Consider the following 57671-nt stretch of genomic DNA (forward strand, 5'->3'; position numbering starts at 1 on the left):
TCAGGCTGAGCAGTAAAATAGGTTTGTGTGGCGCTGGGCCATACTGAGTTACCCCCTGTTTAAGGCAATTAAAGGCAGTTAAATATTTTTGGATGGATGTGGTCAAGAAAGTTAAGAATTTTTTTAAGCTAGTGAAATGATGGCGTTTTGAATATTATTAGGCTAATCCATTTTAAGACATAATCAAAATTACTTCGAATTCATCTCCATGCACAACCTGAAACAATAAATTTCTACAAGGAGGATCCTCTAATTTATTGATTTTCTTTATTTCAAACGAATTATTTTAAATTGGACGGAAATAGCGAGTTCAAAGTAAGTCATTTAAAAATTATTTAGCATGAATTACGCACTTCAACATATAATAACCAGTTCGCTATTATCCACCATAAAATGCCATAAGCTACTTCAACCCCCTCCTCGCTGTTATAATCCCATTGTTAATTTCTCGTACGTTAAGACTTCGTGCATCCTATTCGTTGGGACTTTAGGTTTTTGTGCATATACACCTCCCAGCGAGTTCAGATTTATCAAAAGGATAAAGCAAATGGTCGCGAAGCTGAAGGTTTATATTATTCCTTTTAAAGCTTAAAGCAACATGCCCATTTTTGAAATGTAAATCGTTTTACTACCAAACGTTTAATGCAAAAGCTTTATTACCTATAAAATTAGGTGAGCTTGGCTTCATGATTCGTTCTATGAGCAGTTTTTGGTCGAGAAAATACGGGCGTTGGTCTAGAAGGTTATCCTTCTGGTATAATACGGCAATTTTGCTTGCAACGTTTTGGGCTTCACCACGTCTTATTACCAAAAAACAATAAAGAAACTTAAAAACATAAAACCATGAAAACATTAGCCAAAACATTATTCGCAACAGCATTAACAGCAGTATTATTTGCTTCATCAGCCGCCACAACTTTCGCAGCAGAGCCAGCACCATTAGTAAAAACAACTTCCATTAAAAATGTAAATCGCATTTGGGTAAGTGGTAACGTAAAGGTTGTGCTTACACAGGGTAACGAGCAAAGCATCAGCGGTTCTGATAATTTTGATCCCAACTTAACTTCGGTAATCAGCAAAGGGAATAGCCTGTACATCAACTCAATGGAAAACCAACAGGTAACCTTAAACATCACCTTGAAAGATTTAGAACGTATCGAAGCTTATGGTCAATCGGTGGTGGTTACCAACAACAACTTCGATATAAAATACCTTCAACTTTTCTTATACCAAAGTGCTACCGCAAAAATTAAAGCTACTACAGGCAGTTTATACACTGTAGTTAAAGATGATGCTGTGTTAAAGTTAAACGGAACTTCGTTAAACAGCACCTTAGTGGCTACCAATATGAAGAACATCAAAACCACAAACTTTGCAAGCGCACGTTCAGAAGCCTACCAAACGGAGGCCTTGGCGAGTGATAAAATTGCCCTTCGCCTATCAAAATAAAAAATACCCTATCGAAAAACGTACAGCTGCCTCAAAAGGGCGGCTGTTTTTGTTTAAGAAAAGCCAGAAACGGTAGGTGTGCATCAACATCCTTGTTTTGCATACAGAATTAGTGGCTTTGCATACAGCTGGGGGTTTGAGCTTTTGCAATTTTGTATCATCAAAAAAGCAAAACTATGGACATTAAAAAGATAAAACTAGGCACTCAAGGATTGGAAGTTGCCGAGATGGGTTTAGGCTGTATGGGCATGACGGGATTTGAAGATGCACACATGTATGGCCCAGCCGATGAACAAGAAGCCATCGCAACCATACATCGATCTTTAGAATTGGGTGGCAATTTTTTAGATACGGCCGATTTATATGGCCCTTTTAAAAATGAACAGCTTATTGCGAAAGCCATTGCAGGCAAGCGCAATCAATACACCATCGCCACCAAATTTGGTTGGGAAATTAACGATGAGAATAAAGTAACCTGGGCAATAAAAGCTACAAAAGCATACGTGAAGAAATCGGTAGAGCGATCGCTCAAAAACCTAAATACCGATTACATCGATCTGTATTATTTACATCGCTTGGACAGAAATACACCGATTGAAGAAACAGTAGGTGCTATGGCCGAATTGGTGAAAGAGGGAAAAATTGGCTACATCGGTTTGTCAGAAGTTTCATCTGAAACTGTCCGGAGCGCACATGCCGTTCATCCCGTTACGGCAGTACAAAGCGAATATTCTTTGTTTGAAAGAACGGTAGAAGAACGTGGAGTATTGGAAACCCTAAAAAGTTTGGGCATCGGCTTTGTTGCCTATTCCCCATTGGGTCGTGGGTTTTTGTCTGGAGCAATTAAAAGTATAGATGATTTGCCCGAAAATGATTTCCGCAGGGCCATCCCACGTTTTCAAGAGGAGCATTTCCACAAAAACATTAAATTAGTGGAGGCGATTAACAACTTGGCTGATGAGAAAAACATCACTCCTGCGCAACTTGCACTGGCTTGGGTGATGAGTAAGGGCATTTTACCCATCCCCGGAACAAAAAGAAGAAAATACCTTGAACAAAATCTGGTGGCAGCTAACATTCAATTAAGTGATGCTGATTTGCTTAGGCTGGAAAGCATCGTGCCATTGGGTACTGACACCGGTAAACCTTATGATGAGTTTAGCATGGGGCTAATCGATTAACTTAAAGAGGCTGCATTTTTACACAGCAGCCTCATTTTGCATCCTTTTATACTTAATTTAGTAAAATGAACACCATAAAATCCATCTCTCAGTTTCATCGTTTGCTTTCTCTCCCCGAACCCTTACACCCCTTGGTGAGTGTAATCAATCTTTCAGACTGTGTTTTTTTAGAAGATGAGATTTGGAAGGGCTTTGTAAACCGCTTTTATTGCGTTGCTTTGAAGAGAGAAGCAACTGGTAAAATTAGATATGGCCAACAGCATTATGATTACGATAAAGGTGTACTGAGTTTTACTGCACCCAACCAAGTACAGTATTTGGATTTAAAAAATATAGAATGCGGATCTGGTGATTTACTGATTTTTCACCCTGATTTTTTATTGAAGCACCCCCTTGCCACAAACATTAATAATTACGGTTTTTTCTCTTATGCGGTAAATGAGGCGCTACATTTATCGGCAGAGGAAGAAGAAAATTTGATTGCGATATTGAAGAAGATTAGCAAAGAATGTTTGCATATTGATCGGCATACGCAAGAAATTATTCTCTCGCAGATAGAGCTTCTGCTTAATTATTCCAACCGCTTTTACGAGCGGCAATTTATTACCCGCAAAAATAACAACCACCAATTGCTGGCGAAGTTTGAACAGCTTTTACACCAATATTTTGATGCCAATAGCACGGCAGAACAGGGCTTACTTACGGTACAACACATCGCCGGACTGATGAATCTTTCGCCAAATTACCTGAGCGATTTGCTCCGAGTGCATACCGGACAAAATACCCAACAGCACATTCATGAAAAGTTGATTGATAAGGCTAAAGAGAAACTGGCAACGAGTGATTTATCCATTAGTGAAATTGCCTATGCCTTGGGTTTTGAACACGCCCAATCCTTCAGCGCACTCTTTAAAAAGAAAACCAACCTATCGCCTTTAGAATTTCGACAATCTTTTAATTAAGCATGATAAAGATTGAAGCAAAAGTACAATGCTTTGATTTGAAGTAAATCATCCACACTTTATAGGCTTAAAAAGCAGTTTTTGTGTTAATTGCCAACTTGAACGTGTTGCAATATTGCGGTAACGGATGTTGAGGTGAGGGTAACGGTATGTGGTAAGTGAAGTGGAATTTGCATAAAATCTCCTGGGCCCATCTGTTGAGAAGTTGCACCAATGGTGCAGATGCACGTTCCTTTCAAAATCAGAAAACTTTCTTCTACATCCTCATGTACTTCCTCATCAATATCGGTTTCAGAAATTACTAAAACTTGCATTACGCCATCTTCATTTCGGAGTAGTTTTTCAAATCTTTTGGTTGGTTTATCCTTTGGCAAATCACCAGCAACTCGCGTCAACCATGCCTCAGCGCTTGAAAATGGGCTAATTAATGGAAGCTCGCCTACATTCATTTGCTGTTCTGTTTGAAGGCTGGCAAAAACCTTTTCCATCTTCATCTCAAACGCAGCACTTGGTTTTATGGCATTTTTTAAGGCATCCTCTTCAAAAAAAGTTTCTAGTGCATTTATTTCGGCAGTAATTTCAGCATCATACATCGAGCGCATTTTTTCAACCGTGGCTATCCCTTCCTGATCGAGATTGCCCAATAGGTAGAGTTCAAGTAAGCCACTTTCTAAAAATCCTGCTAAATCCATTTTCATATTATCCTCTCAAATGATGTCTTAACTTGCCAATTACCTCTACCAAACTGATTCCCAATAACCCAGCGGCCTCTTTCGGACTAAATCCTTCGCACAGGATGAGTTGTACCGGACAACGCTCCTCTATGCTTTTCTTGATCGAAAAATCCAATAAATACTCTCTTGATATTTTTCTTGAAATGCGCAACAACCAAATGGATAATTTACCTTGTACCGCTCCGGTGGTTTTTACTTCCATCTCTGCCTGTTCAAAAACTCGCTTCATAAGTTCCAATGCCATGGATTTGTCTTTGCAGAAAGAGCTAAAACAGCCATATACCTGACAAGAATAACGATCGTAAAGCGCCGACTGAAAACCTTCGTTTTTTGCGTGCATGAGCTTCTTAAGATCTTCTTCACCAATCATTTTAAAGAGGTATTTAGGGATTTTTAAAGATAACAAAATCTTGATAAAAAGTATATATTCGAACCCTTTTCAGCTATTTATTGCTTCTCGAAATTTGGGTAGAACACAAGTTCTGTTAAAATGTATCGTTATATAGCTTTAAGTATAACCGCTTTTTAATGTAAAAGCACCCATTTCATAAAACCTAAAACATGAATTTTTCAAGAAATTTCTTTTTTACTACGCTTATTGGATTATCTACTTTAACACTTTATTCTTGCAAAACCAAGAAATTTGCAGCCAAACCAGAGCCTGCTCCAATTTCTCGGCCTACACCGCCAATCGAAGAAAAAAAGCCTCAGCCAGCGCCCGAAAAAGTAGTTGAAACACCAGCCCCTGTTGAGAAACCAAATTTTAATTTAGATAATATTCAATTTGAGTTTAACTCTTTTGTACTGAAAACTTCTTCGTTTCCAATTTTAGATAAAGCGGTAGCTGAAATGAAAAAAGCACCCGACACCAAATTTGTGCTCAATGGGCATTCATCTGCCGAAGGCACGCCGGAGCATAACTTGTCTTTATCTATCGATCGAGCAAATGCCGTTAAATCGTACTTCGTAAATGCGGGTTTAAATGCCTCTATCTTTACCATTGTGGGTCATGGAGAAAAGGAGCCCATTAGCAGTAATGCAACCGAAGAAGGTAGAATGTTAAATAGAAGAACAGAAATTAAAGTTCAAAATTAATTTTGTGTTTACATCAACCAAGCACCTCTGCAATAAAATAGGGGTGCTTATTTAATTTTTGAATTGATTGTGGCTAGAATTTGATCGAGTTTTTGTTGGCTGAAGTTATGTTTCCCGTTAAGCCACTGGGTTACTTCTGCAATTTGTATATCAACCAAAAGCGCCAGCCTATCGGCATCCAATCCTTTTTGTTTGAGAAGAGAAGTCACTTCCTCGGCGGTTTCTTGATTTATCTGAGTTAATTTTTCAATTGCCGGATTTCCATTTTCTTTAATCCAGTTGGCTACCAGATCCTCATTTTGGGTGCTCATTCGTTATGCTTTGCTTTTATTTTTCGGTATAATTTGGGCAAAGATATTAAATAGGCCTTTGGCAAAAATGATTTTTTAGTAAAAATTGAAACTGGCTTTGCGTTTAATACTTGCCTTGCTCGTGCGATTCATATTTCCCTGTAGCAGCTGTGAGCATAATTTTATACACCACAATGTCTTCGTGCTTCGCTGGATTGATTCCGTGCGAGGGTTCTTCTGATGGTCTATTGGTTAAAGGCATAATTCTGTGGATAATCCCTTGCATGGCTTGTTGCCGTTCTTCACCAAAAAGCTCTATAAAATGCCCAGATAAGATGGCACTTTTCCATCTAAAAGTGTCAACAATTTCATCCACCTCAAAGCAAACTTGAGGGTTGATGCGCATCATGTCGATTTTCTTACCATTTCCTGAATGGCTGTAAATTGCATTATCCTTATATACATAGTTAACTGGTACCACATAGGTTTCGCCATTTGCATGGCAACCCAATCTGCCGATTACCTGTTGTTCCAGAAAATCGATTAACGCTCCTTTGTTTAAATCGCCTAACATAAAATTCTAATTAAAATTCGGGCCAGTAATTTAGTTGATTTTACCAAGCACTTGCATACTGTAAATATGGAAACACATTAAGCCAGAATAAATGATGAGCATCATATTTTCAGGAGATGTAGATTAGTTTCGGTGAAGCATTGGCTTAACTTAAATGTTCAAAATTATTCAAAATGGTTATTTGATGGGTTGGAGAGGTTCTTCCCTTTTATTGTGCTTTGGTTTATCGATTTACATGTTGTTAAAAGAGATGTTCATTTTTAAATCAGAATTTCTACCCTTTTTTTATGCGTAAAAACACGATATTATTTTACTTACATTTGGATGTTTTAATCCCCGCAGTAAATAATGATCATCCCCGGTAAACCAGCAAATGAAATTGAAAGACTCAAAGCTATTGAATCTTATCAGATTGACAGTTGGGGTGCTGAGCAGGATTTTGATGAATTGACCCTGTTGGCTGCCGAGATTTGCCAAACGCCAATTGCTTTAGTAACGATTTTGGGTGAAGATAAGCAGTGGTTCAAATCGAGCTTTGGTACCGATTTAAAAGAATCTGCAAGAGAAGTTGCCTTTTGTTCGCATGCCATTTTAAACGACCGGGAGATTATGGTGGTTAATGATGCCCGAAAGGATGAGCGTTTTGTAAATAATCCTTTGGTAACTGGCGATACACGCATTGTTTTTTATGCTGGTGTGCCTTTGGTTAATCCCGAGGGTTACGCTTTGGGTACCATTTGTGTTATCGACCATGAGGAGAAAGATTTGAGTGAAAATCAACTCCGGGCACTTCGTATTTTAGGCAAACAAGCGTTGCACCAAATAGAGCTCCGTCGCAAACTGCAAGAGCTCGAAAAGGCTAACTTGGCATTAGTCGAAGCCAATACTTTTATCGAAAAATTTGCCCATCGGGTAGCCCACGACATTAAGAACCCCTTAACGAGTATCATTATGGCCGCAGATTCCATTCAGAAAAAGTTCGACTCTGAAGGTGATGACCGATCTGTTCGCTTAATTAATATTGCGCTTCGATCGGCAAGAAATCTGGTTACTTATGTGGATGATATGCTCGATTATTCAAAAAAGCCTGCCTCTCTTCTTACCGCACACGAAACTTTCGAACTTGATGAACTTTTTGAAAGGATCTTGCCCATGCTGAATGCTCCGCAAGAATGCAAGATCAGTTTGTCAAACTCTGCCAAAATTAAAAGTTCAAAAATAGCACTCGAACAGATTTTATTGAATCTTTTGAGCAATTCCATTCGCTACAACAACAAAAGCCAGCCCGAAATAGAATTGTGCTTTCGCGAAGATCACAGTCAGTATTACTTCAGCGTAAAAGACAATGGACGTGGGATTGAAAAAGATCAACTCGATAAAATTTTTGAAGAAGGCTTTACATCGGTAGAAAAAGATCGCTTTGGCAAAAAGGGTAATGGCCTGGGTTTGGATGCTGTAAGCAGTTTAGTAAAGAAAATGCAAGGCAAAATACATGCATCCTCAGAAATTGAAAAGGGAACAACCATTTCGTTTTCGCTACCTAGGTAGTTGTATCACCTTATTTAACAGCCTGTTGCCGCAAAAGTAAGAGCAATTTGGAATACCAAAAACATATTTAGGTTTAGCGTGTTGAACACCTATAACCTCTATCCATGATTGCATTTATACTTACAACCCCTAGTGTTAAATCATTACAAAAGCTTTCACTACCAGATGAGACTGTGCTCGCAGAAGGCTTGATTTCTGGTCAGTATGGTGCTTTCAATCAATTATATAAAATGTATGCACCTGCTTTATTGGGCATTATAAATAAAATTGTATTGCAGCAGGAAACTGCTGAAGATTTGCTTCAAGATACCTTTATTAAGATTAGAAAATACGCGTCAAGTTACGATCCATCAAAGTCTAGAATATTTACGTGGATCAGCCGAATTGCAAAAAATACTGCACTGGATCATCTTCGCTTAAAGATGAATAAAGACGGTGCCAAAAACATTTCACTTGATTTTGTTTCTGCCGAACTGGATACCAATTACACGCATTCTTTTAATCCAGAAACCATTGGATTGAAATCATTATTCAATACGCTTAACAGCAAACAGAAAGAAATTATAGATTTAATTTATTTTAAAGGCTACACGCATGAAGAAGTTGCCGAAAAATTAAATATGCCAATAGGCACTGTAAAAACGCGCATTCGAATGTCGATTCAAAAATTGAGATTGAGTTTTAATTAGTTTTTAAGTCAATAGCCCTCGGTTTAGGATAGCGCCTGTGCGCTTAAGCAATTCAAAACCTCTTTTAAAACATTTACGAACGGCGATTCGGTGTGGCAATAAGCGGTATTTATTTTAGATACTCAATTACAAAGGCTATATTTATTGAAATGCTTAAACATTATAAATATCCCTTACAAGTGTGGGCTTTGGTATTAACAGGTAGCATGCCTTTATTTTATTTGCTTAAATACCTAGTATCAAACACCCCAATCCACCAATTTCTATTCGAACTAACTTATTTAAATGTATTGATTGGTTATTTGGGCAGCCTGTTGGTGTGCATCCCATTCTGGTTAATATTTTGGTTAATCTATGCACGATTCATCAAAGCAGGAACTCAACCAATTAAGCCATACCTATTGCTTATTTCTCAAGTGATTTGGTGGCTTCCATTCTATCTCATTTGCTTCGTATTTAAGCTGTTTTCTAGCGATGATTTTTTAATCACATTTGCGCCCCATGCCATTCTATTGGCGGTTGCTATACTTTCATTTCGAGCTGAGGCCACCTAACCTTATATATTCCTTGTAAAATATAGAAAACGTTTAGGCTGATTTATTCATCTGTCCAAAGCCAAAAATCAACGGTATCTTTTTCCTTAAAGTCTATATCATAAATGCTTGTTACATAAATTCCGGCTTTTGAGAACATTGTTAAAACGATAAGTTATAAGAATAGCAGTAGAGATTCTTGCAATTGAAGGGAGATTAATTGATGATATTGCTTAACGGTATAAAATATTTGTTACGTGGGTATTATTTAGAAATTCCTTCTCTTCGTACTCGCATTTTCGAAAATTTTATTTTATCATTGGAATATGAAAAATTACGCTACTCTATTGTTATTAATCTTACTCTCAGTGGGATTAAAGGCTCAAAATTCGGTGAACAAGGCATGGGAAAGTTTCCTCAAAAATGATCGTAAAACCGCTAGAGCATCTTTTATTGAACTCGCAAAAAATAAAGAAACCGCAAAAGAATCTTACTTGGCACTAAGCCTAATGTCAGAGTTTGATGAGTCGGGAGAAGTAAGCTTTGAGTACTTAAAAAAATTCTTTGATTTAGCCGATCAGCCAGAACCATATCTTTTGGCGATGTGGAGAAGCTACGCCTTAAGTTACAACTCTAGTGTTCAAAGTGCCAAACACCTTGATTTTTATAATTCTTTATTGAAAAAGAAATTTGATGGCACCGTTTATGCCTTGGCAAATTCCAGCATAGGGGGTTATTACGAAGCCAATAAAAAATACGAATTGGCCGATAGAGCTTATGCTCAAATCGGCAGCTTAGATAATTGGTTAATTACCGGGGAATTTGAAAACATATCCACCAGTGGCTTTGATAAAAACTATGATGTTTTAGATAAACCCCAAGCTGATGCTGTTTTTGTAGGTAAGAAAAATCAGAATTTTGGTTGGCGAAAAGTGCCTTTTACGAAACATAGCAAGTGGTTCGATTTTGAGTATTACAGCAATTATGGTAACTCGGTTATTTTTGCGCAAAACTTCGTTAAGTCTCCAACATCAGTAACGGCACAGCTGCGGATTGGCGTGTCGGGATCTGTTAAAGTTTGGGTAAATGACCAATTGCTGATTAGTCAAGCAGACGAAAGAAATAACGATTTAGACTCGTATATCAGCACCGTGAAGTTAAATGCAGGGTATAACAGGGTACTGATTCAAATTGGAGAAAGCTACGCAAATCGATCTAATTTTTTAGTTCGTTTAACGGATGAGAACGGCAAAGCTTTGGATGGTATTACATCGACAACAGATGTACAAGCCTATACAAAAGAAACGACTTTTAAACCGTCTGATGTAAAACTCTCTTCAATCAGCTACTTCGAGAATGAGATCGCAAAAAATCCGGAGAGTTACTTAAATAAGATTCTTTTAGCCAAACTTTACCTTCGTAACGATAATGCATTCGAAGCTCGTAAGATTTTAGAAAAACTCAAAGAAACGTTTCCTGAAAGTACGCTTATAAATAATTTATATATCGAGCTTTTTAATAAGGAAGACAATAGAACAGGCGCTGAAACTATCCAGGAAACTATTAAAAGTGCAGATCCAGAGTCGCCTTATGCCCTGAGCTTAACTTACAACGATTTAATAAATCAACAGGATTTAAACAATGCCGAGTTGGTTATGAAAAAGCTTGAGGCCATTTATGGGGAAAATGAAAATATTCTCGCTAAAAAAATTCAGCTCGCTGGAAAAAGAAATAATCAAGAAGATATTATTGCATTAGTGGATAAATCTTTTTCCCAATTTCCAAATTCTAGTTCGGTAGTCTGGCTTAAATATTTATGCGAAAAGGAAATCAGAAAGAACTCCAATGCCATAAATTACCTTAAGAAATATGTAGATGAGCATGATAATTATGAGATGTCGAAGTATTTAGCACAGGCTTATTTTGACAAAAATCAGGTTCAGGATGGCTTGGCTGTTTATCAAAAAGAAATTGCAAACGACCCAATTTCTGTGGGTGTTTATGTTGATTTGGCCAATCGGTTTTATGCGCTCCAGCAATATGATAAAGCAGAGAAATTGTATTTGCAATGCCTTGAAATTGCACCAGCTTATAGCACCTATTTCGAATCGCTTGGTAAGATTTATGAAATGGAAAAACAAAAAGATAAATCGATTAAAGCCTACCAAAGATCTTTGCAGTTAAGACCAAACAATTATTCGGCAATAAAAGCGCTTCGGAAAATAGAAGATAAAAAAGATGTTTTTGATTATTTTGAACAGGCAGATGTAAAGGCATTGGTTGCAAAAGCTCCAAAGCTAGCAGATTACCCTGACGATCATATGTTGATTTTAAATGAAGAGGTTCAAAAGGTGGTGTACGAAAATGGGGGATCAGAAGAAAAACATTTTTATGTATCGAAAGTGCTTACCCAAAAAGGATTGGAAAATTTAAAAGAATATAACATCCCTTTTTACAGCTCTCAAAATTATAACATTGAAATTGCCGAGGTGATTAAGGCCAACGGCACAAAGGTTCCGGCAGAGCAAAATGGCAGTCAAGTTATTTTTACGAACTTAGAAGTTGGTGATGTAATTAATTTAAGATACAAGATTCAGAATTTTAATGACGGAAGCTTGGCTACGCATTTCTGGGATTCGTTTTATTTTACACATGGTGTAAGTTATGTAAATACCAGGTTTTCTTTATTGGTGCACAGAAATAAGGCTTTCAAGTACAGTTTCTCTCAAAAAGCAATTGAACCGATAAAAACGCAACAGGATGAATTTGACTTATATGTTTGGAAGGCAGAAAATCAAAAGGCATTAATTTATGAGGATAAAATGCCTCCAATGGATGATGTTACCAATATTCTTTATCTTTCATCCATTCCGAATTGGGAGTTTGTAGCCGATTGGTACAACAACATTGCTACAGCGAAGGCCAGAAGCAGTTACGAAATCAAAACTGTTATCTCCGATATTTTTAAGGATAAGGGAAGTTTGGATGATTTATCGAAAATCAAGCTCATTTATAAATATATTACGTCAAACATTTCTTACAGCTCGGTTTCCTTCAGACAGAGTGGCATTGTACCTCAAAACCCTGCTACGGTGATTAACACCAGAATTGGCGATTGTAAAGATGTTTCGACATTGTTCGTTACCATGTGTAAAGAAGCTGGCATTAATGCTGAGCTTGCATTGGTAAAAACTAGAGACAATGGACAAAACACAATGCTGTTGCCAAATATAGATTTTAATCATTGTATAGCTAAAGCCATTGTTGGTGGTAAAGATTATTATGTAGAACTAACCTCAAACACACTACCATTTGGTACGTTTTACAATGGGTCATTAAATGAGCAAATTTTAGAAATAAATAATAAAACAAAAGCCATTACAACCCTAAACCCTTTACAACGCCCGAAAAATGTAAGCAATTACAGCACGTCTATCGTGTTGAAGGGCAACGATATGCAGATAAAGGAGACCAACTTTTCTACTGGGGCGGTAGCAAGCAGTACCAGATCAGATTATAATGATTTATCCAATAAAGATCAAATAAAAAAGTTGAAGGAAACCTTGGCAGGTGTTTTCCCTGAAAGCGACGTGTACGTTTTGAAGTTTACAAACTTAAGCCCAATTACCGCAACGTCTGATACCTTAAAGGCTTATACAGAATATGCATTAATGAAAAATTGCAAGCCTGTAGCTGGAATGAGTGTGTTTTCGTTACCTTGGTCTATGGCGGCATCGGCCAATCAATTACAGGTTACCCAACCGCGGCTTTTCGGAATAGACTTAACTCAACTTTTCTTAAGTGAAAACTGCATGGAACAAATTACAATGCAATTGCCTGAAGGAAAGAAATTGGTTGAAGAATTAAAGCCAATAAATATTTCGAATGATTATTTGGATTATTCTTTAACAGGTAAGGCTGTAGGGAATAAGATTGTGTTTTCCCGTAAAATGATTTTAAAGAAGGATTATGTTCCAGCAGATAAGGCGCAGGATTTTCGAGATGCCTACATCAAGGTTGTTGATGCCGATGAACAACAATTGGCGATAAAATAAAAATATCCAAAACTAATGGGCAAATCGATTATTGGTTTGCCTATTTTTTTAACTCATTTTCTAAGCGCTGTTGCAGTTTCGTTTTAAATTGATTGTCGAGCTTTAGGTTATGTTTCTGGCCATCCTTAAAGAGCACTTTTACCATTTGGTTAATGATTAGGCTTTGACGCTCGAAAGTCCTGCAAATGGAGCAACCCGCCAAATGCAGTTTCAGCTCCAGTTTCTCGCGTATCGTAATTTCTCCGATGAGCTTTTTTTCTATTAGATAAGTTGCTTTTTTACAGTTGTAGGCAATTTTTTTTAATTCAGACATCTTTATCAAATTTATTAAAGCCAATTTTTTTGCAGGCATGATCTCAAATTAATTTTTGTGCGATGCATGATTACCCAAAAGTTAGCATCAGTGATATTGAGTTCAGTACAAATTGCTGCTGATGCTTCATCGTCCATATGTTTCATGGTAAAAACCGAGAGCCAAAGTGATGGCAATTTTTGTAAGCACAATTTCAAAATACCCCTTAGTTCTTTTTTTCCAAGCACATCATAATCTTCCAGTCCAAAAACCTGCGGGCGATGATTTTCATTCCAATGGCCATCTTCCTCATTAAAAAAATCAGTGTCGTATTTCAAAGAAACATCAGATTCTAATTGTCGTAAACCAGATGCTTTTTTGCGGTAAATATCAATAATTTTGTTTTTAAGAATTGCAGTTAGCCAAGTGCTTTCTGAACTTCTGCCCTCAAATCGATCTACTTTTTCAAGTGCAGACAAAAACGTCTCCTGAACCAAATCTTTAGCTAAATCTTCATCATCAATTCGCGTAATGGCATAGCCATACAGATAATCGGCATATTGGGCAACCCATTGCTGTGGGTTACAGGAGTATAATTTTGTTGCGGCCGTTCGGTTTTTATCCGTTTCCATTAAAGTTTGTCAATCAAGATCTATATAAAGATAAGCAATACAATTCCACCAAATTTATTAGTTAGACGCAATGATGCCTAAATCCTTACAGTTATTACGAACCAGATTTAATTTAATCAGAAAGAAGGTTGGTTATTAACCAAAATGTGTTTTAGAAGAGCCCGTTGAATTTGCAACCCACGAGAAACCCACGAACCTAAAAGCGAAACAGACCAAATTGAACTATAAATCAAATTACATAACCTTCTAATGATCTTAGCTAGAGACAAGACCAAGCTGGTTTTTCATTTATATAAAGCGTTAGCAGATTTTAAAAACATTCTACTTCCCAAAACCGTTCCCAGTTTTGGCCAGCCTGGAGTTTAATAATGCCTTCTTTATGTTCTAAATTCTGATCGTGGTTTATCCCATCTGCAACTCCACACCAAGGTTCTAAACAAATGAATGGGGCATCAGGCGCAGCCCAAATGCCAAAGAAAGGAAAATCTTCGAAGTGGAAATGTAAGCCAAAATCATTTTTGGTATTTAATAAACTGATGCAGTTGCTCTGTAAGCTTTTAAAAACAAGGGCATCATTGTAAAATAAATCATGTTTTAGGTTGAGCTTGTGCCCGCCCAATTCTATGCTTTCCGTTTCATTAGCAACCAAGCCATTATCCAATTTCCAATAAGTTAATTTCTCATCGGCGTTAAAGGCCAAATAATAGTCCTCATAAACGGTGTTTGGTGTATTCGGAACAGCAAATGCAGGATGCGCCCCTAATGAAAACAACAACTCTTCGGTTCCAGTGTTAATTACTTCGTAAGTAAGGTTGAGTTTTCGATCTATCAGTTGATATTTAAGTCTCAGTTCGAAGAAGAAAGGATAAATTTCTAAAGTATCTTGAGTTTGTGTTAAGGTGAAAATGATTTCTGTTTCGCTCTGTTTTTCAAAATTGAAAACATGATCTCGGGCAAAACCATGTCGGGGCAGTGCGTACGATTTTTGTTTGTAAGTAAAACTATCGCCTTTTAAAGCACCAACTATCGGAAATAAAACTGGACTGTGCTTTGCCCAATACTTGGAGTCGGCATCCCATAGGTATTCAATATTAGTTTCTTTGCTAAACAAGCTCTGCAATTCAGCACCTTTTGCCGAAAGGCTTGCTTTTATATATTCGTTTTCGAGTGTTATCATTTGCATTTAAAAGTAGGTAATTAGATGTGCTTACAAAACATCTTTTTTATTAAATTTGAGGAATTCAATCCCCCTATACATCAGTTTAAAATATGGCAATCGCTTTAGCTTAAAAAATTAACCTTCAAAACTATGGCGATGGATTTAAGTAAATTATCAAACTCGAAAGTTAAAGCCGCAATTTCAGCGCTACAAAAGGGCGATGAAAAGGCTTGGTTCGCTTTATTTGCGCCTGATACCACCTTGTTAGATGATGGCAACCAAAGACACTTTAACAATTTCTTCAAAAAGGCTTTAGGTCACGAACGTTTTTTAAGCATCGATCAGGTACAAAATAATGGCCTAACTGTTTATGGAAATTTCCATTCAGATCAATGGGGCACTTTTAAAGCGTACTTTAAATTTCAGTTTAATAAAGAAGGGAAGATTAATAGATTAGAGATTGGCCAAGAGGCAGATTAAGTTGCGTTTGCAGCTTAATTTAAAAACCACAAACTCCATTTTCCTTAGCTATTCTCTTCCCAAATATAAGCAATATTGATGATGGTTTGCACAGCTTTTTCCATATCTTGAACGCTAACCCACTCCTGCTTACTGTGAAAGGCATGCTCACCAGCAAAAATATTTGGACAAGGTAGCCCCAAATAGGATAACCTGGACCCATCTGTACCGCCACGGATACTTTGTTGTTTGGCAACCACGCCAGCTCTTTCAATTGCTTCTATGCCATATTTTACAATTTGAGGGTACTGGTCCAATACTTTTTTCATATTTCTATACTGCGCTTTAATGTTAAGCTCGTAAGTTGATTTTGAGTATTTTTCCATCACTTTTTTCACTACGGCATCTAAAATTTGGCCATGCTCTTCTAGCTTTTCGTCTGTAAAATCTCGAATGATAAATTGAGCTTCGGCCTCTTCCACCTGTCCTTTTATGCTAACAGGATGAATGAACCCTTCTTTTTGATGGGTAGTTTCTGGAGTTAAATGATCTTTTGGTAGGGTATCTAAAATTTCTGCTAAGATTTTGATGGCGCTCTCCATTTTTCCTTTGGCAAAACCTGGGTGGCTGCTTACACCCTTAATGGTCAATTTTGCGCCATCGGCAGAAAAGGTTTCATCTTCTATCGATCCTAAAGTTTCCCCATCTATGGTATAGCCGAAATCTGCGGCAAGTTTTTTTAAATCGGCCTTATCTACACCTCTACCAATCTCCTCATCAGGAGTAAACAAAATTTTGATGGTGCCGTGCTTTACATCCGGATTGCGGATTAGGAAATTTGCAGCCTCCATAATTTCGGCAACACCGGCTTTATTATCGGCCCCTAGCAAAGTTGTTCCACTTGCGGTGATGATGTCGTTACCGATTTGGTGCTTTAAATCTTTATGCTCATCCATTTTTAAAACGATGGAATGATCGTCTGGGAGAATTATATCTTCGCCTTGGTAATTGCTGTGGATAATTGGTTTTACATGTTCTCCGCTACAATCGGGAGAGGTATCCATGTGCGAACAGAAGCAAATTACGGGAACATTCTTATCTGTGGTAGAAGCAATTGTAGCGTAAACGTAGCCGTTTTCGTCCATGTGCGCATCGTTAATACCCATTTCCAAAAGCTCCTGAACTAAGACATTGCCTAAGTCTTTTTGTTTTAAAGTTGATGGACATGTTGACGATTCGGGATCGGATTGGGTATCTATTTTAGCATATTTAATAAATCTATGCTCCAAAGATTTGTTTATGTTGATGTAATTGCTCATATTCAAAGGTAAATTTATGTTTATTCAATAAACATATTATTTTTGTAAAATAAACCATTCCTAATTTCTTGAGAAGTACATCCCTACTTGCAATACTGTTGTTTACGGCGCAAATCGTAACGGCACAATCTAATTACTTTAAACTGTCTTACGGTTTTGGAGTTGGGCCTAACCGTTCATATACTGATGTTTATAAGGGTACCATTGGTTATACTGCCTATGGGGTTTTCGATTTTCATGTTTCGCCATTTGCAACAGTCGGTTTGGAAGGACAATATGGAAAAATCCAAGGTGGAAATATCAATACCGACCCGCATAACCGACAGTTTGCGAATAAATATACTTCAGTAACCGTAAATGGTAAATTAATGTTGGGTGAGATTATCAATTATGATAGAAGCGAATTTTTGTACAGCATAAGGGGCTTGTATGCCGGTTTGGGTGTGGGTATCATCAATAACAAAATGAGCTATATTGTTCGCTATAAACCCAATACCGAGGCTGGTTATCCGCCTTTAGGGTATAAGTTTGCAGGAGAAGATAAAAGCATGAATATTGTGGTGCCAATAAGCGTGGGCTATAATTATTATATTTATGATGGTTACGGTTACGTTAGATATGTAATTAATTTCAATGCCCAAGCAAATTATACATTTGGCGAAGGGCTTGATGGTTACAACGATCCAGATACCAAGTTTAAAAATTACCAACCTGATCAATACAATGTGTATTCGATTGGCTTTAAATATTTCTTCGGAAACATTAAATCTTACCGTAAAACGTTATAACATTACGTTCATATTTCTTATAAATCTTCATGAAAAAATTTTTAGTGTTTTGGTTCCTTTCAATAACACTCCAATCTATGGCGCAAAAAACTCCGTACGAGCTTAGTGGTAAAAAAGAAACAACCACTTACGATGAAGCCATTTCGTACTACGAAAAGTTGGCTAAGAATCACCCGCAAGCCAAGCTCCTAACTTATGGCACCACCGATTTTGGCAAACCTTTGCATGTACTTGTGCTATCAAGCGACAAAGTTTTCGACCCAATTGCCATTAAAAAGAGCAATAAAAGGGTGCTATTAATTAACAATGGGATCCATCCAGGAGAACCAGAGGGAATTGATGCCTCGATGATGCTGGCCAGGGACTTGCTCAGTGCAAACCAACTACCTAAGGATGTGGTGATTTGCATCATCCCGATTTATAACATCGATGGAAGTTTTAATCGCAGCAGTACATCTAGAGCAAATCAAAACGGCCCGCTGGCCTATGGTTTTAGGGGCAACAGTAAAAATTTGGATCTTAACCGCGATTTCATTAAAACTGATTCTAAAAATTCGGCCGCTTTCCAATTGATTTTTAATACTTGGCAACCCGAGATCTTTGTAGATACACATACCAGCAATGGTGCTGATTATCAATATGTGATGACGCTAATTCCAACCCAGAAGGATAAGCTAAATCCCATCCTATCGGGTTATTTAACCCAAACCCTGGTGCCCGATTTGTACAAAGGAATGGCGGAAAAAGGTTACCCGATGATTCCTTACGTAAACTCAATTGAGGAAACTCCCGATGCGGGCATTACAGGCTTCATCGATTTGCCAAGGTACTCAACAGGTTACACTACCTTGCACAATTCTATAGGCTTTATGCCAGAAACGCATATGTTAAAGGCTTACGATTTACGTGTTGATGCAACTTATAAACTCCTCCAAACTTACATCGATTTGGTACAGCGTGACGCTAAAATTATTGGGGACAATAGGCATAAGGCAGATGAATTTGTTGCCAACCAAAAGGAATTTGGTTTAGAATGGAAACTAAATCGAAGCGAGGTAGATAGCCTAACTTTTAAAGGTTTTGAAGCCGGAGAAAAGCCGAGCAAGGTAAGCGGGCAAAATCGTTTGTTTTATGATAGAAATAAACCTTACACGAGGAGTATAAAAGCTTGGAACAAATTTGACGTCTCTATCTCTGTGCAGAAGCCGGTAGCCTACATCATTCCAAAAGCTTGGGATCGGGTAATTGCTTTATTAAAACTCAACGGTGTAGCGCTTAAACAATTAAAAACGGATGGAAAAATTAAGGTAGAGAGTTACTACATCAGTGATTTTAAAACCGGAACTCGACCTTACGAGGGGCACTATCTGCATTCGGCAGTTAAGCTTAAAGCGGTTGAGCAAAATTTGCAATATTATGCTGGTGATTATGTAGTTTATGCTAATCAGCCTGCCAATCGCTACATTATAGAAACTTTAGAACCGCAAGCAACGGATTCTTTCTTCAACTGGAATTTTTTCGATTCCATTTTAGATATGAAAGAACATTTTTCGGCTTATGTTTTTGAAGACACTGCAACAGAATTATTGAAGCGCAACCCATCATTAAAAATTAAGCTTGAAGAAAAGAAAGCTACTGACCCAGATTTTGCCAAAAATGGCGCTGCACAGCTCGATTTCGTTTATAAAAATTCTGATTATTATGAGCAAACGCACAATAGATACCCAATAGCGAGGTTTTTGGGCGGTGTGAAATTAAATGTACAATAGCATATAAGGGGATTTCAACTTCTTGTAAATTAGCGTCCAAGAACTTCGATGATGGATGTGGTTTGATATTTGTCATTGTTGTGGTTTTTAAACCACAGTAAGATAGAATTACTACGAGTAAGGTTTTAGTACTCTCAATCACGTCTTTCCTATAAAAATTTCCCGAATCGAATTATAATGCTCATATTCAACCCCAATGTAGCGGATGTTGCATGCCAATAGAGAAATTGTAGAAACCGATGATAATTGTTCGTTTGAAAATTACATCCCTAATTGTTATGTTCTCGCTCACGGTTTTACACACATTTGCTCAATCTAAATACTCCAAATTGTCTTTCGGTTTTGGGGCTGGGTGTAATATGTCTTACACAGACGTAAATAAAGGTAAAATTGGTTACACCACTACTGCCGCCATCGATGCGAAACTATTGCCTTTTATAAGTTTTGGCTTAGAAGGTCAATATGGATTGGTAAAGGGCGGCGATATTAATAGTGATCCCCATAACAGGCAGTTTTCCAATCAATATCTTTCTTACACGGCCAATGGAAAAATCATATTGGATGAGGTTTTTGATTCGGATTTTGTAAGAGGGCTTTACTTTGGTGCAGGAGTGGGGCTAATTCAAAATAAAATCACCCAAGTTGTGCGTTATAAGCCCGATACGGAAGTTAAATACCCTCCGCTGGGCTATTTGTTTCCAGGTCAGGATAAAAGCATCAATATTGTTGTACCTGCCAATCTGGGTTTTAACTTTTTTATTAGTGATGTTTCCGGCCTTTATAAGTTTGCCTTCAATGCTAATGCACAACTTAATTATACTTTTGGAGAAGGACTGGATGGCTACAACGATCCCGAAGGGAGATTCAAAAATAATAAAGCCGATCAATTTTTTGTTTTTTCTGTGGGGATAAAATATCTATTTGGAAGATAAATAGCTGCTTTCTATAATGAAACAGGGTAAACGCTATAAACAAAAATTTTTCCCTGCGCTCCATTTGCTAATCCGTTATCAAAGCCCTAATGGAGAAATTTTATCACCTATAGTTTTTAGCGATGTATTTTCATAAACGCACTACTTAATCGGATTTTTTTATCTTCGTAGCATGTCATCACATCACATTGTAAAAGAAAAACAAGAGCCAGCACTTTATATTGATGAGCTCGGTAATTTCAACGAAGAACTCTTGGGCCAGTTATTGGAATGGAGCCCAACATTATTGGTAAATGCCGATAATTACGATAAAATGCGCTCGCTTGGTTTAAAGGTTGATGTATTGGTTAATGGCAGTAGTAACGACACTCAAGAAAATACGAAAGTTATTCAAGGCCCTGTTGATGCTTTGATGGTGGCCATAAACTACCTGTATGAAGAGGGGTATCCTGCGGTTAATGTAATCACCAATAAATTTGATTTAGAAAGGTTTGCGGGTTTTAGCGATAAAATTAATTTGGTGGTGTTTACGGCAAAAGCCAAGTTTTATGCAATCAGATCGGGTTTTTCAGTTTGGAAACCAGCTGGGAGTGAGTTTAATATTCTCGGAAATTCGTATCTAGAAGTAACCAATTTAATGCAAAATGAAAACGAAATTTTTGAGGTGGTTAAAGATGGTTTTGTAGAATTTACCTTTTCCGGACAACCAATTTTTATAAGTGAGCCGATATGATTACCCTTAGAAAAGCCAAAGAAGATGATGTAGAAACCATCAGATCCATCGCCAATGAAACCTGGCCATCAACCTATCTCGAAATTATTGGTCAACAACAGATTGATTATATGCTCGATAAGATGTACAACAAAGGCGAGCTTTTAAAACAGTTTATGGAAGGCCATACTTTTTTAATTGCCGAAGAAGGTGGAAATCAATATGGCTTTGCGGGCTATTCCATTTCCGATCATGAAGCGCGTATATATAAACTCCACAAGCTGTATGTTTTGCCCTCTGCACATGGTAAGGGCGTAGGTAAAATCCTAATCAACGAGGTTTTCAATCAAATCAAAGATGCAGGCGGATCTGCCTTGCAACTCAATGTTAATAAAAACAATAGGGCTAAAGAATTCTATTTAAAGGCTGGTTTTGCCGTTAAAGAATCTGTTAAAATAGATATCGGTAAAGGCTATTTTATGGATGATTACATTATGGAATACAAAATTTCCTAAATCTATCCTTAGAAAATCATTCAACTGACTACCGAATCGAAGTGGAGAAATCCATGAAACTAAACAAATTTATTCCAAAGATTTCTCCTTTCGCAAGAATCAATTTAAAAACCGATTTAATTTTTCAGCTTTGGAATGCGGCTTGGGGTATCCGTTCCGTTTACAATGGTAATTGCACTTTTTGCAATGGCTTTAATAGTTGATAAAATATTTTCTACATCCAGCGTTCCATACTCGTCTTTTACGGTGTGGTAAAATTCATCTACATCAATTTTATCCGTACTTATGGTATGCGCAGGCACACCAAGTGCTGCTAGTGTTGCATTATCGCTACGGTAAAATAAATTTTGAGCTGGATAAGGATCTGGGTGAAATGTAAATTCGGTTCCAGCTAAGTTTTTCTGTAAAATTTTCCCAAAATCTGACTTCTCATATCCCGTAATAAATGCGGTGTTTTTCCCAAATTTAGAATCCTTACCAATCATTTCGATGTTAAACATGGCCACCACTTCGTCAGGATTTAATTTCTCTGAAAAATATTTTGCTCCAAAACCACCAATTTCTTCAGCAGTAAAAGCAACAAAAATTAAAGTGCGCTCGTTATTTTTTAAGCTCTTGTAATACTTCGCCAAGGCAATCATTGCGGTAGTACCCGATGCATCATCATCTGCCCCATTTGCAATGCTATCTCCATTAACAGTTTTAGTGATGCCTAAATGATCGTAATGACCTGAAAATACCACCAATTCTTTAGCCTTAGATTTTCCGGGGATCATTCCTACAACATTAAACAATGGCAGTGTTTCTATATTATTCTTAACCGTTACGCTAAAATCCTTTTTAATTTCTGGCGTGCCCAATACAAAAACAACTGCATCCTCTTTAACTGGCGCAGTGGCAACGTTGGGTAGGATAGATCCTTTAGTGGTATAATCCTTTATGCGCTTAAAATCTGCGGCAAACTTTTCATCAACCAATACAATTTGTTTTTTGCCTGAGCGACTTAAAACTCTATACTGTGCTAAGAAGGTTTTTTCAGGATCGAGTTTTATCCAACCATCGCCATTGCTTTGGTCAAAGCTAACTTGTGGCGATAAACCTGTACATAAAATATTTTCTTGAGCAATGGTTACGCCATCAATTATAACCACTGATGCGCCGGGTGTCATCTTTGTTTTTGTAAAACTTTGACGAAATGTTTTTTCACCTGTTAAGGGCTGGAGTCCTATTTTCTTAAATTCGGATGCTATAAATGTTGCGGCTTTATCTATGCCCGGTGTAAAAGTGGCACGGCCTTGCATATCATCGCTGCTCAGGGTTTTAATCAGATGATCTGCGTATTCACGGGTAATGATTTTGTCGATATTTTGTGCCCGAAGTTGGAAACTTGCCAAACCGACAAGGCTTAAAAGAAAAATTTTTTTCATGTTATTTGGTAATTATATGCGATTGAATTAGATTTTATTTTTTACCTGCGAGCCTAACCATTGGATCCTAAAAGCCTGCATTTGTTTTGTTAAGGCAGCACCAGTTTTCTCTATCGGCACAATTTCCAATAGTGGATTTTCAGTAAACGTTAAATTGGTAGATTTTGGTTCACCTCTATGTAAGTAACTCACTAATACTACATCTCCAGGCTTATGCGATTCAATAATTTTATTTAAACTGGCCTGATCTTTAACCTCTAAATGATCAAAAGTTACAATTACATCATCTACATCTAAGCCTGCATCATAAGCTGGCGTACCTTGTACGGTTTGTGATAATACGGCTTTGCCTTCATCAAAATTTACCCTGGTTAAACCTGCGTAAGCTTGGTTGGGACTTGCCTTGCGAAGGATAAACCCAGCGTTGATTAGCAATTTTGCATAATCGTTTTTTTCTGTTCCGTAAATGTAACGTTTAAAGAAATCTTTAGCGAAAGCAGTATTTTTGGTTAAAACGCCTAATGTTTTTTCCAAATCTGGAACGGTGTAGGCAATTTCTGGCTTTCCATAGGCTCTCCACAGTGCCCGCATGTAATCATCAAGGCTGAGATTAAAATCTACTCTCAATTTTAAATCTAATGCCAAGGCTGTTGCTGCACCGTAAGTGTAGTAGGAGGTGAAAATATTTCCTTTGTTGGTTTGATCTATGGCAACGCCTGCATCAGCAAAAACGGCATATCTGCTGGCTTGTATAGGCGAGAAGTTTTTTGCCCCTGGAGTATTTAGCACTGTATTAATTAAACCATTAAAGGCCTGGGTGGCATTATCTGCCGTTTTTAAACCTGCCCGAGTTAACAGTAATGAACCATAATATTGAGTAAAACCTTCTGCCAGCCATAGCTCATCGCTTAAATTAGCATGTTCAAAATTAAATGGCTCTAATGTTTTCGGCCTTAATCTTTCTACATTCCAACTGTGAAAGTATTCGTGAGAAAATGTACCCAACAACTGCGATTCGTAACCTTCTATTTTTGGGGTGCGCTGTACAATCGAAGTTGAGTTTCGATGCTCCATTCCATCGCCGGCATTTTCTGGATAAACATCCTCCAAGAAATAATAATTGCCATAATCGTAAGTTGGAAATTCGCCCCAAACGGCTACATGCTCATCAACCATTTTCTTGAGCATATTGGCATAATTATCAATGGTTTTTTGCGTATCGTTTGAATGAGAAATGAGGTGGATGGTTTGCGTTTTTCCATCCCGATTGCTTACCTTCCAACTGGCTGTTTTATAATCGGCAAGCTCTGTTGGGCTGTCCATAAAATATTGCAGGTTAGGCGCAAAATAAGTGTCGTTACCCATTGGTTTAAGTTGTGTTGCCACTTTCCAACCTTGCTTCTCATCATAATTAAATTTCACTAATCGAGCGCGTTTATCCATTCCAACTGGAAAAGCAAAAGTTGCCGGAATGTTTATGTGCCCATGGCTTTCATCAAAACCGGCATAAGTTCCATCAATCCAGTTTCCGAATAAAGTATAGCTAATTTTAACGTTGTTACCGTGAAAAGGAATTTCATACACATCGCCTGCTGGCTGTTTCAATGCAAGTTCTTTGCCTGATGCATCAAAAGCTTTAAGATTATAAACGTTTTTTCCAAACTCATGGGTTGCATACCTACCGGGTGACGATCGGCTCATTCTTACCGTTAATGGGCCCGATGGAACATTCGGAATTTGCATGGTAATTTGCGCTTCGTGATGGATGGCATTGGGAAAGGAAACTGAATAACTGACTTCATTTTGTGCAAAGGCACCTAAGGACAACATACTGAGCACTGCGGTGCCAAGAATTTTCTTCATAAAAGTTAGGTTTGATGGGCTTAAATTACTAAAATGGAATAAGATTTTTGTCGATTTGGTAGTTATAAGCCTAAATGCCACGCAGATAATATATTTCTTGCTTGATTACTTACCTTTCGCCCAATTATTCTTGATCCCAATCGTATTTTTCCAAATCGCGATAGGCTTTACCTTTTAAAATTTCTTTTCTTTTTGATGATTCTGAATCTACTCGTGTGTCGTGGATATTATCGGCAACTTCCATATGAAAATCCTTATCTTTTTTGGATTGATAAATGGCTACTTCATCACCATCTGCTGTTGCAAAATCATAAGGTCCCCGTGCACTCATCAATTTCACAAAAACGGGTAAGCACTCAAAGAAAATAAAGAGCAAACCAATAAAAGTTACGGCCATGGCAGTATTGTTATCATTCGTGCCATCGGCATTAAACTTGAGTTGCCCCAAGGCCCAATTTCGATCAGCAAAGCCAGCCAAATTTGCCAAGCTATCCAACTGTTTTGAGGTGTACAATTTTTCTGTAAACATCCCATCGAACTCCTTACGCTTATCGATAAACGATTCGGATTTATTGATTGTTGCTTTTAGGCTATCCAGTTCGGTAGTGCGTTGCTTAATCTCAGCCTCTTTACGCTTTGCGTAAGGGCCATAACCCATAACGCCCGAAGTTTCTGTAGTTTTATTTCCAAAAATCTCAAAATTTAATTTTTTTCGATCTGCCTTGATTCCATTTTCCAAAGAATCTCGAGTCGCTTTTTGTTGATTTAGCCGCCCAAATTCTACTTGGTATTTTTTTTCGAAGGCCTTGTTTAGCGTGTCTATTTTGGAACGTTGACCGTTGAGATAACTTACCCTCAGTCGTTGCTTAATTTCTTTGTCGAATATTTTCAGCTCAATGGGTCTGGAAATCACAATCCCAATCATAATGGCCAATAAAATCCGGGGTGTAGCCTGTAATATTTGCTTATTTGTACTGGCGCTTTTATTAATGCTGGATACGATATAACGATCCATATTAAAGATGGCAGCACCCCAGAGGAAGCCGAAAACAATTGCAAATAGTACTGCAAAATCATTTCCGCTGAAGACGAAATACATGGCATAACCACCAGATAATGCGGCAAATAATCCGGTAAAAAAGATTGTCGCACCAATGCCGGTATACTTGTTTTGCTCTGAAGGATACTTTTCTAGTGTAGGGATGTGGGCACCAGAACAAAACCAAAAAAAGCGGTTCAATTTGTCCATTTTAATTATTTATAATTAAACGCCTCAGCTTGTTATATGTTACAGCTTTTTTGCAAAAAAATAAGTTTTGCTTGGTTGATGTATAAAGATTAAGTACCCCATTTAAGACCTTCAAACCTTTACATCCGATTTGGTGTTAAGGCACAATTAATAGGTCTTTTCATAGCTTATCAACATATTAAAGTATGGCAGGGATCGAAAACCAAAATATCCAAGCGATTTGCTTAGGTAATGATGAGTGAGCATTTTTTGTATTTCCTTATGCGCCTATCCTAAAGCTGATAAATTGTTTGCCAACTGTCAGTTAGCTTTAATGAAATTAATTTTTTTTGTGGTTTTAAGGATTGCTCCTCAGTTTTATATAAGTTTGTATAAATATATTTTACATGAAAGAAATATCAGTACAAGAACTAAAAGAGAAAATCGACAATAATGAAGATTTTCAATTAATTGATGTTCGCGAAACATTTGAATATGAGGTTTCTAACCTAAATGGCGAAAACATACCATTAGGTGGAATTTTGATTGAAGCAGATAAAGTTGCTAAAGATAAGCCTGTTATTGTACAATGCCGTAGTGGTAAAAGAAGTGCAGCAGCGGTAATGCAATTAGAACAACAATACGGATTTGATAATTTATATAATTTAAAAGGTGGTATTTTGGCTTGGCAAGAAGCCTTTGATCCAAGTATGCCGGTTTATTAAATCTACCGAATTTTGAATGGGAAAGATGAATTGACCAATGGTTAATTCCATTAACCCATTCAAAATACGTTTACTCTCCTCAATTCATCAATCGTGGGCAAAAAATTCTTACTAAACATTTTTTATAATTTAGGCATCATCTTATCTCTATTTGGTATCATTTGGTGTTACCAAAATGGAAAGTATCTTCCTGCTGCATTTTTAGTAGGTACTGGCTGTGCCCTATTATATTTCAAAATTCAATTGATGAAGGAAATCAGAAAAACCTTTAAAGAAAAAGGGCAGGATTAATCCCTTCCAGGCCTAAGCCAGGTAGGTTTTTCAAAACATACTTCCCGTTTTCGAATCCTGGATTTGCAAAAGGATTATTGGTGGTAAGCCATGGTCCATCCAAATCTGCCCAATTGCACAATGGCGCTAAGGCGGCAGCGGCCAAAGTTGCACAACTGGTTTCACTCATGCAACCGATTAAAACCTTCATGCCAAAAGAACGGGCTTTTAAAATCATTTGATGCCCTTCATACATTCCACAACTTTTCATCAACTTAACGTTAATGCCATGGTACGCACCTTTTAGCTGATCCATATCAGCTAAGCGCTGTACCGCTTCATCTGCCAGCAAAGGTATTGGGCTACGCTCGGTAAGCCAAGCATTTCCATCCAGATTTACCTTATCCATAGGTTGCTCAATTAATACCACACCCTGTGCGTGGAGCCAATAAATTAAATCAATAGCCTCAATTTTATCACTCCAGCCTTGGTTTGCATCAACATAAAGTGGTGCATTGGTAAGGCTCCTAATGGTTTCAATAATTTCTCTGTCGTTATCTCTACCCAACTTAACTTTAATCACTTTAAAGGCTTCGGCATCTTTCAATTTCTCGCGAATGACGGCTGGCGTATCAATGCCAATGGTGTATGAGGTTACCGGCATTTGTGATGGCTGGGCATCGTAAATTTCGTAGCAAGGTTTGTTTAAGATTTTTCCATTGATGTCATTCAGCGCAATGTCAATCGCGGCTTTTATGGCTGGTTGTCCAGGCGCTAAGCCATCCAAATACGCTATAATCTCTTTAAAATCAAATGGGTATTGAATTCTATCCCAATCTACAAGATTCAAAAATGCGTTTGCACTTTCGTAACTTTCGCCCATGTAAGGCACCATCGATGCTTCCCCATAGCCTACAACATCATCGTGCTGAATTTTTAAAAGCATTAAGGGCGTACTTGTTCTGGTAAATTTTGAAATGGAAAAAGGGTGTTTTAATTCCAATTCAAATTGCTTGCAACTCATTTTCATTATCAATCGTCTTCTAAATAGGGTAATATTGCCTTACAAATCTAGTTAATGGGAATAAAACTTTTTTTAGCTATATTCAATTGTTAACTATTAATGCTCAATGCCATGAATAACTTTTCAAGATTACGGTATTTTATTTATTTATCCTTCATAATTATTGGAGGATGTACCACAGGAAAGAAAGCTTTACAAAAAGGCGATTATGATGCTTCCGTTGCAAAAGCTGTTAGTCGTTTGCAAAATTCGCCAAAAAATAGTGAGGCAATGAATGTTCTGCCCACGGCTTATAACCTTGCTTTGCAAAATCATTTAAGAAATATTGAAGAGGCAAAGGCTTCAAACGATTTATTTAGATGGGAAGCCATTATGTACGAATACCAAAAGATTAACCAATTAGCAGATGACATTAACAGTTGCCCCGCCTGCTTGCCATTGGTGCCAACGCCCGTTAAATACATTAAAGAACTAAACGATAGCAGATACAATGCAGCGGTAGCTAGGTATAATTCCGGTTTGGAGTATTTAAAAGATAACAACAGAATAAGTGCAAAGAAAGCGTATTACGAGTTTGAAAAAGTTCAAAATTTGCAGCCTAATTTTAGAGACGTTAAGGCTAAAATGGATGCTGCTTACTGGGCTGCTGTAGTTCGAGTTGTAGTACAGCCAATTCTGATTAACAGCAATTTGTACAAACTTAGTGGCGATTACTTTCAACAACAAATCAATCAGTTCATAACCAACTACTCCAGAAACAAGTTTGTAATTTTTTATTCTGAAGAACAAGCAACTAAGCAAAAAATTATTCCAGATCAGATATTGAGCTTAAACTTCGACGATTTTGTTGTTGGCCAAACCTACCTTAAAGAACGGGTAGAAAAAATTAAGCGCGATAGTGTGGTGATTGGAGAAACTAGAGATAAAAAACCAATATATGGCACCGTTAGAGCCACCCTGAGTATCTTCGATAAAAACATTTCATCTTCAGGATTATTGGATATGACCATCACCGATTGGAGAGATCAAAAAATCATCAGGCAGCAAAAAATTCCTGGAACTTATATTTGGAGAGATAGCTGGGCAAGTTACAAAGGGGATGACCGGGCACTGAGCAAACAGGAATTTGCCATGACACGCAAAAGAGAATCGATACCTCCACCGCCTACTGCTTTGTTCTTAGAGTTTACCAAACCTATTTACAATCAGCTCGTTAACGATATTAGTGTTTTTTATAATAATTATTAGAAAATTCGTGATGGCTGGTAAAGGAGAACTACTTGTAATACAAACGTTAAAAAAAGCCATCATTATGAAGCACTAAAATATAATGGCTAATATTGTAGCGATGAATAATGGCTTATACAATCCTTTCCAAAACTTCGATTTTTTATATAAAGTTTGCTTTTTAAGTGGCAAAACCTTTAACTCGCCTGTTTTGCAGGTTCCACTTATTCCGAAATGGCTTTTAGCGCAAGCGAGTTTAACTGGCGAAGAACAAATTCAGTTCTTGGATGAAAGTATTCGATCATACAATACTTTGGTTATTCCGGTAAATAGCGAGGTGAATGAATTGTTTTTGAATCCTTTAGAAGAGAAAATTGAGGCAGCTTTTTTGCAAGGTTACCCTGCTGTTTCGGCTTTGCCAGAACTCGATTTATTCAATTGGATTGGTAAGTTTCTATATGGCTTTGTGTATCAGGAAATGCATTCTGCCTTGCGGAAGGAAATGACCGCAGATGGCCTAAACATGTCGCAATCTTTAATGATGAAATTTGCTAACCTCAATTTCATGATGCAAAATCTATACACCAATTTAGTATTTGAAGATTTTAGTCCATGGTCAATTACAGTAGTGAAATTAGAGAACGAAGAAACGCCTTTCAGTTTCCGCGATGAGATTAACACACTTACTTTTTCGCTAAAGTTGAAGGATTTCGGCATAATTGCATGTTTGCAAGACAATGGAACAAATAAACGCTATCATCAAGACATCATTAATGAAATCAAAAATAAGGCCTTAACCGCAGAGCAGTTTGAAGAATTAAGTGCTCGTTTCTATTATTCAGCCTATCTTTTTAATCGTTTGCCAGAATATACTTTTATGCCAGTAGAGGGTACAATATATATTGAAGCGATGCCTTTGCGTGGCAATATGAGCAAGCCATTATTTGATGTTTGGCAAACCAAGACCTACGGACAAGTATTAGAGAATTTTTGGAAACCTTGGGGTTATGTGTTATTCGAAATTATAAAAGATCCCGAACAGCCCATGAGCTTCTTCGAAAACCCACATTTGCCAACAGCAGGCTAGCGTAATATTATTATTTACTTTCCGTTGGCTAAGGCTGTAATAAAGTGTGGCACTATGCCTTGCATAAAGATAACCGTAAATATTAAGCCTGTTAGCGCACCAAAAAAGTGAGCATCGTGGTTAATGTTATCTCTAGAGTTTTTAGATGCATACATGCAATAAACCAAGTACAAGCCCCCAAAAACAAAGGCAGGAATATCAAAAGGAATAAAAAGAATCCTAATACCCGACCATGGATTGAACAGAATATAACTAAAAAGTACCGCACTTATCGCTCCAGAAGCGCCTAGGCTATGGTAATGGTAGTTATCTTTATTTTTAAAAATGGTAGTGATATCGCTTAAAACCAAGCCAAAAAAATATAATAAACCAAATTTCCAACTGCCCATCATCTGCTCAAGCGTAAAAGCGAAAGCCACAAAAGTGAACATGTTAAAAAACAAATGCATCCAATCTGCATGAATTAAACCACTTGTAATTACAGTGTAGATGTGCTTTCCTTTAGAAACACTGTAAGGATGCAACATAAACTTTCCGTAAATGCCATGATCGTAAAAGGCATACAGGCTAGTAATTACGGTAAAGATAAAAATGATTGATGCAACCGGTGTTGCGCTTAAGTATTCCATTGGGTTTATTTTAAATCCGGCTCTCCATCATTTAGTAAAGACAAACCAGATATATATTCTGTTGGTGATCTCGTAATAATCAGAATTTTTAAGTTTAAAATCAAGCTGCACGACAGATTTTTTTGAAAAGCTTAGGTGAAAAAATTTGTTACCCACGAATCTTAAAGGTATGCATTTATTTATTGTTCTGGGAAATGCGAGCTACAAGTCACCTCGAATGGAGCACAGCGGAACGATAGGTCATTGCAACAAAAAAAATAGCAATTTCCTTAACAGAGCCATATTGCCGTTCAAAGAATTTTATGCTTTAATAGCGTTGTAAAAATCGCTATATGCTTCGTTAAAATCATCTGCTAAATTTATTGCGCCAGATATCGCTATACCATAAATTCCGGTTTGCATTAGCGCTTCAACATCGTAAATTTTTATGCCACCCACGGCTAAAATCGGTATGTACACGTTTAGCGCTTTCAGTTGCTTTGTAGCATTTTTATAACCTTCTAAACCTAAAATTGGATAGTTATTAGGTTTGGTTGATGTTGTAGCGAATGGTCCGTAGCCAATATAATCAGCGCCCTCGCTTGCCAAACGGATTACATTTTCGATATCATTTGCCGAGCCACCTAAGGTAATATCATCGCCAACTTGTTTTCTGAGGAGACTGAAATCAGCATCCATATCTTCAATATGGAAACCTTGAATATCTGCTTTGCCATTTAAATGGATGTGATTGGTTACCACGAGCGTGGTGCCCCAATCATCGCAAACTTCTGCAATAGCCTGTATGTCAGCTAATAGTGCATCGTCCGCTTTGCTTAAACACCGGTATTGAATCCATTTTGCACCCGCTGCACATGCTAGTTGTGCTTGTTCTAAATGGCCGAAATTTGGAATATCATGCGTAATGTATTGCAGTTTTTCAATGTATTTCATGCGAGGATGCTAAAGTATAATTCGTCATGGCCCCCGAAAAGAAGCCATGACGAATGTATTAAAACTTAAGGCTTAAACTTAATAAAAAGTTGCGAGTAGCTTGTGGGTAATAATAATTGTATCGGGTTAATTCGCCTCCGTAAAGAGAAGGATAGCTTGCCCCATTGTTTTCGTAAAGTGTACTAAACACGTTGTTGATGAGCAAGCTAACGCCAATATTTTTTACATGGGCAAAAGAGGTATTGTACCTTAAGCGGATATCGTTAACGAAGAAACTAGATAAAGATTCGCTTTTCGCCGAAGTGTTGGTTAAATATTGGCGACCAACGTACTTACTCAAAAAGGCAATGTCGGCATTTTTCAGAAGGGTATAATTGATTTCACTAGAGGCAATTATTGATGGAGAGAATGAAATATCTGTATTGCTGTAATTATTGACCAAAAGCGAACCATCTACCTCATCGTATAAATACTCTTCAAAATTCTTAATCTTATTTCGACTGAAGGTTGCGGTTGCGGCCCAATACAGGTTTTTAGAAATTTGCCAACGACCATCAAATTCTACCCCAGCACGGTAGCTATCTGCAACGTTTTGGCGGGTTTGTCCACCAACGTCATTTAGCTTTCCGGTATTAATAAGCTGATCTTTATAAATCATCGCAAAACCGTTCAGCCCAAAAGATAAATTGGAAAACTGTGTACGATAGCCCGCTTCAAAATCTGTTAAACGTTCTGGTTTTGGTCTGCTGTTTATGTTGGAATCGGTAAAGTCTCTTCTATTTGGTTCTTTGTTACCAATGGCAATAGAGGCATACACGTTGCTTTTTTCGTTAAAGCTATAGGTTAAGCCAGCTTTTGGGTTAAAGAAATCCAAGGTTGCATTTTGCTGTCCTGGTTTGCCGCTTGGATCAATCCCGAAATAGGAGTAATAAACGTGTCTGTATTGAAAATCTCCAAAAAGACTCAATTTATCGATTTGATAATTGGCTCTCAGAAATGTGTTGAAATCCGTTTTGAAGGCGTCATTATCATTGTATCTATAGCGAATGGAATTACTTCCCTCGTAATTGGCAAACTGTGCCCAAATTACCTCATCAAAATGCTTTCCTTTATATTCGTTGTAGGCACCACCCAAAGTAAAATTCAAATTACTTTTTGGAGTGTAATTTAAGGAGTACGTTGCGCCATAAAAATCGTTATCGAGCCATAGCCTTCTCACCAAATCAGATTCAGTTTGTGTTACGCCACCAATAACAAGGGGTGCAATGCCATAATCTGCCAGCGTTTCGCCGTCTTTAAATTCTTCATAATAGCCTCTACCATAGGTATAATGCAAAGCTGCATTAGCGACAAGTTTATCTGATAATGTTCTGGTGTAAAATAATTGATAATGATCTTGTTGATAGTTATCGGTTTGATTATCATAAGTGAAATCGTTGTGTCTTCTATCGGTTTTAAGGGTTTCTGCATCTACCCCATTCCAAGCCTGATAGGTTTTTTCTGTACCACTGAATACGTTCACCCGTAATAAATCTTTTTTGCCATAATATGCACCAGAAACAAAAAACGATTTTAAATTGGAGGAGGCACGATCTACATAACCATCTGATTTAATTCTGGAAAGGCGACCATCAAAGCTGAATTTATTGTTTATTAAACCAGTACCTACGTTAATGGAATTTTTCCAGGTATTGTAAGACCCATAAGTGTTGTTCAGTTCGGCATAAGCAGAGTCTCTGCGGGTTGTGGTTTGAATGTTTAAACTCGCACCGAATGCACCAGCGCCATTTGTAGAAGTACCAACACCGCGCTGAATTTGTATGTTGTCAACAGATGAAGCCAAATCTGGTAAGTTGATGAAATAACTGCCTTGACTTTCGGCATCGTTAAGTGGAATACCATTTATGGTTACGTTAATTCGAGTGGCATCGCTCCCACGAATTCGAATACCCGTATATCCAATTCCAGCACCGGCATCAGAACTCACCACTACCGATGGTGTTTGATTTAACAGGTAGGGCAAATCCTGCCCTAAATTGTTTTTAGCTAAATCATCTTTGTTTAAGTTTTTGAATGTAGTTGCAGAGTTTTTTGAAGCTCGAGTAGCACTAACCACAACCTCATCGGCAATAAAACTCTGGCTGTTCAAGCTAAAATTTAAGGTGGTGCTTTCTGTGAGGTTAATGGCTTTTTCTGCAGTTTGGTAGCCCACGTAGCTTACGCTAAACACGTATTTGCCTGCGCTTAAGTTACTTAAGGTGTAGTTCCCATTAGCATCGCTAACCACAGCCGTTTTTTGGCTTTTAAGCTTAATGGTTGCGCCAGGAAGGGATTTTTGATTGTTGTCTGTTACTGTACCCGTAACAGAAATTTGTGCCATAGTTAAAAATGGCAGCGTTGCAACGATAGCTGCAAAAAGTAGTTTTTTCAATGTTTTTGTTTTTAGTTAAACCCATCGGAAATAGGGGTACTCCCGATTTCAGTTAAACTTCCATAACTCCAATCCCTACGCCGGCATTACCCGGATCAGGTGCATTTAAGGTTTAGGTTTGTGAAGATTTGGCTTTAGGGTGCGCAAAAATGCTTCCCCTTACTAACTCCTTTTACCTTTAACCATAAAATGGGTATGATCTCAGCCCGTTTTTGTGTTTATAACAAACAAGGCACCCCTAATGATGAGGCAAATGTAGAAATTATTTTAAGATTCTGGTGTAAAACTTTAATACATTGTTTTTGCGCAGGATAAAGAATAAGAATTTGTAAAATTTTGTTCCCCTCTCTATGTAATTATATCAATTCATTGCAAAAGCAATAAATTATCCACCCAAAAATTCATCAATTGCAGCAACTGCATTTTGGTATCGCGCTTCGCCTTGACCACTAATTAATTTGTAATTGGCGTTTAAGGCCTTTAGCTCTTTGTGCCAAACCTCCATAAAATATGCTCGCTGGTTTGGAAAATCTCGAAGTGGATCATCCTGCCAAGGCAAATCAATGTCCAACAAAACATAAAAATCGTAGGGTCTTTCGGGCAGTGCATCCAACACAATTTTTGGCGTTTCGCCTAACATCTCGTCACTCCAAATTTTAACGGTAACAAAAGTGGTATCGCAAATGATAAACTCATTTTCCGTTGTAGCGAGAATTGCATCTTCCAAAGCAACCTGACCATAAAACATGTTCACCTCATCCTGCAAGGTGTACGGACCAACTAATCCCTCACAATAATAACGAGCATATTCTGGCACCCAGGCAACCTTATAGTGTTTGGCTAAAAATTGAGACATGGTAGATTTTCCCGTGCTTTCTGGGCCTACAATCGCTATTTTTTTGATCGGTTTTGTCACGTTGCTAAAAGAGTTTGTTAAACATTAATGAGAAATCAAATGTAATAGAAGAAACGTATTAAACAAAAAATCCGGTCGAGGAGGGCTCCTCAAACCGGATAATAAACCAAACAAACTATTTATGAAGAAATCCTCTTTGCGGTTAACTACTCCGCGGAGGAAGCTTTAGATCTTACTCTAAAGTATTTACAAAACGCAAATACGTTGAGCTTATTACAACATTATTGCCAATTATTGAATCATCACAACTTCGTGACTTAAAACTGACCTCCTGCATAGGTTTTGAATTTTTTTTTAACAAGAATTAACATTCCGTACAATTAAAAGGATTTAGTACACACAGCCTTGTCTAAATTACAGTACGTTTGTTGTATAGCTGTTCATTTTTAAAACTAATTGTAGCCAGGAGTGTTATTTATTTCGGACATTAGGAAAATTTATAAATTTTAGCAAAATCATACCAAATGAAAAAGTTAAGTATTTTTTTATCCCTTATTGTTATTCTATCCATAGGATTAATTGCAATGAAAAACATCAGATTGGGCGGGATTATGGGGAAAATTGCGCCGCTTGATGCAGCTTCCTCGGTTTCTATCGTATCAGGTACAGATACCCTAAAAGCTCAAATCAATCAAGGTGTGTTTGGCTTTACCAACTTAAAACAAGGCGTTTATACAATCTGGATTAAAGGCAATGCGCCATACAAAGATACCATGATTGAAAATGTTGCAGTAAAAGATAGTGCTACTACTGATTTAGGCGAAATTAAATTGCTGCAATAACAAAATTTACAGAAGATAAATCTAAAATGAGGGTGCATTTAACCCTCTTTTTTATTTTAAAAAAAACGGCTTAAAATACTTCTAAAGGTGTATCTTTGCATCCCGACAGAACAGTTGGGATTTTCTTCTTATAAAAGCAAAAAACCTCCTTGCTTCATGGTTCTAACAAGAACTGACACTTTAGAAATTTAATTTTTGTATTAAGCTATCATGCCTAAAGACACTTCCATCCAATCAGTATTAATTATCGGATCAGGCCCTATTATTATTGGCCAAGCCTGCGAATTTGATTATTCGGGTTCACAAGCTGCGTTATCCTTAAAAGAAGAAGGAATAACCGTATCCATTATCAACTCCAATCCGGCTACGATTATGACGGATAAGGTTATTGGCGATCACGTTTATCTCCGTCCGTTATCTGTTGATTCAATAGAGGTTATTTTACAACAGCACATCGATTCTCCTGATTTGCCGAGAATAGATGCCGTTTTACCTACTATGGGTGGTCAAACTGCATTAAATCTTTGTAAAGAAGCCGAAGAACGTGGCGTTTGGGAAAAATACGGTGTAAAAGTAGTTGGGGTAGATGTTGCTGCAATTGAGAAAACTGAAAATCGCGAGGCTTTCCGTCAGTTGATGGTTGATATTGGTGTAGGCGTTGCCGAATCAAAAATTGCCAACTCTTTTTTAGAAGGCAAAGAAGCGGCACAAGAAATCGGTTATCCGTTGGTAATTCGCCCATCATATACTTTAGGAGGTTCTGGTGGTGGTTTTGTGCACAAAAAAGAAGAATTTGATGCAGCATTAAAACGCGGTTTAGAAGCCTCACCAACACATGAAGTTTTGGTTGAAAAAGCGGTTCTAGGATGGAAAGAATATGAATTGGAGTTATTAAGAGATAGTAATGATAACGTAATCATTATCTGTTCGATTGAAAACTTCGACCCAATGGGAATCCATACTGGAGATTCAATTACAGTTGCACCAGCTATGACCTTGTCTGATCGTTGTTATCAAGACATGCGTAACCAAGCCATAAAAATGATGCGCGCAATTGGTAATTTTGCAGGTGGATGTAACGTTCAATTTTCGGTAAATCCAGCAGATGATGAAATTATCGCCATCGAAATAAATCCTCGTGTTTCTCGCTCGTCGGCGCTCGCAAGTAAAGCAACAGGTTATCCAATCGCAAAAATTGCTGCAAAACTGGCCATTGGTTATAACTTAGATGAAATCGAAAATCAAATTACAAAAACAACTTCAGCTTATTTCGAGCCTACCTTGGATTATGTAATCGTAAAAATTCCGCGTTGGAACTTTGATAAATTTAAAGGTGCCAATAAAGAACTCGGATTACAAATGAAATCCGTTGGTGAAGTGATGGCTATTGGTCGTACTTTCATTGAAGCCTTGCAGAAAGCTTGTCAGAGTTTAGAAATCAACCGTGCAGGCCTTGGCGCAGATGGACGCCAAGTACGCAATATCGAAGAAATTATGGATGGTTTGGAGCACGCCTCCTGGAACCGTTTATTCTTAATAAAAGATGCCATGACGATGGGTGTGCCCTTGGAATCGATCCGTAAGGTTACCAAAATCGATAAATGGTTCTTAAATCAAATCCAAGATCTTGTTCTTTTAGAAACAGAACTGAAAAGATATTCTTTAAATAATATCCCTCAAGATTTCTTTATGACGCTTAAGCAAAAAGGCTTCTCTGATATTCAGATTGCCTGGTTGCTTGGAAACGTTACGGAAGATGAAGTTTACGATCGCCGCAAAGCACTGGGTATAAACAGAGTGTATAAAATGGTGGATACTTGCGCTGCGGAATTCCCAGCCAAAACACCATATTATTACTCCTCTTTTGATGAAGAAAATGAATCGGTTCCATCAGACAAGAAAAAAGTAATTGTTTTAGGTTCTGGCCCAAACCGTATCGGACAGGGAATTGAATTTGATTACTCTTGTGTACATGGTTTACTTGCAGCGAAAGAATCTGGAATCGAAGCCATTATGATTAACTGTAACCCTGAAACGGTTTCTACCGATTTCAACATGGCTGATAAGTTATATTTTGAGCCAGTTTTCTGGGAACATGTTCGCGAGATCATCGAGCTTGAAAAACCGATGGGCGTAATCGTTCAGTTGGGTGGGCAAACAGCATTGAAAATGGCCGAGAAACTTAGCCAAAATGGAATCAAAATTATCGGAACTTCTTTCGAGAACATGGACATTGCCGAAGATCGTGGGCGTTTCTCTGATTTATTGAAAGAATTAGATATTCCTTATCCTAAATATGGTGTTGCCGAGAATGCAGAAGAAGCCATTATTGTAGCCAATGAAGTTGGTTATCCAGTATTGGTTCGTCCGAGTTATGTATTGGGTGGACAAGGGATGAGCATTGTAATTAATGATGAAGACCTTGAGAAAGCCGTTGTTAAATTGTTAGGCGATTTGCCGGGTAACCGTGTATTAATCGATCACTTTTTAGATCGTGCGGAAGAAGCGGAGTCTGATTCAATTTCTGACGGCGATGATGTTCACATTATCGGTATGATGGAACACATCGAGCCTGCGGGAATTCACTCCGGAGATTCATTTGCAGTATTGCCAACGTTTAGCTTGCCAGAGTCGGTAACGAAATCAATGGAAGAATATTCGATTAAAATAGCAAAGGCTTTAAATGTAATTGGATTATTAAACATTCAATTCGCCATTAAGGATGAAAAGGTTTATGTAATCGAAGCAAACCCAAGAGCTTCTCGTACAGTTCCTTTCATTGCAAAAGCTTATGATGTTCCATACATTAACATCGCGGCTAAAATTATGCTTGGCGTAGCGAAATTAAAAGATTTCACCATCGAGCGTAAATTAAAAGGCTTTGCAATTAAAGAACCAGTTTTCTCTTATGAGAAATTCCCTGAAGTTGCGAAAGAATTGGGGCCCGAAATGAAATCTACAGGTGAGGCCATCCGTTTCATTAAAGATTTGGAAGACCCTTATTTCCGCAAGCTTTACAAAGATAAATCAATGTATTTGAGTAAATAAAAGTAGAGGCCGATGTTCAACCATCGGCCTTTTTACTTTTAGGCTTTTTCTACCACCCTTTGTTCAGAGTTTCAATGGCCTTTTCTAAAAGTTCATCTTTTCCGTTCTTAATTCCATCAATTGTTGGATAAACAATCTCATCAACCTTTACACCAACTCTTTGGGTTGGTTTCCCATCCGGATAAAACACACCAATACCTGATATCATCGTTCTTAAACCGCCGGGCAAAACTATGGCAGATACGTTTCCATCCGCACCAGCAGTTGTGCTTCCGATTACTTTAACATTTGGTGAGCTTTGGAATGCCATTGTTGTATATTCTGCTTGGCTTTGGGAAGTTGAGTTAACGATAACAACCACTTTTCCGCTATAGTTATCCTTAGCCCGTTGGCCATTTGGTATTGTTTTTCCGAACTTAAATGAGCCAGGATATTGCGTACTACCAACAGTGAACTTTACAAAGGGTGTTGAATTGCTTTTTATATAGTTTCCAAAAGTAAAAGGCATAAATTCTGAAGGATAACAACGCATATCAATGATAATCCCTTTTGTATTTTGGAATTGTTTCTTGATATCTGATAGCATGTCATTTTTATATTTACCTGGATACACATAACCAATATTTTCATTTATAAGTTTAAAAGATGGTGCCTTTTCAAAGTCTGGATATCTATAACCCTGACTCAGTTTGCCCATCGGCAAATTGTAAGTAAATAGGTTTCCATCTCGGTTAACCTTAATCGCTAAACTTGTTTCATTACTTCTGAGTAAATAGTTTGTAGGTAAATCACGCAATTGAGTATCGTAATTTGACGCAGGTGTTATGAATAGATAATCTTTAATGAGGCTACTAACGTCTTTCCCTTGAATGGATAAAATGATATCCCCTACTTTCAATTTACGCTGAACATCCAATGTATCGGTATGTAGGGCTGTAATGACTAATTTATTTTCAATAAACTTTGCCTGTAGAGGCGCAGAATATTTCCCTTTAAAATCATTTAAGGCTTTACTGCCGCTCCAAAGATTTGCATGAGTGTCGTTTACCATTGCAATTAACTTTAAAGTAGCCTTACCGTATTCCAATTCATTTTTTGCATTAACAAAATCTGGTATAAATTTTTGGAGAACACTATTCCAATCTTGGCCAATAACATTTTTATAAGGGAAATAGTAATTTATGATGGCCCAATAACGGTAAAGCGATAATAAGCGATACCCAGCATCAGGATAGCTCATATTTATATAGGCTTTTTCATTTTTGAAAACCGGGTTGGAAACACCGGGCGCCATTTCTATGTAGTAATTTTTATTCGTGTTTCGATTGTTCTTGATAAAGAGCAGCTTATCTACAAGCGGCTGTTGTAATATGGTTTTGTCCAATAATACGCCATAATCAGGCTTTATTTCATACCGGTCATTCTCAATTGTTTCACAGGTTCTGCATGCACCCGGTTTTGGTAGTTTATCTAAAAATTTCTCCAGCGCGGTATTTAACTCGTTGTTATTTTGCGCTGCGATTACAGAAGGGAGCAGCCTAAATAGTTCTGCATCCCAATTGTAATCGCCATTTGCAATAGAAGGATGATGATATTTCAAAAAGGCCCAAAATTGGCCTGTTACTAATAAATTTTTAGTGAGCTGATCATTAAGTTTGATGGACTTTATATTCGAACCATTCGCGAATGCGGTATCTACATCTGCCTGTTTTAATGCTATCTTCTTTAATGGAGCCTGATTAATCGGTTTTCCATCCATGAAAAGTTGAAAATCATCAAACCACGCTTTGCCATCACCAACGAGTAAGCCCCCTATGTGCACCACTTTAACTTCATCACTATTGTAATCTAATTTGATTACATACTGTTTCCAATCTGTATCGCCCTTAGCCCCTCTATTGTCCATATTATCGAAGGCGATGGATTTAAACTCAGAGTCATCAATCCTCATCCATAAACCCGCGTAGCCTGATGTAACTTTTTCAGTCTTGATGGAAGCCCTTAATTCGATATTTTTGCCTTCAAAAATTTGTGTGATTGGATAATCAATAACACCGAACTCAAACTCTGGCCCTTTTTTTTCTATTGAGAGGCTATACTTGCCTTCAACCCTTTGGCTGCTATCCACTAAAACAGAATATGCTTTTTTTTGTAGATCGTTGAAGGAGAAGAACCAATTTTTTGGTAATTGTTGATCATTAAGTTGCTCAGCACCGCCATTGATATTAAATTGGGCTTTGATTTGGAAAGAACTTAATAAGAGCGCAAATAGAATAAATTTTTTCATAGGATAATTATTTAGAACTAAAGTAATGATTAATGTGCCCATCTTAAAACCCAAGTGCTCCTATTTTCAGTCATTTTAAACGGTCACGGTTTTAGATAGCCAACCTTATTCTATTCTGTCTTGTGTGCGCTAATCCCTGTGTTTGTACTTATTGGTAAGATCATTGATTTTTGAAAAGGTAACCGGAAATTCAAAATAGGAAAAAATGCTCAAAAAAAAGCCGCAGATAAATTCTGCGGCTTAAGCTTTTAAATAGAAAAAGAATTATTTTTATTTCATTCCAAGTACATCAACCCCTTGTTCAAAAACGAGGTCAACTGGAATGTTTTTCTTTGTTAATCTTTCCAAATCGCTTTTTAACTCAGCTGGGATTACAGCCATGGCTTTTTGGGTTTTTTCTACAGCGATTTTATCACCGTTACCTTGCAGCGTAATAATAAACGAGCTCAAATCGTTCATGGCCGTTGCAAATTTATCAAAGTTTACGCGGTAAGTTCCTTGAGCAGTACGCTCAAAAGCACCTTTTTCTTTAAAATAATTGAAGCATTGCATGTTGGCTTTTCCATGTGCTTCAGAAACTCCAAATCGAACAGAACGTAAAATACCAGCCATAAAAGTGGTGTAGTAGTCTTTAATGTCTCCTTGTAGTTCTCCTTTTTTGAGTAAGCCAGTTACCATGTATAGGCCCAAAATATCAGCCTTACCTTCTTCTAACCAACTATATTGCTCTTTTAATGCTTCACGAACAAAACCCTTTCCTGTGATTGTTTTTTTAATTCCTAGGCCATGTGCCACTTCATGAAACATCACGTTCGCAAAAAAAGCATCAAACTTGATGTATTGTTGTTGTTCAGCAGAAATAAGTTCTTTGGAAATCGGAATTAAAATTTTATCAAACTTCGCCTTCATTGCATTTTTTAGCTGAGAACGACGAGTGCCTTTTTCCTGTTGAATTTTTTCGTCGTTTGGTAAATTTACTGCAATGGTTTTAGATCCCGCATTGCAATCGCCAGCATAATACACAACATCATAAGCATTTAATTCAGAATCCGTTCCAGGGGTTTCGGTTTTGTATTTTGCCGCAACGGGCAAATTTTTCTGCAAGTCTGGAAGCATTTTTACATATTTCGCCAAGCGCTTGCTCCACTCTTTGTCTTTCACTAAAACATAAGCTTCATAGCTTGTTCGAGCATTAAAAAGTTTATCCTCGTAATTTTCTATCGGACCAATAATTAAATCCAAACCATTGGTTTTCATATCCAACCAGGCATAATCGGAAGCGGTGAAGTTATCGGTTACCAATGCATCGGCCCTTAAGTTTAAGTATTTCTTTAAACCAGCATCTTCGGTAATTAGTGCCGCCTGCTTTAGTAGCGAGGAGGCTCTTTGAAGTTCTGAAGCATATAAAATATGGTATGGAATGGTGGTCAGTTTCCCTGCGGTATCTTTGCGAACAACTGAGTAGGCGCCAAATTTATCTTTCAAATCAGATTTCTCAATTTCTTCTTTTGTTATTCCATAAGGATAAAAAGATGCGCCCTCTGGTTTATTTCCAACGCCTGCAACAAAGGGTTTTTCATTATTTAGCCTATCCCAAGGGCCATAATTTATGGCTAAGAAATCTCGGGTTTTTTCATCTTTAATTGTAGCCAATAAACTATCGCGTTGCGGATAGGTTTGCTTCCAGTATAACTCGTCCATGATTTCTGCAGCTTGTATAAGCAAGGGCAAAATTTTACGATCGTTTACGCTTAGTTGATTAATATTTGTTGAAAGCCTAACTCTTTCGTAAATGGGCAAACGCTGCGCAACGTAATCAATAAGGCTATCTTTTTGAATAATAACAGTTTGACTTCCAGTTGGTTTAGAACTGTTTGTGCAGCCAGTAATAAGGCTCGTTGAAAGTGCAATCGTTGATAAAAGTATGCTTGTTTTGTATATGTTATTCATGCGGAAAGTATATTGGGTTCTAAATTAGTAAAATTTAAAAGCTTTGTATAAAGTTTGATGCAAAGGATTAACTTTACCATACTTTCGTACCTTCATTCTCTTAATAAAAATGTCATGCTATCCGTAAAACATCCCTCAATTTTTTTAATTCTTGCCGCGTTCTTTTTATCTGCATGCAGTACAAATAAATATGCAGCAACCGAAAAAATTTATAAACAAAAAGCTAAGGATTTCTCTAAAGTTATTAGCAGCACCCCACCTCAAGGTCAGCTTTATGATTCTGTTGAAGCAACAAACCAAGCTTGGGTTGGTTCTGTAAATTTTGGGATACGAAAACCCAATTTTGTAGTTATTCACCATACTGCTCAAGATAGCTTAGCTCAAACCATAAAAACCTTTCACTCCACTAGGGCTGCAACCAGTGCACACTATGTAATTAGTCGCGATGGTAAAGTGGTGCACATGGTGAACGATTATTTGAGGGCAAATCATGCTGGTGTAAGTAAATGGGGCAAGGACACAGACTTAAATTCCTCCTCAATCGGAATTGAGCTGGATAATAACGGACTTACAGATTCATGGCCCGATGCTCAAATCAATAGTTTAATTAAGTTATTGGCAACGTTAAAGAAAACCTACGGAATTCCCACTGCAAACTTTATCGGCCATGCCGATATCGCACCTGGGCGTAAAAATGATCCGAAAAATTTTCCTTGGAAAAAATTGGCTGATAAGGGGTTTGGTTTTTGGTACGATGATATTTTGAAAAATCCGCCGACTGATTTTGATACCGAAAAAGCTTTAAAATATATTGGCTATAATACTGCGAACTTGCCAGCTGCTATTGAAGCCTTTAAAATCCATTTTATACAATCTGATATCAGCAAAACTTTAACACCGGTTGATATATTGGTTTTGTATAATGTTTACACCAAATATTAAGAGGCTTTAGTATAAACTGTAACGCCAAAAACACGGAGTTAAGTCTTTTTAACCTGGAAATAGCTTTTCAGTGCGTCCGTGGCAATTACTTACATTTTTTGCCACGGAAGCACGGATTTACATGGAATTGGGTCTTCTAACTCTGAATGAGCTTTCCTTGCCTTTAGTGCTTCCTTGGCAGTATACTAGTTGGGTTTCTTAAACGTGTCTTTCAGTGTTACCGTTCTATTGAAAACCAGTTTATCGTTTGTTGAATCTTTATCTAAACAGAAGTAGCCTTTGCGGATAAACTGATAACGACCTTCTAAATCGGCATGAGCTAAAGCGGGTTCGATATAGGCATTTGGTATAACCTTTAAGCTCTCAGGATTTAGATAATCCTTAAAATCACCTTCTTCAGCATCAGGAGTTTCAGAAGTAAATAAACGGTCGTATAAACGAATTTCTGCAGTTTTTGCATGCTGTGCACTCACCCAATGGATAGTGCCTTTAACATTGATGCCACTGGTATCACTGCCACTTTTTGATTCCGGTATGTATGTACAATGAATTTCGGTTACGTTACCATTTTCATCTTTCACAAAATCTTCGCACTTAATAATATACGCAAACTTTAAGCGAACCATTGCACCTGGAGCCAAACGGAACCATTTCTTTGCAGGAACTTCCATGAAATCTTCACGCTCAATCCAAAGTTCGTTGCTGAAAGGAATTACCCGTGTTCCGCCCCCATCCTCAGCTTCTGGATTATTTTCGCCGATTAAATCTTCAGTACCTTTTTCGTAATTCGTGATGATTAACTTAATTGGATCCAACACCGCCATTACCCGATTGGCTGATTTATTCAAGTCTTCTCGAATACAAAATTCTAACAAGCTTAACTCAATTAGATTTTCGCGTTTCGCAATACCAATACGTTCGCAAAACTCACGAACGCTTTTTGGTGTAAAACCTCGCCTGCGCAAACCAGAAATGGTAGGCATCCGCGGATCGTCCCAACCATTAACCAAATTCTCGTTAACCAACTGAAGTAGCTTACGCTTACTCATTACGGTAGAAGTAAGGTTTAAACGGGCAAATTCATATTGTTTAGAAGGAAAAATTTCAAGTTTTTCTATAAACCAATCGTATAGCTCGCGGTGTGAAACATACTCTAATGTGCAAATGGAATGTGTAATGTGCTCAATACTATCACTTTGCCCATGCGCAAAATCGTACATTGGGTAAATACACCATTTATTTCCTGTGCGGTGATGCTCGGCATGTTTTATACGGTAAATAATAGGATCACGCATTAGCATATTCGTGCTCGCCATATCTATTTTAGCCCTCAAAATATAAACGCCATCAGCAAAATCACCATTTTTCATTCTGGTGAAAAGGTCCAAATTTTCCTCAATGCTGCGATTACGATAGGGACTATCCGTTCCAGGTTCTGTTGGCGTGCCTTTCAAAGTTGCAATTTCATCAGCAGAGCTTTCATCAACGTAAGCCAATCCTTTATTAATCAGCTTTACGGCAAATGAATATAGTTTATCAAAATAATCAGATGCATATAACTCATTTTTCCAGTTAAAACCCAACCATTTAATATCTTCTTGCTGGCTGTTTACATACTCCGTTTTTTCTGTAACCGGATTGGTATCATCAAAACGCAAATTCGTATAGCCACCATATTTTTGTGTTAATCCGAAATTTAGGCATATTGCTTTGGCATGGCCAATGTGTAAGTAACCATTAGGTTCTGGCGGGAAACGCGTAACCAAAGTTTCATACTTGCCACTACTTAGGTCGTTCTCAACAATTTCTTCAATAAAGTTCAATGACTTCTCTTCACTCATAAAAACCTGTAAATTAGGATTGCAAAGGTAAAAAGTTTAGCGTAATTCTACTTGTTTTAGTTAATGATTAATTTGAGAAGCAAAATCAATACATTTACATCAACTTAATATTTATTATGAGCAAAGCATTAAACCGACCAATCCGTGTTTTAGTGGCAAAAGTTGGCTTAGATGGCCATGATCGAGGCGCTAAGGTAATCGCCACTTCTCTTCGCGATGCCGGCATGGAAGTCATTTATACAGGTCTTCGTCAAACGCCTGAAATGGTGGTAAATACGGCATTACAAGAAGACGTTGATGCCATTGGAATTTCTATATTATCAGGCGCACATATGACTGTTTTCCCAAAAATAATTCAGTTTATGAAAGAGAAACAAATGGATGATGTGCTTTTAACTGGAGGTGGCATTATTCCGGAAGGCGACCGCCTAAAGCTTACGGAATTGGGTGTTGGTGAATTATTTCCGCCAGGCACTACAATGGCAAGCATTACAGAATACATAACAAATTGGGTTACAGAAAACAGAAATTTTTAGGTCATGGCATATCAAAATCTAGTATCAACATTAAAAGAAAATATCCTTTACGTTACCATCAATCGGGAAAAGGCTTTAAACGCTTTAAATAAAGATACCCTAACAGAGCTAGCAGATGTAATAGAATATGCCAATGAAACTGTTGAAGTTAGGGGCGTAATACTAACCGGTGCCGGTGAAAAGGCTTTTGTGGCTGGTGCCGATATCAAAGAATTTTCTGATTACAACGGAAAACAAGGCGAAGAATTGGCGAAGCGAGGTCATCAACAAGTATTTGATGCAATCGAAAATTCAACAAAACCTTTCATCGCAGCCATTAATGGGTTTGCGCTGGGTGGTGGCTTAGAATTGGCAATGGCCTGTCACATCAGAATTGCATCAGAAAATGCCAAGTTGGGCCTGCCCGAAGTTACCTTAGGATTGATTCCCGGCTACGGTGGTACGCAGAGATTAACCCAATTGGTTGGAAAAGGAAAGGCTATAGAGTTAATTGCAACTGCAAATATGGTAACAGCTGTAGAAGCAGAAAAAATAGGACTCATCAATTACGTTGTGTCTCAAAGTGAGTTAATAAGTAAGGCAGAAGAAATTTTAAACCTAATTAAATTGCGCGCGCCATTAGCAATTGCAGCTGCAATGAAGTCTGTAATCGCATCAGTAAATGGCAATGATGGTTATGGTACTGAAATTGAGGAGTTTGGAAAGTGTTTTGAAACCGAAGATTTTAGAGAAGGTGTAAGTGCATTTGTAGAAAAAAGAAAAGCTAACTTTAAGGGCGCATAACCATATGTATGATTAATTCTATTTTAATTTTAAAAAACTGTAGAAAATATTTCCCATTTTCATTAAAAATAAGTAATTATGCACCGTCTAAAATCTTTTAGAACGCCCTATCCACAAGATAATTAATAATTTTTGGGTTAGGTTTTTCTATTGGATAAAAAAACGGATTGCATCTGATGAAAAAGAAGATATTAATTATTGATGACGAAGTAAACATCGGTCTCTTACTCTCAAAATTTCTGATCAGGAATGGATTTGAAGTTTCGAATTCCATCACTGGCACCGCTGCCATGGAAATTATGGCAACTGAAAGATTTGATTTAGTGCTTTGTGATTACCGTCTCGATGATACTGATGGAAAAGAAATTTTAATCAAAATAAAAGAAAGTTACCCAGCAACAGGAGTAATCATCATCACTGGCTATTCAGATATAAAGCTTGCGGTAGAATTAATTAAGCTTGGTGCTTATGATTATATCACAAAGCCCCTTTATCCAGATGAGATACTAAATACCATAAACAAAGCCCTCGAAACCCAGCGAGCACTTAACCAGGATAATAGGTCGGGTAAGAAAAACAGCGCCGAATCAGAATCCGATTATGTAAATTATACAGAATATATTGATGGAAAAAGTGAAGTTTCTGTTGCCTTACTAAAACAAATTCAACTCATTGCACCAACTTCCTATAGCATCATTTTAACTGGTAAAAGTGGCACAGGTAAAGAATGTGTGGCTAAAACCATCCATTTAAATAGTTTGCGAAGAGATAAGCCTTTTGTGGCAATGGATTGTGGATCGCTTACCAAAGAACTTGCTGGGAGTGAGTTTTTTGGCCACGAAAAAGGCTCATTTACAGGAGCGCTATACACCAAGATTGGTCACTTTGAACAGGCAAACGGAGGCACCTTGTTTTTGGATGAGATTGGTAACTTATCATACGAAATCCAAGCTACTCTATTAAGAACGGTGCAAGAGCGTAAATTAAAACGAATTGGAAGTACCAAAGAAATAGATTTAGATGTTCGAATTATAGTTGCAACCAACGAAAATTTGTCAGAAAACATTGTAAAAGGAACGTTTAGAGAAGATTTATACCATCGTTTCAACGAATTTTCGATTCACATTCCCTCATTAAAAAAGAGAGGTAATGATATTTTAATTTTTGCGAATAAATTTTTGGCGGTAGCCAACCAAGAGCTTAACAAAAACATTCGTGGCTTCTCCGAAGGGGTTAAAACCTGCTTCTTAAATTATGGCTGGCCAGGAAATGTTCGTGAGCTTAAAAATGTAATCAGACGAGTTGCTTTGTTAACAGATGGTAACGAAATTCAGGTGGATGTACTTCCACTGGAGTTGTCTAATTTTGCTAAAGAATCCAAGCATGAAAAAGTTTTGGGCCAGATGAAACTTAAAACTTCTGACAAGCCAAAGGATTTGAAAAATGCAGCACAAGAAGCGGAGTATGATACTATTTTAAATGTGCTGAAGGAAGTTAACTTCAACAAAACGAAGGCGGCCAAGGCTTTAAAAATAGATCGAAAAACGCTTTATAATAAAATAAAAGCCATTAAACTAGCCGTTGAAGATAATTCTGGAAATGAGTAAAACAAAATAAAGCCTTTTTGTATTTTAAGAATACCAAGCAAAAAATAATATGTCGGTATTTTCTTATAAGCAACGCAATAACATCAATCTTGTAATTATAATCGCGCTTGGACTATTAATTGCATATTCGCTGCAAGGCATATTCAGCGCCATTTTAAGTACGCTTGTTCTTTATACCATCATGCGGCCTGGTTATATTTATTTTGCAGAGGTTAAGGGCTGGAATAAGAGATTTGTAGCCATTTCATTAATTACAGTATCGATCATATTAATTATCCTGCCATTTTATGCACTAAGCAGCATGGTAATTAGTAAGATATCCGAATTAAAAAACAACGAAATATTTTTTAAAAATCTTCTGGTAAAACTTCAACACCTGATACCAGTTAAAATAAATGAAAGTGTAATTCAAGATGGATTAAATCGCCTGGGCAATTGGGCAACATTGCTTTTTCCATCCTTAATTTCCAGTGCAGTAAATATTGTACTCAGTTTACTGGTTATGTTCTTCCTACTGTACTTTATGCTTATTGAGCGAAAAAAATTCGAGTATTCGTTAATCAAATATGCACCTTTCAGAGAGCAAAATGCGCTCAGATTTGGTGATGAGATGCGCAACACAACATACGCCAATGTACTTGGACAGGGTTTGATTTGTTTGGTGCAGGGATCTTTGGTGAGTTTATCATTTTTTGTTTTAGGTTACAAAGACCCTGTTTTCTGGGGGGTAATTACCACTTTTATTTCTTTTGTACCCGTACTCGGTCCACCAGTTGTATTCGTTCCCGCAGCTATTTTGCAAATTGCAACAGGAAATAATTTCGCTGGTTGGGCAATGTTAATTTTTGGCTTTGTGGTCATTATTAATATTGATAATGTGCTTAGATTTATCATCGCAAAAAAAGTAGGTAATATTCATCCTATAATAACAGTAATTGGCGTAATTATTGGTATTCCTTTGTTCGGAATACTGGGGCTCGTTTTTGGCCCTCTTCTGCTATCTTATTTTATTCTGCTTGTTAAAATTTATGAAACCAGTACCGTCGCCTCAGAAAGATTGGAAAGAATTAAAACAAATAATGAGCATAATGAGTTATAATTTATAGCTTAACCATAAAATAATATAGGAGTTCTTATATTGTAAACGTTAAACCCTTAAAATACATATATTATGAATGATAACTCAAAAGTTGTAGTTGCTCTTTTAGCAGGATTAGCTGCCGGTGCCGCTCTAGGAATTTTGTTCGCACCAGAAAAAGGTGAAGAAACACGTGACAAACTAAGCCAATCTCTGAAAGATTTAGGCGATTCTATTAAAGATAAAGCTGCAGATGAAATAAATAACCTATCCAGCCTAAAGGATAAAGTGGTAAGCTCAATTAAAACCAAATTGAGAAGTGTTGAAGAAGAATATAGCGACGACGTAGAGCACGCTTAAACTAAAATAAAAAAAACCGGGTGCTTTCTGCCCGGTTTAATTACATCTAAATTATGCAAGAAAATAAGGATAAAAGTATAGAAGATTTGGTAGATGATGCCAAGGGATATCTTGAAGCAAGGGTAGAATATACCAGACTTTATCTTGTAGAAAAAGCATCGAAAATATTCGCAGATTTGGTAACGAGTACTGCGGTTATTGTTTGTTTTATACTGGCTTTTTTGTTTGGCTCCGTAACTCTAGCCCTATATCTTTCTGATGTTTTAGGAAGCTACTCGGGCGGGTTTGGCTGTGTATCATTAATTTATATCTTCCTAGCCATCGTTGTTTATTTAACTAAGGATAAGTATATCGAGAAAGCAATCATTAATGTAGCCATTAGAAAGTATTTTGATAAACTTGCAGATAAAGAGGAGGAAGAAGATGCGAAGCTATAAAAACATCAGAAACCTGGCAGATTTACAAGCAACCAAAATTGAGCTTAAAGTTGAATATACCCTTAAGCAAACAATGCTTAAAGCGGATGCAAAGAATTTTATGCATCAATTTACTTTGGGTTCGCTCATTAAAAAATTTGCTACGCCAAGTAACCTTTTTAAAGTAGATGATAAATTAAATCTGAGCGGAACGGCTATGTCGCTTCTATTGCCCATGTTTTTGAACAAAACCCTGTTTAGTGGTGCTGGTTTTTTAACCAAAGCAGCCGTGGGCTTAGTTTCGGGTAAGGTTGGAAAATCTTTAGATGCCGAGCACCTTTCTGCCATTTTTAATTCCGTTAAAGGATTTTTTACCAAAAAGAAAGAAAAAAAGGACAAAAAATTTATCGATTACGGAATCCCGCCAGATAGTGAAACATATTAAAATAAAAGCCTAAAACTTAATCATTTTAGGCTTTTTTTATGCTTTACAATTTCAGTTTTTAAAACGGCAGATCTCCATTTTCATCAGAAGGGCCAATGGTAAATTCATCATGAATTTTTGTGTCGGCATGTTGGGAAGGAGAATCAGTGTGTTGCGAAGAAGATAGTGTGGCAGATGGACTTTGCTCAAAATCGCTTTTTCTACCCAGCATTGTAAAGTTTTCGGCTACAATTTCGGTAACATATTTCTTCACTTTTTCTTTGTCTTCAAAAGATCGAGTTCTTAATTTTCCTTCAATATATACCAGTTTTCCTTTCTGTAAATATTTTGAAGCTACCTCAGCAAGGCCACGCCATAATACAATATTGTGCCACTCTGTTTGTTCTACTCGCTTTCCATCTTTGTTGTATGTTTCAGATGTAGCAAGCGGAAAGCTTGCAACAGTTACTCCACCGTCTAAATGACGAACCTCAGGGTCTTTGCCCAAGTGCCCTACTAAAATAACTTTGTTAATACCCGACATAAAATATTTTTGGTTAGTTGTTTCGTTTATCAGATTTGTTTTACCTAGTTGGTTAGTTATTCCAACTTATTCTTAAAATGATCCTCTAAAAAATCGTGGATGACCTTCGGTTGTGGCAACTCATCTAATTTTTTAAAAGAAACCCAATTTAGTTCCCTTTGCTTACTAAAGTTAAATATATAATTTTTTAATTCAAAAAATTGTATATGTATTATTTGGTGTGTTAAAATGTGTTTTTTATAGCTGATAAGCGTGAATTCGGAGTTAAGCCCAAAATAATCTTTCACCTTCAAATCAAAATCAGCATCCATCCAATTTGGTCGTAATTGCGTTTCAAGCGATGGAAAATCGTAAAGATGTTGCCATATATCGCCCGCTTGTCTTTCTCTAACCAAAATTTGATCACCTTGTGTGCAAATAAAATAATTAAAGAACCGATGTTTTTTTTCAGCTTTTCCAAGCTTTACCGGCAAATCTTTAACCAAGTTATGATTAAAAGCATAGCAAGTTTGGTTAAGTGGGCAACGCTCACATGCCGGAGATTTTGGTTTGCATTGCATTGCCCCAAATTCCATAATGGCCTGATTGTACAGTGCAGGGTTTTCATTGAACATTAGCTCATTCGCCAAAGTAAAGAATTGCTTTTTTCCATTGGGAGCATTTATTGGGGTGTCAATTCCATAATATCTGGCTAACACCCTGAAAACGTTTCCATCAACCACGGCTCTTGCTTCGCCCGATGAAAAAGAGGAGATCGCCGCTGCGGTATATTCGCCAATTCCTTTCAGTTTAAGCAGATCATCGTGCAGGGTTGGAAACTGGCCATTAAACTCACTCATTACAATTTGCGCTGTGGCATGCATGTTCCTTCCTCTAGAATAATAGCCCAAACCTTGCCAAAGTTTTAACACTTTGGCCTCGCTTGCCATGGCAAAATCAGAAACTGTTGGAAAATTTTCTAAAAATCTGTTAAAATATGGGAGCCCTTGTTCAACCCGAGTTTGTTGAAGAATAATTTCGGATAACCATATGATATAAGCATCATTGGTGTGCCTCCAGGGCAAATCTCTCTTGTTTTGGTTGTACCAATTTATGATTTCATTTTGGAATGTCATTGATGCAAATTACGGTGTATTTATTCGTTTAAAAAAAAACTTGCAATTCGCTGATCACTGGCGAGATAAAAAAATCATCTTTTATTTCCCTATCTCATTAAAAAGCAATACTTTTGCAACCCCAAAACAGTTATAATATTAAAACACAATATATATAAATAAGTAAATATGACTAAGGCAGATATTATTTCAGAAATATCAACAAAAACCGGAATTGAGAAGGTTGATGTACAGGAAACAGTTGAGGCATTTTTCAAGGTTATCAAAACAAGCATGATTGGCGGTGAAAATGTATATGTAAGAGGCTTCGGAAGCTTTGTTGTTAAAAAGAGAGCGCAGAAAACTGCGAGAAATATCTCTAAAAATACTGCAATAATTATCCCAGAACACTTTGTGCCTAGCTTTAAACCAGCAAAAGTATTTGTTGATAAAGTGAAGAGCAATTCAAAAAAAATTAAAGTAGAAGCCTAAATCTTAAATCGTGAATAGCAGCATCAGATTAAAACAAACCATCATTGTTGGAGCGATTTTATTGCTTGTTGCTTTTTTATTTACAAGAGATATTAAGGGTTTAGTAAAACCAACCGAAGAAAATGGAAAAATGCCTGCTAGCGGCCAAATGGCAGAAGGACAGGCACCAGTCTCTTCTAGTGTTTTAAGCATTGAAACTTCATCTACCGCTGCAAAAAACGTAATTAACAAGAATTTAGCTACGGATATTACTGCATTAGAGAACAGTTACAAAACTGCTAAAGGCACTGAAAAAATTGAATTGGCGAAACAGTTGGCCCAGAAATGGGATGATGTTGAGCAAATTACACCCTCTGCGCTTTATTTAGAAGTTGTAGCCGAAGGAAATCCTTCTTCAAAAAGTTGGTTGGCCTCTGGTAACAGGTTTTTGAAAGCTTTTGAGAGTACCCAAGATAGTTTAGCACAACCTGCTTTATTACAGAAAGCTAATACATCTTTTAAAAATGCATTAGAGAAAGATTCTGCAAACATTGAGGCTAAAACAGGCTTAGGTGTAACGATAGTAAACGGCTTAGGCGCACCAATGCAAGGTATTGCAATGCTACTAGATGTTGTTTCTAAAGAACCTAAAAATGTAAAGGCGAATATGAATTTAGGATTATTCTCCATTAAATCAGGTCAGTTTGATAAGGCGATACCTCGTTTTAAAACGGTTATTGAAGCTGCTCCAACTCCTGAAGCCTATTTCTATTTAGGCACAGCTTTAGAGAATTTAGGCAGAAATAAAGAAGCAGTTGATGCTTATTTAGCAAGCAAAAAATTAGCGGCAAACACTACATTGTCATCATTTATTGATAAGAAGATTGCCGAACTAAAGAATAAAAATTAATTAACAGATTAATAAAAACATTTAAAACTTAAAATTATGCCAAGCGGTAAAAAAAGAAAGAGACATAAAATGGCTACCCACAAACGTAAAAAACGTTTAAGAAAAAATAGACATAAGAAAAAATAGTTTCTTATTTGATTTAGCTTATTAAACCTCATGGTGAACACTGTGAGGTTTAAATACTTTTATATGATTTACATTGTATAAATTTTTGCTATATCAACATTTTCTTGTTTACTATCCATTTGTTAATGGGCGAAAGCCTTAAAATCTGTAGCTGTTGGTAAAAGAATTAATTATCAATTCGACTCCTGCTGGAGTTACCATAGCATTGATTGAAGACAAACAACTTGTTGAGCTTCATAAAGAACAAATCAATAATAACTACGCTGTAGGCGATATTTATTTAGGCCGCATTAAAAAAATCATGCCCGGTCTGAATGCTGCTTTCGTGGATGTAGGTTATGAAAAAGATGCGTTTTTGCATTATTTTGATTTAGGCCCACAGGTACAATCTTTAATTAAGCTAACTAAGATCAAGCGTAATGGCTCGGTTACAGGCACATTATTAGACAATTTAAAGCTAGAAGCCGATATAAACAAGGCTGGCAAAATTTCTGATGTGCTGAGTAAAAATATGCTCCTCCCTGTTCAAATTGCCAAAGAACCAATTTCGACCAAAGGACCAAGACTGAGTTCCGACTTATCAATTGCCGGCAGGTATGTGGTACTGGTGCCATTCTCCAATACCATATCCATATCAAAAAAAATAAAAAGTAATACCGAACGTAATCGTTTAAAAAAGATTATAGAGAGTATTAAACCTCAAAATTTTGGGGTAATTATCAGAACCGTTTCTGAGGGCAGAGGTGTTGCCGAAATGCAAAAAGATCTTTTAGATTTAATTGCAAAATGGGAAAACTTTATTAAAAAAATGCCATTTACCGAACCTGCAAAAAGAGTTTGGGGAGAAATGGACAGATCATCAACGTTAATTCGTGATATTCTGAATCCTGATTTTACAAACGTTTACGTAAGTACACCAGAGTTGTACGATGATATTCGTTCTTACGTGCATGATATTTCTCCAGAAATGGAAAAAATTGTGAAGCTGTACAAACAGAAAGAGCCAATATTTGAGCACTTTGGAATAGAAAAGCAAATTAAAAATGCTTTTGGTAAAACGGTAAACCTACCCGGTGGGGCCTATTTGGTTATAGAACACACCGAAGCCCTTCACGTTGTAGATGTGAATAGTGGAAACCGTACGGCTAGTAAAGAAAACCAAGAGGAGAACGCTTTACAGGTAAATAAAGAAGCGGCTAAAGAAATTGCTCGCCAATTGCGCTTGCGTGATATGGGTGGTATTGTGGTTGTCGATTTTATCGATATGCATAAACCAACCAACCGTAAAATGCTGTTTGATTACCTGCGCGAGCTGATGCTACTGGATAGAGCTAAACACACCATTTTGCCTCCAAGCAAATTTGGTTTAGTGCAGATTACCAGACAGCGTGTTCGACCAGAGATGAATATTGTTACGGTTGAAAAATGCCCAGCCTGTGGTGGTACTGGAGAAATTAAAGCGAGTATCGTTTTAATGGATGATATTGAAAATAATCTGAATTATATCTTAAGAGAGCAAAATGAAAAAGGGATTACGCTTTGTGTACATCCTTATATCGAAGCTTATATTACCAAAGGTATTTTCAACTTGCAAAGGCGTTGGTTTTTTGCTTACGGCCAGTGGATTAAGGTAAAGGCACAACCATCTTATCATTTAACAGAGTTTCATTTTATCTCTTCCAAAGACGAAGAAATTAAATTGTAAGCCGAAATACATTAAACAAAAAGCCTGATTTTTATAAATCGGGCTTTTTGTTTTTTAGATTGTTTTGGAAGGTAGAAGGGAATTGATTAGTGAACTGCCCTCTCCCAACTAAACCTGAGTGGACGGAAAGCCCCAATTTTTTATTGGGCTTGGAGGGAAAGCAGGACGGAAGGAGCTAAGGATTACAGCGCGTTCATTTTCTAAAAATTAGGTTTTAGATCTTTTTATACGCATCGCGCCCTGTAAATTATGTTCAAAAAAAATAAAGACACTTTAGGTGGCTAAAGGTTAAATTCGTAATCTAAAATCTTAAATCAATTGGCAAAAACAAAAACAGCATATTTCTGCCAGAGCTGTGGCTATGAATCGGCTAAATGGTTAGGCAAATGCCCATCCTGCAATCAGTGGAATACCTTTGTTGAGGAAGTTGTTGAGAAAAGCTCGACGGCAATTCCAACTTGGAAAAATGATACAAGCGCAAGGAAGTTAAGTAAACCGAGTAAGGTTGATGAAATTCAATCATCAACAGAAAGGAGAATTTTAACAGGCGATAAGGAGCTTGACCGTGTTTTAGGTGGGGGTTTGGTTGAAGGATCGCTGGTTTTAATTGGCGGTGAGCCAGGGATAGGAAAATCGACGCTGATGTTGCAGTTGGCCTTAAATTTAAAAGGCAAGAAATTGTTATACATATCTGGCGAGGAAAGCGAACAACAAATTAAAATGCGTGCGGAAAGGATAACAGAAAATCCCTCTACGGATTGCTACATCTTGACGGAAACTTCGACACAGAATATTTTTAAGCAGATTGAGATTTTAGAGCCAGAAATTTTGGTTGTAGATTCTATTCAAACGCTGCATTCGGCGCATATAGATTCTACGCCTGGAAGTGTGTCTCAAGTGAGAGAATGCACGGCAGAACTGCTTCGCTTTGCAAAGGAAACTGGAACACCTGTTTTCTTAATTGGGCACATTACCAAAGATGGTGCTATTGCTGGGCCAAAAATATTAGAACACATGGTGGATACGGTTTTGCAGTTTGAAGGCGATAGGCACCACGTTTACCGCATTTTAAGATCAATAAAAAATCGATTTGGTGCAGCCGCCGAGCTGGGTATTTACGAAATGCAGGGAACCGGTTTAAGAGAAGTTTCTAATCCTTCAGAAATCTTATTGTCTCAACGTGACGAGGAACTGAGTGGCATAGCCATAGCAGCGATGTTGGAAGGGGCTAGGCCAATGTTAATTGAAACACAAGCTTTGGTGAGTACGGCTGCGTATGGAACACCACAAAGATCGGCAACGGGGTTCGATACCAAGCGG

General features: G+C 37.3%; 54 protein-coding genes (2 of these 54 only partly in view). 32 read left to right on the top strand and 22 right to left on the bottom strand.

From position 1 onward, the window contains the following. Positions 1–106, bottom strand: the beginning of a protein-coding gene (locus tag DHW03_RS10545; RefSeq protein WP_109925752.1) for an HNH endonuclease. 854 nt of this gene lie to the left of the window's left edge; only the first 106 of its 960 coding nucleotides appear in the window; the start codon lies at positions 104–106; its stop codon lies beyond the left edge, outside the window. Positions 107–843: 737 nt separating this feature from the next. On the opposite strand from DHW03_RS10545, the gene DHW03_RS10555 reads away from it, so the two are divergent. The 3 genes from DHW03_RS10555 (at position 844) to DHW03_RS10565 (ending at position 3592) form a co-directional block, all read left to right on the top strand. Further along, positions 844–1449 carry a GIN domain-containing protein gene (locus DHW03_RS10555; protein ID WP_109925754.1) on the top strand — a complete coding sequence of 202 codons (606 nt, stop codon included), beginning with the start codon at positions 844–846 and terminating at the stop codon, positions 1447–1449. A gap of 176 nt (positions 1450–1625) precedes the next feature. Next, positions 1626–2630 carry an aldo/keto reductase gene (locus DHW03_RS10560; protein WP_109925755.1) on the top strand — a complete coding sequence of 335 codons (1005 nt, stop codon included), beginning with the start codon at positions 1626–1628 and terminating at the stop codon, positions 2628–2630. Positions 2631–2695: 65 nt separating this feature from the next. Next, positions 2696–3592 carry a helix-turn-helix domain-containing protein gene (locus DHW03_RS10565; protein ID WP_109925756.1) on the top strand — a complete coding sequence of 299 codons (897 nt, stop codon included), beginning with the start codon at positions 2696–2698 and terminating at the stop codon, positions 3590–3592. A gap of 86 nt (positions 3593–3678) precedes the next feature. On the opposite strand, the gene DHW03_RS10570 is transcribed toward DHW03_RS10565, so the two are convergent. Together DHW03_RS10570 and DHW03_RS10575 are read right to left on the bottom strand one after the other, a co-directional pair. Next, the gene (locus DHW03_RS10570; RefSeq protein WP_165825406.1) at positions 3679–4284 is read right to left on the bottom strand and encodes a cupin domain-containing protein; all 606 of its coding nucleotides are present in this window, start codon (positions 4282–4284) and stop codon (positions 3679–3681) included. A 7-nt stretch (positions 4285–4291) separates the two neighbouring features. Beyond that, on the bottom strand, positions 4292–4696 hold the full coding sequence (locus DHW03_RS10575) for a hypothetical protein (RefSeq protein ID WP_109925758.1): 405 nt from the start codon (positions 4694–4696) through the stop codon (positions 4292–4294). Between the two features lie 191 nt (positions 4697–4887). Between DHW03_RS10575 and DHW03_RS10580 the strand changes: the two genes are divergently transcribed. Continuing rightward, positions 4888–5421: an OmpA family protein gene (locus DHW03_RS10580; protein ID WP_109925759.1), complete on the top strand. Its 534-nt coding sequence runs from the start codon at positions 4888–4890 to the stop codon at positions 5419–5421. Positions 5422–5468: 47 nt separating this feature from the next. Here DHW03_RS10580 and DHW03_RS10585 read toward each other — a convergent pair whose 3' ends face one another. Together DHW03_RS10585 and DHW03_RS10590 are read right to left on the bottom strand one after the other, a co-directional pair. Further along, complete coding sequence (locus DHW03_RS10585; protein ID WP_109925760.1) at positions 5469–5732, bottom strand: helix-turn-helix domain-containing protein; 264 nt, start codon at positions 5730–5732, stop codon at positions 5469–5471. A gap of 103 nt (positions 5733–5835) precedes the next feature. Beyond that, entirely contained in the window at positions 5836–6285 is a 450-nt protein-coding gene (locus DHW03_RS10590; RefSeq protein ID WP_109925761.1) for a pyridoxamine 5'-phosphate oxidase family protein, read from the bottom strand. 348 nt (positions 6286–6633) lie between these two features. Here DHW03_RS10590 and DHW03_RS10595 point away from each other — a divergent pair, with 348 nt between their 5' ends. The 4 genes from DHW03_RS10595 to DHW03_RS10610 all read left to right on the top strand — a co-directional run bounded on the left by DHW03_RS10595 (position 6634) and on the right by DHW03_RS10610 (position 13110). Further along, complete coding sequence (locus tag DHW03_RS10595) at positions 6634–7833, top strand: GAF domain-containing sensor histidine kinase (RefSeq protein WP_109925762.1); 1200 nt, start codon at positions 6634–6636, stop codon at positions 7831–7833. 104 nt (positions 7834–7937) lie between these two features. Next, a complete protein-coding gene (locus DHW03_RS10600; protein WP_109925763.1) occupies positions 7938–8522 on the top strand; it encodes an RNA polymerase sigma factor in 585 nt (194 codons plus the stop codon). Positions 8523–8671: 149 nt separating this feature from the next. After that, on the top strand, positions 8672–9076 hold the full coding sequence (locus tag DHW03_RS10605; RefSeq protein ID WP_109925764.1) for a hypothetical protein: 405 nt from the start codon (positions 8672–8674) through the stop codon (positions 9074–9076). 305 nt (positions 9077–9381) lie between these two features. Next, complete coding sequence (locus tag DHW03_RS10610) at positions 9382–13110, top strand: DUF3857 domain-containing protein (RefSeq protein WP_109925765.1); 3729 nt, start codon at positions 9382–9384, stop codon at positions 13108–13110. A gap of 40 nt (positions 13111–13150) precedes the next feature. Here the strand turns inward: DHW03_RS10610 and DHW03_RS10615 are convergent, their stop codons facing one another. From DHW03_RS10615 to DHW03_RS10625, 3 genes are all read right to left on the bottom strand, one after another. After that, entirely contained in the window at positions 13151–13423 is a 273-nt protein-coding gene (locus DHW03_RS10615) for a zf-HC2 domain-containing protein (protein WP_109926026.1), read from the bottom strand. A 14-nt stretch (positions 13424–13437) separates the two neighbouring features. After that, on the bottom strand, positions 13438–14034 hold the full coding sequence (locus tag DHW03_RS10620) for a sigma-70 family RNA polymerase sigma factor (RefSeq protein WP_109925766.1): 597 nt from the start codon (positions 14032–14034) through the stop codon (positions 13438–13440). A gap of 310 nt (positions 14035–14344) precedes the next feature. Next, positions 14345–15211: an aldose 1-epimerase family protein gene (locus DHW03_RS10625; RefSeq protein ID WP_109926027.1), complete on the bottom strand. Its 867-nt coding sequence runs from the start codon at positions 15209–15211 to the stop codon at positions 14345–14347. Positions 15212–15349: 138 nt separating this feature from the next. Here DHW03_RS10625 and DHW03_RS10630 point away from each other — a divergent pair, with 138 nt between their 5' ends. Next, positions 15350–15673: a hypothetical protein gene (locus DHW03_RS10630; RefSeq protein WP_240618512.1), complete on the top strand. Its 324-nt coding sequence runs from the start codon at positions 15350–15352 to the stop codon at positions 15671–15673. A 44-nt stretch (positions 15674–15717) separates the two neighbouring features. Here the strand turns inward: DHW03_RS10630 and pepT are convergent, their stop codons facing one another. After that, on the bottom strand, positions 15718–16971 hold the full coding sequence (gene pepT, locus DHW03_RS10635; RefSeq protein ID WP_109925768.1) for a peptidase T: 1254 nt from the start codon (positions 16969–16971) through the stop codon (positions 15718–15720). A 68-nt stretch (positions 16972–17039) separates the two neighbouring features. Here pepT and DHW03_RS10640 point away from each other — a divergent pair, with 68 nt between their 5' ends. From DHW03_RS10640 to DHW03_RS10660, 5 genes are all read left to right on the top strand, one after another. Further along, positions 17040–17759, top strand: a complete 720-nt coding sequence (locus tag DHW03_RS10640) for a hypothetical protein (RefSeq protein ID WP_109925769.1) — start codon at positions 17040–17042, stop codon at positions 17757–17759. A gap of 29 nt (positions 17760–17788) precedes the next feature. Beyond that, positions 17789–19528: a M14 family metallopeptidase gene (locus DHW03_RS10645; protein WP_240618513.1), complete on the top strand. Its 1740-nt coding sequence runs from the start codon at positions 17789–17791 to the stop codon at positions 19526–19528. Positions 19529–19887: 359 nt separating this feature from the next. Beyond that, a complete protein-coding gene (locus tag DHW03_RS10650; protein WP_109925771.1) occupies positions 19888–20460 on the top strand; it encodes a hypothetical protein in 573 nt (190 codons plus the stop codon). A gap of 172 nt (positions 20461–20632) precedes the next feature. Further along, on the top strand, positions 20633–21193 hold the full coding sequence (locus tag DHW03_RS10655) for a thiamine pyrophosphokinase (RefSeq protein ID WP_109925772.1): 561 nt from the start codon (positions 20633–20635) through the stop codon (positions 21191–21193). Next, on the top strand, positions 21190–21687 hold the full coding sequence (locus tag DHW03_RS10660) for a GNAT family N-acetyltransferase (protein WP_109925773.1): 498 nt from the start codon (positions 21190–21192) through the stop codon (positions 21685–21687). The genes DHW03_RS10655 and DHW03_RS10660 overlap by 4 nt, the downstream gene beginning before the upstream one ends. A gap of 116 nt (positions 21688–21803) precedes the next feature. Here DHW03_RS10660 and DHW03_RS10665 read toward each other — a convergent pair whose 3' ends face one another. The 3 genes from DHW03_RS10665 to DHW03_RS10675 all read right to left on the bottom strand — a co-directional run bounded on the left by DHW03_RS10665 (position 21804) and on the right by DHW03_RS10675 (position 26226). After that, entirely contained in the window at positions 21804–23114 is a 1311-nt protein-coding gene (locus tag DHW03_RS10665; protein WP_109925774.1) for a M20/M25/M40 family metallo-hydrolase, read from the bottom strand. 27 nt (positions 23115–23141) lie between these two features. Continuing rightward, complete coding sequence (locus DHW03_RS10670) at positions 23142–24977, bottom strand: M61 family metallopeptidase (RefSeq protein WP_109925775.1); 1836 nt, start codon at positions 24975–24977, stop codon at positions 23142–23144. A 124-nt stretch (positions 24978–25101) separates the two neighbouring features. Beyond that, on the bottom strand, positions 25102–26226 hold the full coding sequence (locus tag DHW03_RS10675; RefSeq protein ID WP_109925776.1) for a DUF4407 domain-containing protein: 1125 nt from the start codon (positions 26224–26226) through the stop codon (positions 25102–25104). A gap of 386 nt (positions 26227–26612) precedes the next feature. Between DHW03_RS10675 and DHW03_RS10680 the strand changes: the two genes are divergently transcribed. Together DHW03_RS10680 and DHW03_RS10685 are read left to right on the top strand one after the other, a co-directional pair. After that, a complete protein-coding gene (locus DHW03_RS10680; RefSeq protein ID WP_109925777.1) occupies positions 26613–26930 on the top strand; it encodes a rhodanese-like domain-containing protein in 318 nt (105 codons plus the stop codon). Positions 26931–27023: 93 nt separating this feature from the next. Next, positions 27024–27221 carry a DUF6358 family protein gene (locus DHW03_RS10685; protein WP_109925778.1) on the top strand — a complete coding sequence of 66 codons (198 nt, stop codon included), beginning with the start codon at positions 27024–27026 and terminating at the stop codon, positions 27219–27221. On the opposite strand, the gene DHW03_RS10690 is transcribed toward DHW03_RS10685, so the two are convergent. After that, the gene (locus tag DHW03_RS10690; protein WP_109925779.1) at positions 27199–28230 is read right to left on the bottom strand and encodes a dipeptide epimerase; all 1032 of its coding nucleotides are present in this window, start codon (positions 28228–28230) and stop codon (positions 27199–27201) included. The two genes, DHW03_RS10685 and DHW03_RS10690, sit on opposite strands and share 23 nt — an antisense overlap. Positions 28231–28335: 105 nt before the next feature. Between DHW03_RS10690 and DHW03_RS10695 the strand changes: the two genes are divergently transcribed. Beyond that, the gene (locus tag DHW03_RS10695) at positions 28336–29472 is read left to right on the top strand and encodes a hypothetical protein (protein WP_109926028.1); all 1137 of its coding nucleotides are present in this window, start codon (positions 28336–28338) and stop codon (positions 29470–29472) included. A gap of 82 nt (positions 29473–29554) precedes the next feature. Continuing rightward, positions 29555–30538, top strand: a complete 984-nt coding sequence (locus tag DHW03_RS10700) for a hypothetical protein (RefSeq protein WP_109925780.1) — start codon at positions 29555–29557, stop codon at positions 30536–30538. Between the two features lie 14 nt (positions 30539–30552). On the opposite strand, the gene DHW03_RS10705 is transcribed toward DHW03_RS10700, so the two are convergent. From DHW03_RS10705 to DHW03_RS10720, 4 genes are all read right to left on the bottom strand, one after another. Beyond that, positions 30553–31167, bottom strand: coding sequence for a rhomboid family intramembrane serine protease (locus tag DHW03_RS10705; protein WP_109925781.1), 615 nt, complete (start codon positions 31165–31167; stop codon positions 30553–30555). A gap of 300 nt (positions 31168–31467) precedes the next feature. Next, a complete protein-coding gene (locus DHW03_RS10710; RefSeq protein ID WP_109925782.1) occupies positions 31468–32100 on the bottom strand; it encodes a thiamine phosphate synthase in 633 nt (210 codons plus the stop codon). A gap of 58 nt (positions 32101–32158) precedes the next feature. Beyond that, positions 32159–34531, bottom strand: a complete 2373-nt coding sequence (locus DHW03_RS10715; protein WP_109925783.1) for a TonB-dependent receptor — start codon at positions 34529–34531, stop codon at positions 32159–32161. A 385-nt stretch (positions 34532–34916) separates the two neighbouring features. Continuing rightward, positions 34917–35447: an AAA family ATPase gene (locus tag DHW03_RS10720; RefSeq protein WP_109925784.1), complete on the bottom strand. Its 531-nt coding sequence runs from the start codon at positions 35445–35447 to the stop codon at positions 34917–34919. A 464-nt stretch (positions 35448–35911) separates the two neighbouring features. Here DHW03_RS10720 and DHW03_RS10725 point away from each other — a divergent pair, with 464 nt between their 5' ends. Both DHW03_RS10725 and carB read left to right on the top strand, forming a co-directional pair. Further along, the gene (locus DHW03_RS10725) at positions 35912–36229 is read left to right on the top strand and encodes a carboxypeptidase regulatory-like domain-containing protein (protein WP_109925785.1); all 318 of its coding nucleotides are present in this window, start codon (positions 35912–35914) and stop codon (positions 36227–36229) included. A gap of 210 nt (positions 36230–36439) precedes the next feature. Then, positions 36440–39277 carry a carbamoyl-phosphate synthase large subunit gene (gene carB, locus DHW03_RS10730; protein ID WP_109925786.1) on the top strand — a complete coding sequence of 946 codons (2838 nt, stop codon included), beginning with the start codon at positions 36440–36442 and terminating at the stop codon, positions 39275–39277. Positions 39278–39326: 49 nt separating this feature from the next. Here carB and DHW03_RS10735 read toward each other — a convergent pair whose 3' ends face one another. Further along, complete coding sequence (locus tag DHW03_RS10735; RefSeq protein ID WP_165825407.1) at positions 39327–41564, bottom strand: S41 family peptidase; 2238 nt, start codon at positions 41562–41564, stop codon at positions 39327–39329. A 270-nt stretch (positions 41565–41834) separates the two neighbouring features. Further along, entirely contained in the window at positions 41835–43514 is a 1680-nt protein-coding gene (locus DHW03_RS10740; protein WP_109925788.1) for a dipeptidyl-peptidase 3 family protein, read from the bottom strand. A 114-nt stretch (positions 43515–43628) separates the two neighbouring features. Between DHW03_RS10740 and DHW03_RS10745 the strand changes: the two genes are divergently transcribed. Beyond that, positions 43629–44456, top strand: a complete 828-nt coding sequence (locus DHW03_RS10745) for an N-acetylmuramoyl-L-alanine amidase (protein WP_109926029.1) — start codon at positions 43629–43631, stop codon at positions 44454–44456. Between the two features lie 185 nt (positions 44457–44641). On the opposite strand, the gene DHW03_RS10750 is transcribed toward DHW03_RS10745, so the two are convergent. After that, positions 44642–46297: a glutamine--tRNA ligase/YqeY domain fusion protein gene (locus DHW03_RS10750; RefSeq protein ID WP_109925789.1), complete on the bottom strand. Its 1656-nt coding sequence runs from the start codon at positions 46295–46297 to the stop codon at positions 44642–44644. Positions 46298–46413: 116 nt separating this feature from the next. Here DHW03_RS10750 and DHW03_RS10755 point away from each other — a divergent pair, with 116 nt between their 5' ends. From DHW03_RS10755 to DHW03_RS10785, 7 genes are all read left to right on the top strand, one after another. Then, the gene (locus DHW03_RS10755; RefSeq protein ID WP_109925790.1) at positions 46414–46833 is read left to right on the top strand and encodes a cobalamin B12-binding domain-containing protein; all 420 of its coding nucleotides are present in this window, start codon (positions 46414–46416) and stop codon (positions 46831–46833) included. 3 nt (positions 46834–46836) lie between these two features. Continuing rightward, the gene (locus DHW03_RS10760; RefSeq protein ID WP_109925791.1) at positions 46837–47616 is read left to right on the top strand and encodes an enoyl-CoA hydratase/isomerase family protein; all 780 of its coding nucleotides are present in this window, start codon (positions 46837–46839) and stop codon (positions 47614–47616) included. 176 nt (positions 47617–47792) lie between these two features. Beyond that, the gene (locus DHW03_RS10765; protein ID WP_109925792.1) at positions 47793–49223 is read left to right on the top strand and encodes a sigma-54-dependent transcriptional regulator; all 1431 of its coding nucleotides are present in this window, start codon (positions 47793–47795) and stop codon (positions 49221–49223) included. Between the two features lie 49 nt (positions 49224–49272). After that, complete coding sequence (locus DHW03_RS10770; RefSeq protein WP_109925793.1) at positions 49273–50322, top strand: AI-2E family transporter; 1050 nt, start codon at positions 49273–49275, stop codon at positions 50320–50322. Between the two features lie 72 nt (positions 50323–50394). Continuing rightward, the gene (locus DHW03_RS10775; RefSeq protein ID WP_109925794.1) at positions 50395–50661 is read left to right on the top strand and encodes a YtxH domain-containing protein; all 267 of its coding nucleotides are present in this window, start codon (positions 50395–50397) and stop codon (positions 50659–50661) included. 53 nt (positions 50662–50714) lie between these two features. Next, positions 50715–51098 carry a phage holin family protein gene (locus tag DHW03_RS10780; RefSeq protein WP_109925795.1) on the top strand — a complete coding sequence of 128 codons (384 nt, stop codon included), beginning with the start codon at positions 50715–50717 and terminating at the stop codon, positions 51096–51098. After that, positions 51085–51522, top strand: coding sequence for a hypothetical protein (locus DHW03_RS10785; protein ID WP_109925796.1), 438 nt, complete (start codon positions 51085–51087; stop codon positions 51520–51522). The genes DHW03_RS10780 and DHW03_RS10785 overlap by 14 nt, the downstream gene beginning before the upstream one ends. A 58-nt stretch (positions 51523–51580) precedes the next feature. Here DHW03_RS10785 and DHW03_RS10790 read toward each other — a convergent pair whose 3' ends face one another. Both DHW03_RS10790 and mutY read right to left on the bottom strand, forming a co-directional pair. Further along, positions 51581–52045: a single-stranded DNA-binding protein gene (locus tag DHW03_RS10790; RefSeq protein ID WP_109925797.1), complete on the bottom strand. Its 465-nt coding sequence runs from the start codon at positions 52043–52045 to the stop codon at positions 51581–51583. A gap of 56 nt (positions 52046–52101) precedes the next feature. Further along, the gene (gene mutY, locus DHW03_RS10795) at positions 52102–53160 is read right to left on the bottom strand and encodes an A/G-specific adenine glycosylase (protein WP_109925798.1); all 1059 of its coding nucleotides are present in this window, start codon (positions 53158–53160) and stop codon (positions 52102–52104) included. Positions 53161–53328: 168 nt separating this feature from the next. On the opposite strand from mutY, the gene DHW03_RS10800 reads away from it, so the two are divergent. The 4 genes from DHW03_RS10800 to radA form a co-directional block, all read left to right on the top strand. Continuing rightward, the gene (locus tag DHW03_RS10800; RefSeq protein ID WP_055909222.1) at positions 53329–53631 is read left to right on the top strand and encodes an HU family DNA-binding protein; all 303 of its coding nucleotides are present in this window, start codon (positions 53329–53331) and stop codon (positions 53629–53631) included. 10 nt (positions 53632–53641) lie between these two features. After that, on the top strand, positions 53642–54520 hold the full coding sequence (locus DHW03_RS10805; RefSeq protein WP_109925799.1) for a tetratricopeptide repeat protein: 879 nt from the start codon (positions 53642–53644) through the stop codon (positions 54518–54520). Between the two features lie 280 nt (positions 54521–54800). After that, on the top strand, positions 54801–56351 hold the full coding sequence (locus tag DHW03_RS10810; RefSeq protein WP_109925800.1) for an Rne/Rng family ribonuclease: 1551 nt from the start codon (positions 54801–54803) through the stop codon (positions 56349–56351). 318 nt (positions 56352–56669) lie between these two features. Beyond that, a protein-coding gene (gene radA, locus DHW03_RS10815; RefSeq protein ID WP_109925801.1) for a DNA repair protein RadA crosses the window boundary here: on the top strand, positions 56670–57671 show its 5' portion. Its footprint extends 375 nt past the window's final position; the window shows 1002 of its 1377 coding nt (coding positions 1–1002); its start codon is at positions 56670–56672; its stop codon lies off the right edge, out of view.

It is taken from the genome of Pedobacter yonginensis (assembly GCF_003173595.1).
Classification (GTDB): domain Bacteria; phylum Bacteroidota; class Bacteroidia; order Sphingobacteriales; family Sphingobacteriaceae; genus Pedobacter; species Pedobacter yonginense.

Coding starts and splice junctions, on each gene's coding strand:
- DHW03_RS10600 (WP_109925763.1), top strand. CDS start 7,938: ATGATTGCATTTATACTTACAACCCCTAGTGTTAAATCATTACAAAAG.
- DHW03_RS10580 (WP_109925759.1), top strand. CDS start 4,888: ATGAATTTTTCAAGAAATTTCTTTTTTACTACGCTTATTGGATTATCT.
- DHW03_RS10755 (WP_109925790.1), top strand. CDS start 46,414: ATGAGCAAAGCATTAAACCGACCAATCCGTGTTTTAGTGGCAAAAGTT.
- DHW03_RS10565 (WP_109925756.1), top strand. CDS start 2,696: ATGAACACCATAAAATCCATCTCTCAGTTTCATCGTTTGCTTTCTCTC.
- DHW03_RS10705 (WP_109925781.1), bottom strand. CDS start 31,167: ATGGAATACTTAAGCGCAACACCGGTTGCATCAATCATTTTTATCTTT.
- DHW03_RS10630 (WP_240618512.1), top strand. CDS start 15,350: ATGGATTTAAGTAAATTATCAAACTCGAAAGTTAAAGCCGCAATTTCA.
- DHW03_RS10555 (WP_109925754.1), top strand. CDS start 844: ATGAAAACATTAGCCAAAACATTATTCGCAACAGCATTAACAGCAGTA.
- DHW03_RS10575 (WP_109925758.1), bottom strand. CDS start 4,696: ATGATTGGTGAAGAAGATCTTAAGAAGCTCATGCACGCAAAAAACGAA.
- DHW03_RS10735 (WP_165825407.1), bottom strand. CDS start 41,564: ATGAAAAAATTTATTCTATTTGCGCTCTTATTAAGTTCTTTCCAAATC.
- DHW03_RS10585 (WP_109925760.1), bottom strand. CDS start 5,732: ATGAGCACCCAAAATGAGGATCTGGTAGCCAACTGGATTAAAGAAAAT.
- DHW03_RS10790 (WP_109925797.1), bottom strand. CDS start 52,045: ATGTCGGGTATTAACAAAGTTATTTTAGTAGGGCACTTGGGCAAAGAC.
- DHW03_RS10675 (WP_109925776.1), bottom strand. CDS start 26,226: ATGGACAAATTGAACCGCTTTTTTTGGTTTTGTTCTGGTGCCCACATC.
- DHW03_RS10710 (WP_109925782.1), bottom strand. CDS start 32,100: ATGAAATACATTGAAAAACTGCAATACATTACGCATGATATTCCAAAT.
- DHW03_RS10725 (WP_109925785.1), top strand. CDS start 35,912: ATGAAAAAGTTAAGTATTTTTTTATCCCTTATTGTTATTCTATCCATA.
- DHW03_RS10695 (WP_109926028.1), top strand. CDS start 28,336: ATGAATAACTTTTCAAGATTACGGTATTTTATTTATTTATCCTTCATA.
- DHW03_RS10745 (WP_109926029.1), top strand. CDS start 43,629: ATGCTATCCGTAAAACATCCCTCAATTTTTTTAATTCTTGCCGCGTTC.
- DHW03_RS10570 (WP_165825406.1), bottom strand. CDS start 4,284: ATGGATTTAGCAGGATTTTTAGAAAGTGGCTTACTTGAACTCTACCTA.
- DHW03_RS10680 (WP_109925777.1), top strand. CDS start 26,613: ATGAAAGAAATATCAGTACAAGAACTAAAAGAGAAAATCGACAATAAT.
- DHW03_RS10655 (WP_109925772.1), top strand. CDS start 20,633: ATGTCATCACATCACATTGTAAAAGAAAAACAAGAGCCAGCACTTTAT.
- DHW03_RS10590 (WP_109925761.1), bottom strand. CDS start 6,285: ATGTTAGGCGATTTAAACAAAGGAGCGTTAATCGATTTTCTGGAACAA.
- DHW03_RS10740 (WP_109925788.1), bottom strand. CDS start 43,514: ATGAATAACATATACAAAACAAGCATACTTTTATCAACGATTGCACTT.
- DHW03_RS10800 (WP_055909222.1), top strand. CDS start 53,329: ATGACTAAGGCAGATATTATTTCAGAAATATCAACAAAAACCGGAATT.
- DHW03_RS10650 (WP_109925771.1), top strand. CDS start 19,888: ATGTCTTACACAGACGTAAATAAAGGTAAAATTGGTTACACCACTACT.
- DHW03_RS10665 (WP_109925774.1), bottom strand. CDS start 23,114: ATGAAAAAAATTTTTCTTTTAAGCCTTGTCGGTTTGGCAAGTTTCCAA.
- DHW03_RS10750 (WP_109925789.1), bottom strand. CDS start 46,297: ATGAGTGAAGAGAAGTCATTGAACTTTATTGAAGAAATTGTTGAGAAC.
- DHW03_RS10670 (WP_109925775.1), bottom strand. CDS start 24,977: ATGAAGAAAATTCTTGGCACCGCAGTGCTCAGTATGTTGTCCTTAGGT.
- DHW03_RS10690 (WP_109925779.1), bottom strand. CDS start 28,230: ATGAAAATGAGTTGCAAGCAATTTGAATTGGAATTAAAACACCCTTTT.
- DHW03_RS10770 (WP_109925793.1), top strand. CDS start 49,273: ATGTCGGTATTTTCTTATAAGCAACGCAATAACATCAATCTTGTAATT.
- DHW03_RS10775 (WP_109925794.1), top strand. CDS start 50,395: ATGAATGATAACTCAAAAGTTGTAGTTGCTCTTTTAGCAGGATTAGCT.
- DHW03_RS10615 (WP_109926026.1), bottom strand. CDS start 13,423: ATGTCTGAATTAAAAAAAATTGCCTACAACTGTAAAAAAGCAACTTAT.
- DHW03_RS10625 (WP_109926027.1), bottom strand. CDS start 15,211: ATGATAACACTCGAAAACGAATATATAAAAGCAAGCCTTTCGGCAAAA.
- DHW03_RS10785 (WP_109925796.1), top strand. CDS start 51,085: ATGCGAAGCTATAAAAACATCAGAAACCTGGCAGATTTACAAGCAACC.
- DHW03_RS10700 (WP_109925780.1), top strand. CDS start 29,555: ATGGCTAATATTGTAGCGATGAATAATGGCTTATACAATCCTTTCCAA.
- DHW03_RS10765 (WP_109925792.1), top strand. CDS start 47,793: ATGAAAAAGAAGATATTAATTATTGATGACGAAGTAAACATCGGTCTC.
- DHW03_RS10760 (WP_109925791.1), top strand. CDS start 46,837: ATGGCATATCAAAATCTAGTATCAACATTAAAAGAAAATATCCTTTAC.
- DHW03_RS10660 (WP_109925773.1), top strand. CDS start 21,190: ATGATTACCCTTAGAAAAGCCAAAGAAGATGATGTAGAAACCATCAGA.
- DHW03_RS10605 (WP_109925764.1), top strand. CDS start 8,672: ATGCTTAAACATTATAAATATCCCTTACAAGTGTGGGCTTTGGTATTA.
- DHW03_RS10780 (WP_109925795.1), top strand. CDS start 50,715: ATGCAAGAAAATAAGGATAAAAGTATAGAAGATTTGGTAGATGATGCC.
- carB (WP_109925786.1), top strand. CDS start 36,440: ATGCCTAAAGACACTTCCATCCAATCAGTATTAATTATCGGATCAGGC.
- DHW03_RS10620 (WP_109925766.1), bottom strand. CDS start 14,034: ATGGAAACGGATAAAAACCGAACGGCCGCAACAAAATTATACTCCTGT.
- pepT (WP_109925768.1), bottom strand. CDS start 16,971: ATGAGCAATTACATCAACATAAACAAATCTTTGGAGCATAGATTTATT.
- DHW03_RS10595 (WP_109925762.1), top strand. CDS start 6,634: ATGATCATCCCCGGTAAACCAGCAAATGAAATTGAAAGACTCAAAGCT.
- DHW03_RS10645 (WP_240618513.1), top strand. CDS start 17,789: ATGAAAAAATTTTTAGTGTTTTGGTTCCTTTCAATAACACTCCAATCT.
- DHW03_RS10610 (WP_109925765.1), top strand. CDS start 9,382: ATGAAAAATTACGCTACTCTATTGTTATTAATCTTACTCTCAGTGGGA.
- mutY (WP_109925798.1), bottom strand. CDS start 53,160: ATGACATTCCAAAATGAAATCATAAATTGGTACAACCAAAACAAGAGA.
- DHW03_RS10560 (WP_109925755.1), top strand. CDS start 1,626: ATGGACATTAAAAAGATAAAACTAGGCACTCAAGGATTGGAAGTTGCC.